We start from the raw sequence: 57,671 nt of genomic DNA, 5'->3' as shown, positions 1-57,671 counted from the left end.
AACTCAAATTCAAAATGTGTTTGTGCCAGTATCACCACTGATTCATCAACCGCTAATTGGATCTGCCATATCTCTTTTAATGGGTCGCTATTAGGCACCATTTTAACCTGTATTGGTTGTGCTGAAAGCTCAAAAGGCATTGTATATTCGCGCTCAAACACATTATTTCGCGCAGTGACATTAAGCACATAATGACCCGCGGGTTGTTGCAAATTTTGGCTGCCAGTAAAGATGCCATCGTCTGGAACTTCATCAAACAATTCACCATTGTCTTTATATTCGCCAACAATAACAGTACCAGTAGCAAAATTATCGTCAGTAGCAAGGTGTTGACTGGTGAAACGAGCGGTCCATTCCACCATATAGTCTAAACCCGGCATTCTCATGGTTAAATCATCACCTAACAGCCTTGCCGTCACCTTCAAGCGTTCGCCCTGATAAAGAGGCTGAGGTAAAGGTTCCACTGCAATATCGAGTGCAGAAATTTTTTGAATGGTCGATCCTTCCACCACACTGCCTAATAACTGCCAAGGACCAGGCATCGGCTTCTCAATATAAATCATGTCGGCAGCAATACCGTCAACCCACTTGACGGTTTGTGGATGACGATTTGAATACCATTTACTGCCATCGGGTAAAATCACCACAACGGGGGCTGAACCATAGCTCCGTTGGATCACTAATGTGAGATGATCAACCATATGATCAATGCGAAAACGATTTTTTAATTCTGCAGCTTGCGATGCAGCTACCACTGAAGCTTGGGCAGTAGATTGCCAAACTAAGATGATACTTAGCAAAAATAAATAAGAAATCGCTAGATAACCGGCACGAATGGCACTCATAAAAGTTGGTTTACCCTCTCCAGAGACATTTACCTGACTTCTCAATGAGATCAAGTCGTTGTTCGTGTAATAGTAATTCATCGGCTGACGCGCCAACGACTTTAAGATTAAACGCTGCAGGATCGATATTTTTTATCCCGCCGCCCTCTTGGCCCGCTTTTTCATTAGACAAATTAAACTTAATTTGTCCACCGGTCATGATTAAATAAACGTCAGCGAGAATTTCAGCATCAAGTAACGCCCCATGATAGGTGCGACGTCCATTGTCGATGCCATAACGTCGACACAGTGCATCTAGGTTATTTTTTTGGCCAGGATGTAACCTTTTGGCAATGGCTAAACTGTCTAAAATACTGCAAATATCTTTGGTTTTGGGACCAACTGGATTGAGTTTGGAAAACTCATGATCCATAAAGCTAACATCGAAGTTAGCGTTATGAGCGACAATTTCAGCACCATCAATAAAATCAATAAAATCTTTGGCGATTTGGTGAAACCGTGGCTCATTGGCAACACGATCATTGGTAATGCCATGCACTTGAATCGCTTCTTCATCAATGGCTTGACCAGGATTAATATATTGATGATAAGTCCTGCCGGTTAAACGGCGATTAATCACCTCAACACAACCAATTTCAATAATGCGATGTCCCACATAAATAGGGCCACCAGCTTGGTTCATACCTGTGGTTTCGGTATCGAGAATAACTTGACGACTTGCACTAGAAATAATGTTCATATTTTTTACTCATTCAGCCCTCGCCTTTGTATAAATTGAGTATACTGGCGCGAATATTTAGCTATGGTAACAACTTGATGGCCGAACTCAAACAGCTGTATATCTTTACTGATGGTTCTTGCTTAGGAAACCCAGGACCGGGTGGTTATGGCGTGGTAATGAAATATAAACATCAGCAGCACGAAATGGCTGACGGATTTTCATTAACGACCAATAATCGGATGGAGCTTTTGGCTCCAATTATCGCATTAGAAGCCTTACATGAGCCCTGTAATATCATTTTAACCAGTGACAGTCAGTACATGCGCCAGGGTATTATGACGTGGATCCATGGCTGGAAAAAAAAGGGCTGGATGACTTCAACTAAGCAACCAGTTAAAAATGTAGATTTATGGAAACGTTTAGACGCAGTAAGTCAATTACACAAAATTGACTGGCGCTGGGTAAAAGGCCATGCGGGCCATATTGAAAATGAACGTTGTGACGTGTTAGCCCGAAAAGCCGCAGAAGCTAAACCTCAACAAACTGATGTTGGATATCAGCCCGAATAAGAGTCAAGCTCATTATTTGCATATACTTAGGAATTTTTGGGCTTTATCAACGCTTTTTCAACACCTTGGGTATTTGTTAATCCTGAACGACCTGCCGTTGGCGCCGGAGACCAGGTAGGCGCTTTTATTTTGGATTTATCTTTAATGGGTGTTAGCGGAGTGGTCATTTTTCGAGCTACGATTAAATAGACACTGCCCGTGCTAGGTAACCAGTTAGCAATACTTTTTTGCCACAATGGAGTTTGCGGGCTTTTTTTAGCTTGATGGCCACGGTTATCCGCACCTTGTCCTAACAACGAATGATACATTAAACGCTCATCCGCTAAGACTTGATAGCCCAATAACCCAAGCCAATCTTTCACTCTAGATGGCATAAAAAACTGCCCACTCCAAGGTAATTGAGTTTGATACTTTGGTAAAATCTTACCAATAAAAGCTGGACTGATAGGGTTAAAACCGACAATGAATATATAACCACTGCTAATGAGAACCCGGTCAAACTCACGTAAAATTTGGTAGGGATCTGACTCGAACTCGAGTAAAAAACAACTTAATACTGTGTCAATAGCACTTTGCTGTATGGGTAAATGGTGTGGGTCAGCCTGAATACTGGCATTTGTAGCGTCATAAACAGAAAAATGCCGAGTAATACTGCAAGATAAACTATTTAGCTGACCACTTAACGCCCCAACCTTGAGTAAATGATAACCAAATATACGGGGCCACCAAGGAGCCAATTTAGCTTCTATCTCGGTTTGCAATAACTCACCAAAAGGTAAATCTTGCCAAATAAGGGGTTTTAACATGAAGCCCGCCAAGGTTTATTGTGCAAAAATGTTGTATTGATTAGATTCACTCTACCATAAGGTATTTAATTTTCAGCTAAGCATAATTGAAACTTCGATCTGTCTTTACTTGAAGTTATTAAACGATATCCGTTACCCTAACAGATAGTCAATCATCACACGAGTCAGATTATGCTTAACGTTCATACCATTGCAGCTTTTAATGACAACTACATTTGGTTAATCCATCAAACAAACAGCCTTAATGCTTATGTGGTTGATCCAGGTTGTGGTCAAACTGTTATCGATTATTTAGCCACTACCGATCTAAACCTCATTGGCATATTGATTACTCATCATCATAGTGATCACACTGGCGGTATCGAAAAACTGCAACAACACTTCAATGATAACTTGACTGTTTATGGACCCAGTAACGAGCGCATTGATGGATTAACCCAGCCGTTGACCCTAGAGTCAACGATGAGTATCGATATTCCACATTTAGGACTAACTCAAGTCATGGCCGTTCCAGGGCATACTTTAGGTCACATTGCTTATTATATTGACGATAAATTATTTTGTGGCGACACCCTATTCAGTGGCGGGTGTGGACGTTTATTCGAAGGAACGCCTGAGCAAATGTTGCATTCATTAACTATGTTAGCCAATTTACCTGATAAAACTCTGGTTTTTTGTGCTCATGAATATACCCGGTCCAATCTGGATTTTGCCTTACATGTCACGCCAAAAAATTTACAATTAATTGATTATGCCAATAAAGTGGATCAATTACGCTCACAAAATAAACCAACCATTCCGAGTTCTATCGCGACAGAAAAAGCCATAAACCCGTTCCTTCGCTGCCATTTAAATGAGACCCAAGTCGCAATATCCGCTAAGGGCAGGATCGACAATATTAATGAGATTCAATCATTTACTTTAATAAGAGAATGGAAGAACCAATTCTAAAGTAACATGAAAACACTTTAATAAGACAAGCTAAATAATTTAATCTACAATGCCAAACTGAACTAAAGCATGACCAACAGAGTCTCATAGGCACTTGGTATGTTCGAGCCTTTATTTTAACGCCCTGAGAACTTGAGGAAGTGTATCTTCAAATGAAAGCAAACTTATTTATTATTGCTGGTAGCATACTGGCAATAACAGGGTGTCAGCCCCTTCAAAGTACTAGCCCGCAAACAGATATAGATCAACAGACTGTCGCCATAAACGCTAAAAGCAAAAAGTCGTCGGCAGTAACACTAGATGAAATAGAAGTACAAGTTTCCGAAGTCAATAATCTATGGCTGCGGATCGGTAATGAAATGACGCTACCGATAACAGACAACGAATTAGTTGCTCGCTATCGACAGTGGTACATCGATAATCCCAAACATTTAGAAATTATCACTCAACGCGCTAGCCCATTTTTGTATTATATTGTCGATCAACTCGAAAAGCGTCATTTGCCTATTGAACTGGCCTTATTACCGATAGTTGAAAGTGGTTTTGATCCACTAGCCTATTCCAGTGGTCATGCCTCAGGCCTTTGGCAATTAACCGCACCAACTGCCACGTCTTTTGGGGTAAAAACTAACTGGTGGTACGACGGTCGCCGCGATGTGGCCTCGTCAACTAAAGGTGCATTAGACTTAATTCAGTACCTTTATCCTAAAATGGATCAAAATTGGCTTTATACACTTGGCGCATACAATTCAGGTGAAGGTCGAATTTTAAATGCGATTAAGCACAACCAAGCTCGCGGCAAATCAACAGATTTTTGGTCGTTATCGTTACCCAAAGAAACGGCACATTACGTCCCACAATTATTAGCATTGGCTGATGTCATTAAGCATGCCGATAAATATGGCATAACGTTAACGCCTATCGACAATGTGCCGCAAATAGAAGTTGTTCCTATTGAGAGCCAACTTGATATCAACCTAGCAGCCGATTTAGCTCAAATTGATATAGTTGACTTAAAGGCACTCAATCCGGGTTTAAAGCGTTGGGCAACTGCACCACAAGGACCGCATCAATTAATATTGCCTAGTGATAAAGCAACAAACTTTAAACTTGCATTAGCCACTATAGAACCAGACTCTCGTATTAACTGGGTTCGCTATAAAATTAAGTTTGGTGACAGCATCAGTCGAATTGCTGACCAATTTGAAACAACAGCATCTTTAATTAGAAGCAGTAACGGTATTAAAGGCAATAACATTATTGCTGGACGATTTTTAATTATTCCGGTTGCTGCGAAAGACCCAGATTTAGCGACTATGACAGCAGACCAAGTTCTCGCTCGTAAAGCAGTTGTGAAATCTAGCCCCAACAAGCAAAGCTATACGGTAAAGTCTGGTGATTCATTATGGAAAATATCTCAGTCACAACAAGTGACTGTGGCACAATTAATGAAGTGGAATAACCTGACAAAACAGTCAACGTTATCAATAGGTAAAAACTTAGTTATTTATCCAAATGAAATGACAGCAAGCACCAGTAATAATGAAAAAACGGTTAACTACCGTGTTCAATCAGGTGATTCGTTAGCGCGTATAGCAGTAAAATATAAAGTGACGGTGGCAGAGTTAATTGAATGGAATAGTTTGCAAAACAGCAAGCTAATTCAACCTGGTCAAATATTAAAATTGATTATGACCAATAGCTAACTAACATTACTTCTAAGATGATTATCCTATAACAGTTTTCACCTTAGTACTGATTTTGGATTATAAAAAAGGACAAGTATGCACTTGTCCTTTTTTTATGTTTTAAGATTAATAGCCATGCTAACTTATTAGGTGCTTATATCTGTGTGGCAACAGATATTCTAGGCAAACTTCACCACCTAAGTACCTTGTAGCTAACGTTATCAATAAAGGCTGTAGTCACAATAAGCGACGACAGCCTTTATTCTCAACGAGAATGAATTTAAATCCCTAACTTCTTAAATAACCCCTCTTTTAGCTTTTCTTTAGCTTTATCGGTTTCACCTTTAAGCTTGCCTTCCAATAATGCCTTCGTATCAATGCCAAACTTAGGCTCTTGGAATGTGCCTTTTATGGTTAGAGGAATATCGACACCTTTAAGCGACTCATCATTAGCGTCACCCTGTCCTGACAACGACCCAACGACACTCGTTGTTAATGCATAATCTAAGGCTTCTGACGCGATGTTTGCCGTCCCTTTACCCGCTAAACGAATTAAGGGGGCAGCCATGGCCAAATCAGGATTAGTCACAACGGCATCTCTCATGGTGAAACTGCCAGTCAGGCTGGTAAAGTCAGTTTTTAACTCTTCTTTACTGGATTCAGACAAGTCGCCTTTTAATTTTTGCTGAGCACTACGGATCATCTGTGGAATGTTAACCCCATAAAGCGAACCATCAGCGACTTCAAATTTACCAACGGCATCAAGGTTCTTTTTCAGATTATCAGCAATTAAACTCGAGCCGCTGCCTTTAACTTCAAAGCTTGCAGTACCTGAAATTAAATCCACTTCAGCCGCATCGGTTAAAAGTGGACGAATTTGCACACCAATCAATTTCTTATCAAATTGATATGTTGGCACTGCCTTGCGAGCATCCAATTTTGCACTTAGTGCTAACTTGCCTTGGTATAAGTCAGCGGTAAGCGACGACAAGTTCAAGATACCTTTATTGATAGCCATTTTCATTTGCCAGTTTTGCGTGAGCATATTGCTGACTTTAATCGATTTAGCCGTTAAATTTAGGGTGAGATCTACTGATTTAAGTGCTGACAGATCAGGCTCTTGAGTCGATACTGTGTCGGTCTTTGTGGCAGACTCTTCAGTATTACCTTCTTGCTTTGGGAACAGCGCATCAAGATCAATATCACCCACGTCTAAACTCATCGCAATTTTAGGAACGCTATTAGCATAGTTAACCTTAATGTCCCCGGTGGCAGCCAAGTCCATAGCAGACATTCTAGTCAATTGCAGATCGATAGTTTTGGCATCCAGTGCCATTGTCATTTGTGTCGTGAGCTCAGCGGTAACCGATTTATTCGGCAAGCTGTCACCTTTGGCGTTATGTACCATAGCAAAATCATTAATAGTGACATGATTCAATGCTTGATCAATTTTGACTTTACCTTGTCCAGATGATGCAAGCTGCATATCTGGCAATGTCGCAGAAAACTCATAAGCAAAATCAGCAAACTGACCCAGGCTAAACTGACCTAAGGTAAAGCTTTTTAAATTAAAGGTCTGCGTCGTATTGCTGGCCATATCAATGAGGTTAATATTGGTATTCGTCAGTTCAATACCACCTATATCTAATGTCTCTAATGACATAGGTTTGGCATCATTGGTTGCTGCAGTTTGTGGTTTATCCGCCGTACTTTTTGACACTAATCCATCAAAACTGGTTGTACCGTCTTTTTGCGTAACCAGATTCAGCGTTAAACCATCAAGCTTTAATAAATCTACTTCAATCTGTTGGCTAAATAATGGCATTAGCGCCACATTCGCAACAGCCTCATTCACATTGAGCATGGATGCAGGAGTAAAGCCATCTGGATTAGTAAGAGTTATACCACCGAGCTTAATGCCTAAAGAGGGAAACACACTCCAGCTTAAGTCTTGGGTAATTTGTAAATCACGACCGGTTTGTTTTTTAACGGCATCAACTATTTGCGGTTTAAAGTTATTAAGGTCGAAAAACATTGTTAAGTAGACGGTCACACCTACTACTAGAGTTAGCACAATTGCTAATAACCATTTTACTACTTTCATTGTTGCTTCCTTGTCTGTTGATTGTTTACGCTAAAATAGTAAGATCTAATGCCTGCTTACTGACGGCAACACCATTTAAATCAGCATAGATCATCATTCCAGGAAAGATGCTGACACCCGCAATCTCAATAGCTACATTGACATCACCAACATCTTTTTTATCCGTTTTAATCGGATTTGTACCTAATGCTTGCACACCGATCTGCATAGTATTAATGGCACCTGCATCACGAATACAGCCATTAATAATGATACCTTCCCAACCATTGTCATATGCATTGAGAGCTATCATGTCACCTAATAGCGCACGTCTAGTCGAACCGCCGCCGTCCACAACCAATACTTTTCCTTGACCATTTTTGGCTAATTCAGATTTAACTTTGGAATTATCTTCGAAGCATTTTACCGTCACTACTTCACCGTAAAATATCGGCTTAGCACCAAAGGACTGCCATGGATTAGGCAATAAAACTAATTGCTCAGGGTAATGATCGAATAGATCAGGTAATAAATCTAGCATAAGTCCTCCTTGAAAATCAGAATCTTAGATTACTAATTATTAGGCAATTCAACAAGTTTTGTTAACGATATATTATTCACTTTAAAAAGTACTGCTAGTCCGGACTATCAAGGGCTGTACAAACCAAGTTAAAGAGTGACTTATACAATAAAAATGCATATAATTTCCGAAAAATAACGTAAACAATCATACTTATGAGTGACGATTTAAATTTACAGAAAATGATGGATGCGTTTGACGAGCTAGACTTCGAACAACGCACAACAACAAACCTTGAAAATGCACGTAATAAACAACAAATGACAGCGTATATTGATTCGTTGGATTTTAGTTTGCGTCGTTTATTAATATTGCAAGACACGGTCAATTCAATTGTTGAACAAAAAAAATTAGACCTGCTTAAACAAGAACATATCCAAACCTATAAAACAAAAATCATCAATCTATCTCGAAAATATAATATCTCATATCAAGATGTCATCGATATTATGGTGCAATTGCCACGTTAATTTGGTTGTAAAATATAAACGTTCAATCGGACTAAAAAACATTAGCCCGATTGACAATGTATTATTTTACTCTAAATTGCTCCACAAGCTGATGCAACTTGATCGCACCTTTTTCAATATCCATACTGCCTTTATTGATCAATTCATTTTGAGTTCTGTTATCTAATGACATGTCATTGATACGGGTAATATTCATATTAAGCTCTGTAATAACGGTACTTTGCTCCTCTGTTGCCGCCGCAATTTGAATATTCATTTGCGAAATCTGATCAATGGACGATTTAATGTTATTAAGTGCTCCAACGACTTGCTGAGTTTCATTAACGGTTTCTGATGATTTAGTTTTAGCTCTTTCAACAGAGGAATTAACGCTATCGATGGCACTTCTGATGGCATCGATAATAAGATTAATCTCACTTGTTGATGCTTGGGTACGACTCGCTAGCGTTCTAACCTCATCAGCCACGACGGCAAAGCCACGGCCAGCCTCACCGGCTCTGGCAGCTTCAATCGCCGCATTCAATGCGAGTAAATTAGTTTGATCGGCAATCCCAACAATAACATCAAGAATTTGCCCGATTTTACTCGAACTCACTTGTAAGCTTTTAGCAACCTCTTCTGTCGCGGCTAATTCTGTCGATAGCTCTGATATTTTTTGCATCGCATTATCGACAACGGCAGCGGATTTATCTGCTTCAGTGTCTGCATTATGGGTACTTTCGGCTGCCAACTGTGCGTTAGAGGCCACTTCAGATGCCGTTACCGACATTTGGTTAATGGCAGTGGCAACATTAGTTGTTTCGGCTTGTACGTTGGATGAAATTTGATTAGCCTGCTGTGTAATCGTTGACATATTCTTCGCCAAGCGGCTTGATTCATCGACTGAGTCGCTGACAGAGATAATCACTTTTTGGACTTTTTCAATAAAAGTATTGAAATGATGAGCAATTTGTTTGAGCTCATCATTACCCTCTTCGGACAACCGTAGGGTTAGATCCCCCTCACCCTTAGCAATATTCTTAAACGCTGCAATGGTCTCAACCATAGGACCTGAAATACTGCGAATGATAAAAAATAATAATAAGATGACCGGCAGCCACACCAGTGTCAGTAATAATAGGTATTGGGTTATAAATTGGTTTCTATCAGCTTGAATATCATCAACATAAATACCTGTACCGATGATCCAGCCCCAGGGTTTAAATCGCTTAACTACAGACATTTTCGGACTTGGGTTTTCCTGCTGGGGTTTATTCCACATGTAATCAACCCGAGCAACATCTTTTTGTTCCGTACCTTGGATCATTTTTTGAAACAGTTTTACCCCATTTGGATCTTGCATTGCTAATACCTTGGTATTAACTAACTGTTTTGCAAAAGCATGCTGGATCATGGTGCCTTGAATATCAATAGTGAAATAATACTCGTTACCTGAATAGCGCAGTTTATCTATTGCAGCTAATGCTAAAGTTTTAGCCTCATCTTCAGCCATACTTCCAGACTGAACACCTTGATAATATTTATCAGTTATTGCGATTGCAACATCGACTAACGCATTTAACTTGGCTTCTTTTTCATTAATTAACACACTTTCAACTCGCGTTAATGAAAACCAGAAAACAATCACAGTAGCGATAATGGCTAGTGCCAACATGCCGAGTAAACGGTTAGAAATAGTGGTTTTACGAAAAAACATATTTGTTGGGTTCATACGGGCACCATGACATTATAATTAAAATGGTTTGAAATGATTATTAACTCAGACTCAGCAATAATATGTATAGTATAAAATCAATTGAATTAAGCTACTGTTTTGTAACTGTTGTGCCTTACTGGACAGTTGTCAATATTTTCACTTAAAAATCGCAAAAAAATAAATGCTTAGTGGTAAACAATGATAAATAAACACTGGCGAAACTCTCACTTTACGAACGCAGATACTTAGAGTGCATTTGGGTAGTATTTTAGCCATCGAATGACGACTGGCTTAGCACAATTTATCGCTCAAACCAAACACATGACTCGCTATTGGTATTCGTCTCTTGCGGGAAAATAACTCCTACTATATATACAAATATAATCAATAAATGATCAACCAATATTTAGTCTTAATAAATCATTAGTCAGTTTCTGCCTGACTCAGTTACAGCGAAAGTAACAGTGCTTAAGCTTACTTAGCATTAATGAACATGGCTTTTTGATGGTTCGCTAAAACATTTACGTCGCTTAATGTAGGCTTGATGCCAGCGTAAGTGATCATTGTTTATCTCTATTATAAACAACGTATTAATAAAAGAGCACATTATGAAACGAACAAACATTCTCATAACAGGGGCAAGTTCAGGTTTAGGGCGCGGCATGGCAATTGAGTTTGCTAAACAACATCATAACCTTGCACTATGCGCCAGACGTATGGACCGCCTTGAAACATTAAAACAAGAATTACTCGTCATTAATCCTAATATCAAGGTGATAATTAAGTCACTTGATGTAAATGATCACCCACAAGTTTTTGAGGTATTTAATCAATTTAAGCAAGAGTTTGGACAGCTGGACCGAGTCATTGTAAACGCAGGCATGGGTAAAGGCGCATCTATAGGCACTGGCTTTTTTGCTGCTAATTTGCAGACTGCGCAAACTAACTTTATTGCCACTATCGCCCAATGTGAAGCGGCGATGACAATTTTTCGAGAACAAAACAGTGGGCATCTAGTGACTATTTCGTCTATCAGTGCTGTTCGTGGATTTAGACGTGCAATGACTGTTTATGCTGCCACAAAAGCCGCCGTGACTTCATTGTCTGAAGGTATCCGCATCGATGTACTAAACACACCGATTAAGGTTACTTGTGTACATCCAGGATTTATTCGCAGTGAAATTAACCAAAAGGTAAAAACGGTACCGTTTATTGTTGATACTGAAACGGGCTGTAAAGCCATGGTGAAGGCTATTCAGAAAGAAAAAGCCAATGCATTTGTCCCTAGTTATCCTTGGGCCATTTTACACTGGGTATTACGTATTGCTCCGCTGAGCATGCTCCGCAACATGAGTTAAGTTAATCATAGTCACATAGCAACACAAGCACCTAGCGACGAGGGTAACTTAATCACTCATGATTAACTCATCATGGCCGAGTTTTATTTACCCAAAGAGAAATAAGCTCAGTTGGGGATAGAAGTGATTATCAAATCATTTTTTGTCTGGCTAACCTTATTGAATTAACCTGTAATGGACTCACATGACCCTGTTTGTAATACGAGAATCCGCTTTTATTAGCCGAAAAGGGCAAATCTGATACCAATAAGGACAAGTATGGTTACATGGCCTCATTTGTCCAATGTATCAAGCCAAGCAGGGTTAACCATCTTACACGCTTAAACTGTATAAGATTGTGGCAAAACATAACCATAAATTGATTCATTATAGATTGGATATGAACCACATTACTTTTCCATTAACCGATAATGCAATATCTTAATACATTGATTATTAATCACTTATACAGCAACGCTGACTATTCAACATCTAACATAGGCCACAAAACAATACAGTCTTCTAAGTATTTCACTTTCGTTTCGTTAACTGTTTTCCCTTGTACCGAAATCCCCGCCGCATGCATGGCATCTTTATTTCCTGTCAGTAACGGATGCCAACTCGGTAATCCTTTGCCAGCATATACGCGCCGATAAGCACAACTATCAGGCAACCAAGTCAACTCAGCGATATTAACGGGTGTAATTGCTGTACATTCAGGTACATAGGTGAAGCGTTCAGGATAACGACGACAACCACAACTGCTGTCATCCAGTAGATGGCATGCAGCATTAGTATAATAAAGCTCGTCAGTTTCATCGTCGATGATTTTATTTAAACAACACTTACCGCAGCCGTCACACAGCGATTCCCATTGTTCGGTGGTCATGTCTTCTAAGGGGGTGGTAGTCCAAAACTGAGTCATCATTGGTTATCTAATGTAGCTTTTATCGAAATTTGCCTGCATTTTACACCCAATGGGCCGCAATTTACTGCTTAATTTTTTCAGACAAATAAGTTATCGCCAAAGTATCATGCAAAGTCAGGTTAAATTGATGTAATAAAAGGAAGTTATCGTAGACTAAATAAAAACGCCCTTTCGATCCATCAGGTGCAATTAAGGACGCCTTCATATCACTGCGTTGTGGTAAGTCTGCGCCATTAAAACGCCTAATCCCATAAGCCTGCCACTGTACAAATGTGTGATTGACTCTTAAACCAAGCAAACCAGGATCGAGTGCCATAATGGGTTTCACCTGCCTTCCCCATGTAGAACCGGACTGCCAACCTTGTTGATGCAACATATTCGCCAGCGATACAAAAGCATCATCCATACTGTTCCAAACATCAATCCTGCCGTCTTTATCAGCATCAACAGCATACTTTAGCAACTGGCTCGGCATCATTTGCATCTGCCCCATAGCCCCAGATGAAGAACTCAGCAATGCATCTTCACTGATATTTTTTTGCTCAATTAACTTAAGTGCAGCAATAAATTCAGCAATATAAAATGCTTCTTCATCGCCTTTGTAGGCAAGTGAGGCTAAAACTGATAATCCAGGGAAACGCCCTGGCTGCTCACCAAAACGAGAATTCATCCCCCATAATGCCATCAAAAAACGCGACTGCACTTGATACGTTTTACTCAACTGCTCGAGTTTTGATTCATGCTGCAATAACATTGCTCTTGCAGTACTGACGGTGATTTCGGGTACAGCTTGTGGGATGAAGTCTTCTAATGTCTTAGGTTTATCTACTGAGGGGTTGAGATTGGCTTTCTTAAATATCTTAATCGTTGCAATATTGCGTTCTGCTGTAGCTTGGTTAACGCCCGCAGCGAGTGCTTTTTGTTGTAGCAATAATAGATAGTCATCAAAATTGTGATGGCTGTCTTCAGCCATCACAACATGAGAGCAAAAGAAGTAAAAAAAAACGCTTAGAATGATTCTGGGGATCATATTCGTGTTGATTACTCCTTTAAGATTATGCTTATTTATTAAGCGCTAATTCTTGTTTATGCTGTTCGAGTAAATTAACCGGCGGTGGTGGTATTTGTAAGTAATAACCCTGTTCAACTAATGCAGACTTCACTTTATTAATATCTGCGATGCCCAAGTGATCTCGTTTAGATAGTGGGACAATCATGATTAATGACGGAGTACCAAACATTGCCATTAAAGGCTCAGGAACGTCATCAAATACATCACGTTTTTTGACAAAAAGGTAAGTATCTGCTCTTCGACCGCTTTTATATACTGCACATATCATTTTAGTGTAAATTTCCAAAGGTTCAAACTTGATAGTCAACTAAGCACACTATAACATGGTGACACAAAAAATAATTGTAAATCAGTTTATCGCTGAAGTATGGAGAATCACGCCGGGATGGCTAAACAAAATCTCGAATTAAAGGCTACGTCTTTTACATTATCAGTGCTGCATATTAATCATCACGATCTCGATATTATTGCTGCTGAATTAGACAACAAGCTGGCACAAGCGCCGCAGTTTTTTTTGGGCGCACCATTGGTATTAAATTTATCAGCCATTCAGCATATCCAAATTGATTTTAATGCCCTAAAACAATTATTGATTGACCGTAACCTTATTATTGTCGGCATTACCGACGCCACCCCAGAGCAAATTGAACAAGCAAAATACATGGGGATTGCAGTGGTAAAGTCTGGCAAACAAGCGCGTAAAGCAGAACTTCCTGAACGAGCAACTAAAATTGTTAAGCAAAATGTGCGTTCTGGACAACAAATATACGCACAAAACGCTGATTTAATCATTTTTGGTGCAGTTGGTAATGGCGCTGAAGTCATTGCTGATGGTAGCATTCATATATATGGTGCTCTTCGTGGTAAAGCCATGGCGGGTGCCGCGGGAGATAATCAAAGTGTGATTATCGCTAACTCGTTAGAAGCAGAATTAGTATCGATTGCTGGACAGTATTGGTTGACTGAACACTTGCAACAATACGACTTAAGCCAAAGAGGTTGTATTCGCCTTGAGGGCGCATCCCTTACTGTTGAAACATTGCCCCAATAATCGGCAAACACAAGGATATAAATATAAATGGCGCAAATTATTGTTGTCACATCAGGTAAAGGTGGTGTGGGAAAAACAACATCCAGTGCAGCAATTGCCACCGGATTGGCTTTAAAAGGACACAAAACAGTCGTTATCGACTTTGACATTGGTTTACGCAATCTTGATCTGATTATGGGTTGTGAGCGCAGGGTCGTATACGATTTTGTTAATGTCATCAATGGTGAAGCCAATTTGAATCAAGCGTTAATTAAAGATAAACGCTGCGACAAATTATTTATCTTACCCGCGTCTCAAACACGCGATAAAGACGCGCTGACCAAAGAAGGCGTCGGCCGAGTCCTTGAAAATTTAGCCAAAGATTTCGACTTTATTGTGTGTGATTCACCAGCGGGTATTGAACAAGGTGCAATGATGGCACTTTACTTTGCCGATATTGCCATTGTCACCACCAATCCAGAAGTGAGCTCAGTACGTGATTCAGACCGTATTTTGGGCATGCTGCAGAGTCGCTCGCGTCGAGCTGAATTGACTTTGGAACCTATCAAAGAATATTTACTATTAACTCGCTACTCGCCGGCCAGAGTTAAAACAGGTGAAATGCTCAGTGTTGAAGATGTGCAGGATATTCTTGCTATTGAATTGCTGGGAGTTATCCCTGAATCTCAGTCGGTATTGAAGGCGTCAAACTCAGGTGTACCTGTGATTATTGACCAAGAAAGCGATGCAGGCTTGGCTTACGGCGATACCGTTGCGCGTTTATTAGGCGACGATATACCAATTCGATTTATTACAGAAGAAAAAAAGGGATTCCTTAAAAGGATATTTGGGAGCTAATTATGTCGATACTTGATTATTTTAGAAGCAGTAAAAAGCCCAATACCGCGTCATTGGCAAAAGAGCGATTACAAATTATTGTGGCTCATCAGCGTGGAGAACGTGGTGCACCGGATTACTTCCCAAAGATGAAACAAGAAATCATCGAAGTGATCCGTAAATATGTGCAAATATCAGATGACCAAGTCTCTGTGCAGTTAGACCAAAATGATGACAACTTATCTGTACTAGAACTTAACGTCACCTTACCGGACACTAAGTAACGCTCATCTTTTTAGATTGACTGACTTAATATAACAAAAAGGATACTGGCATTGCTGCCGGTATCCTTTTTCGTTTAATGACGCTATTGAATTAATTAAACTTAACTTGCGCAAGTAAATTACCGACCAATTGTCCGCGCCACCCCACAAAGAGTAATGGTGTTGGTGTTTGCTTATTGTGATACAACCAGAGTAAAAACTCGTGAATATGGCGCTTCGAACCAACAAATTCTAATGCAACGTTTTCACGCTCACATAGCTCAGTTAATATCGTTTTAACTTCTTTGAAAGCCGATTTATAACCAGACTTTAGTGCCACAACATCTACCTCTTCAGGTAAATCTGTTAAATCTGCAGTCGCCATTACCGCTAATAAATCTTTACCGTGTATGCGTTTTTCTTGATCAGTTAAATCATTTAAACTGTTGAGCTCAGACAATGTTGTGGGCTGCTTTTTGGCCAATGCAATTAATGCATGGTCCTTGACCACAAAGCCAAGCGCAAGATTACGGCTCACCGCTTTGGTCAATCGCCACTTAGCCAATACCTTTAAGTAGGCTAACTGCTGACTTGATAACTGAAAGGCATTTTTAACTTTAAGGTAAACACTGTCACCTTCTGGCAGTGACAAACGTCCCTCTGTCATACGCTGACCTTCTTCAAACAGCCATTCGAGACGATTTTCTGCTACAAGCTTCTGTTGTAACTGAGGATATAATTTATACAAATAAAATACATCATTGGCAGCATACTGCAATTGTGAATCAGACAATGGACGATTCATCCAATCGGTTCGTGATTCACCCTTATCAATTTCAACTTGCAAGCATGCATCTACAAGTTTGGCATAACCTAAGCCATGACCTAGGCCCGCAAAACTAGCCGCAATTTGGCTGTCAAATAATGGGCTCGGTTGGCATTCGCCATAATGAGCAAATACCTCAAGATCTTCGCTACATGAATGCACTAACTTAACAATATTGGGGTCAGTTAATAGCTGCCAAAATGGGCTTAAGTCTTTAATCGCAACCGGATCAATTAATGCTAGGGTTTTACCATCATAAGCTTGGATGAGGCCTAATTTAGCATAATAGGTTCGAGTGCGGACAAACTCAGTATCAAGCACCAATAAGGCGCTGTGTTGGTATTGTTCAACTAATGACAACAAACTGGCATCATCGCTGATATATTCAAACGTTAACAAAATAGGCTCCGCTAAAAAGGGATGTGAGTAATGGTCATAAACTGCGAATTGCCAAGTATAAAAAAGCCGGCTCAGTTGCCGGCTATCATTTTATGCTTTGTTAACTTCATCTCGAAGTTGTCGGCGTAAAATTTTACCCACATTGGTTTTCGGTAATTCGTCCCTAAATTCTACCAGTTTAGGAATTTTATATCCCGTTAAATGATGACGACAATGCTTAATCAACTCTTCTTCTGTAAGTGACTTGTCTTTTGCGACCACAAAAATCTTCACTAATTCACCGCTAGCATCATTAGGAACGCCAACCGCAGCGACTTCAATAACCTTGGGATGTAACGCGACAACCTCTTCCACTTCATTTGGGAACACGTTAAAACCAGACACTAAAATCATGTCTTTTTTGCGATCGACAATGAAAAAGAAACCTTTTTCATCCATATAGCCAATATCGCCAGTCGCTAACCAACCATCTTTATCAATCACAGTGGCAGTTTCTTCCGGACGTTGCCAATATCCCTGCATGACTTGCGGACCTTTAGCAAATAACTCGCCGGTTTCACCCTGAGCTAATACTTTTGAATCTTCATCTCTAATTTGAATAGTGGTCGATGGTGCAGGAAAACCAATAGAACCATTATACCCACTGAGGTTATATGGGCAGCATGTAACTAATGGTGAAGCTTCAGTTAGACCATAACCTTCGAGTAAGCGTGTCTTAGTAAGGTTTTGCCATTTATCCGCGACCGCACGCTGCACCGCCATACCACCGCCAATAGACAATTTTAAACCAGAAAAATCAAGTTGAGTAAATTCTTCATTATTGACCAAAGCATTGAATAAGGTATTAACACCGGTTAAGACAGTAAACGGGTACTTTTTCATCTCAGCAACAAAAGCAGGAATGTCACGAGGATTGGTGATCAATAAATTTTTGCTGCCTTTATGTAAAAACAGTAAACAATTCACTGTTAGGGCAAAAATATGGTACAGAGGTAATGCTGTCACGACAAACTCTGCACCATCATCAAGGGCTGGAGAATAAGCACCACTGGCCTGCAAAACGTTACTGACCACGTTTTTATGGCTTAACATGGCACCTTTAGAGACCCCAGTCGTGCCACCGGTATACTGTAAAAAAGCCAAATCCTCGCCACCAATATCGGCCTTAATGTACTGTAGGCGTCGGCCTTTAGAGAGCGAATCACGAAACGATAATGCATGTGGTAAATGGTATTTGGGTACCAATCTTTTGATGTATTTAACCACAAAATTAACTAGCGTGCGTTTCGGAGCACTGAGTTGATCGCCAAGATTGGTAATAATCACCGACTCAATCGGTGTTTGATCAACAATCTCTTCTAAGGTGTTAGCAAAGTTTGACACCACGACGATAGCTTTAGAGCCAGAATCAACCAATTGATGCTTTAATTCACGTGGGGTATAAAGTGGATTGACATTAACCACCACCATACCAGCGCGCAAAATACCAAACAGAGCAATAGGATATTGCAGTAAATTTGGCATCATAAGGGCGACACGGTCGCCTTTTTTTAAATGTAATTCATTTTGTAAGTAGGCTGCAAATGCTCGACTTCGTTCTTCGAGTTTTCGGTACGTAATGGTCGCGCCCATATTAATAAACGCAGGCTGATCAGCATATTTTGCTACTGAATCTTCAAACATATCGACTAAAGAACTGAATTGAGATGGGTCGATTTCGGCCGGAACATGTTCAGGTAAGTTATTAATCCAAGGCTGGTCCACAGGTGTCTCCTAATAATACCCACTGTGCTAAGACGTGCATTCCCCGTCAGTGGTAAAATATTTTATTGCCCACGTATCATTAATATTGTTATCGCAGGCTTTATTATGATGCTCGTAGTGACCTAAATCATACAAGTGTTTTAATTTTCGACTATAGTCACATAAATAAAACAAAAATAACAGCGATTTCAGCCAGTGCTACTGCCTATTTAGAATAAATGCTCCAATCGATTCAGCGACGCGATAAGCATTACCCATATGGAGGTGATGATCTCCACTTAACTGAATGATTTCAATATTAGAAAACCATTTATTAGCCTGTTCTGTTGAGGCGGTTAGGTGTTTGTATCCATCGTGACCAACCATGAGTAAAGTAGACGTATTACTAGTGCTCATCAGTGCATCAACCTGCTCAAAACTAAATCGATTAAGTGAGTCTAATTTTAATCTAGGGTCACTTCGCCAATGATACTGCCCATCTGTTATTGCCATATTTCGCTTAGTAATAAGCTCACACCATGGAATGGCTAATCCGGTCAGTTTATGGCGGGCTTGTACCGCCAAATCCATAGAAGAATAAGTCGAAGAGTCTCTGGTTACTTGGCGATTAAAACGTTGTTGTTGCAGCAAACCTTTACGCAGACGATCTTTGGCTTTAGAAGCAGATTCAGATAAAGGGGCAAGCGCTTCAATTAATATGAGTTTATGAATATTTTCAGCAAGACAGGCATTATAAGCCGACGCAATTATGCCGCCAAGAGAATGCCCCAATAAAATAATAGGACCTGTATCTTGTGAAAGTGTATGGATGACGGCTTGCAGGTCATAAATATAATCAACCCAATGTAATGGATAACGACCCGGGCGATGATCTGATAATCCATGCCCAGGCCAATCAATACATACGAGTTGAAATTTATCGAATAATTTTTGCTGTGCAAAGGCATGCGCTAGCGGAACAAAACTGTCAGCGTTATCAAGCCAGCCATGTAAAGCTAATATTACTGGCTTGTCAGCATGACCATAACGTTTTGCAGCAAGCGTAATATGAGCCAACGGCAATTGAATTTCTTCTACGTTAACATTCAACATTGTTGACTCACTTTGCAAAAATTATTGAGCTGCTGTTTTGGTAAACTTAAGTGTCATGCGATCACTTTCACCAATATCAAGGTACTTTTGCTTATCTTGATCGCCCTTGGCCAAACTTGGGGGTAATGTCCACACACCTTTGTCGTAATCCTTTGTATCTTTAGGATTAGCGTTTATTTCAGAGCTAGCCGCTAATTTAAAACCATATTTATTAGCAAGTTCAACCATTTGGTTTTGTTCCATATAACCACTTTCAGCAGCCATATCGACATTGGCTCTGTGTTCAACAACGCCGAGTGTGCCACCAACCTTTAATACATCATGGGCGGCTTTAAACACACCTTCTAACTCGCCTTTCATGGCCCAATTGTGCAAATTACGGAACGTTAATACATAATCTGCCGAGTTATCTTTACCTAATGACAATTTAGCCGGTGGATCGAGAGTAACAAACTGAACATTGCCCACACTGGCTTTATTTTCACTGACCCATTGCTCAAACTTCACCCCCGCAGATTTATAATACGCTGTTTGGCGATTATCTTCAGTGGGTTTTGTTTCGAAATTGGCGGCAACATATTGGCCATCAGCGGCTAAATAAGGCGCAAGAATTTCAGCATACCACCCCCCACCTGGCCATAACTCAATCACAGTCTGATCGGGTTTTACACCAAAAAATGCTAATGTTTCTGCTGGATGACGATATTGATCGCGCAGTTTATTTTTAGTCGACCGAAACTCACTGGCCACAGCTTTGGCGAGCGCAGCATTGACCTGCGGCGCAGTAACGGATTTCTCGTCAACACTATCCGCAGCGTATATTACCGTTGACATACCTAAACTTGATAAGCCAATTAAGGCCCCTAACATCATGTTACGTTTCATTTTGACACTCCCTTTTTTCGATCAACTTTACGCCAACAGAGCCATAACATAAACCCACTGAATGCAAGCCATGTCATCACCCATAACCATGCGGGTAGCCAAGTCATTTTAGCTAACATCACCGCATCGCCTTGACCACTTAGCCCCAATAACACCATAGGACTAGCCATGGCATTAAGGATAATCATTAGGCCTAATATACGCAGTAAGGTGTTTAGCAGACTACTATTTTTTAATTTAAGTGGTAACAAAAAAAGTATTATTAATACGCTAAGAATAATGATCGTTAATACATCACGCGCCCAGAAAAGCAATGACGCAGCCACAGTGAGGGCTAACAAGGTTAAGGTAAATCTAATCGTTTGCTTTTGAGTTGCCATCAGAAATATTGAGTATCCCCACAGCGCCGCACCAAAATAACCAGCGTAGGCAATAAGTATACTGCTACCACCTTGACTAAAACAAAAGCCCGCGCCATTTGGAAATAATTGAATATGACTCACAGAGCCACCAGTCAATAACGTTGCGATACCGTGAGATAACTCGTGAAAGTAGCTTTCAAACCATTTAAAAGGGATAGAGATATAAGGAAATCGAGTCAGTAAGAAAGCTAGCAGTAATTCAATCATAAAACGGCTGCGACTGGGTGTTGCAGACAACGGAACATTAGGCATATAAATCAATACCAACCATTTGTTGAATTTCATCTCTTTTAGCAGAATGCTGTGTTGATAAATATTGCGCGATAGCCCCCCGTTGACTGTAAGTATCACGGTCATATTCAACCCGAGCTTGCTGTTTAGCCGACAAAGTTGAATCATCAACTATGGCCATATTGCGCGCTTCAATGCCTTGAATTTGTTGCTCGGAAGCAGAGACATTAACAACAATAGGCTCAATGGCCGCCGTAATAGGCCGATTACCAGCAACAGCTTGACTCAGGGTTATTGGACCTGATTGATTATTTGCCATTGATAATGCAGCATTTATCGCCATTAACGACACCATTTACCTATACTTGTATCATATACTCTATGTCAAATTACCTTTAATGGCTATTCTCGACCAGGAAGTTTTTTCCATGTAACGGTATCTCGAAGGTACACTGGTGCCAGTTCATCAACACTGGTCTGTAATCCATGTTGGTACCCGTGCTGCGCCAGAATTAACATGGCTTTCGCATCTGGATAAGTCGCTTCTGCACATGGTGTCATGTTTGGCGCAATATTGAGTAACTCTGGATAAGCTTCAAAACCGGTACCGCATACACTAATACTTTGCTGGGTATCGAGTATTAATTCAATTGCCTCTGGTACGCTAACGTGTTCTTCACCCACTAATGTCGCTATGCCGTCTTTGGCAATGTATTGACCCCAATAGACTTCGTTCATGCGGGCATCAATACAACATAGAACTTGGCAGGCATTGTGTTGTGATATTGCTAACTGAGCCATTGCGGCTAAGGTTGAAATACCAATAACGGGTAAATCAAGGCCTAACGCTAAACCTTGCGTCATACTGGTACAAATACGAATACCGGTAAAACTACCAGGGCCACGGCCATAGGCAATCATGTCCACATCGGCCAATGTCACTTGGGCTTGGGCCAATACATCATCAACCATAGGCAATAAACGTTGGCTGTGTTCACGAGGTGCATCGGCAATAAGTGCAAACACCTTACCATTGGTGGTTAACGCTGCAGAGCAAGTTTCGGTGCAAGTATCAAGAGCGAGGATGGTTAACGGCTTTGGCATTATGATGGGTTACCCAGTAAAAAAGCATCAAATAGACTTAATATGATAACTGATGCGCACCGTTTTAAAAAGCTTAAGGAATTTGTTTTAAAAATTGCAATGCACGGTCTAAGTCACGTGTACGCTGCATTGGTGGCAGAGAATTAATAAAAGCTTGCCCGTAAGCCCGATTAACAATGCGGTTATCGCACAAGATAAGTACCCCGCGATCTTTTTCATCGCGAATAAGCCGCCCGACGCCCTGCTTTAAACTAATGACTGCTTGCGGCAAAGAAATATGGCTAAAGGGGTCAAGTCCCTGACGCTCGGCATTGGCGGCACGGGCTTTGTATAAGGCATCATCTGGTGACACAAACGGCAGCTTATCAATAATCACGCAGCTTAATAATTTACCTCGAACATCGACCCCTTCCCAAAAGCTGCTGGTACCGAGCAAAACGGCATTACCTAACTGTCTAAATTTATTTAACAAACTTTGTTTACTCGCTTGGCCTTGTACCAATAAAGGATAAGCCACTTTACCTTGCAATGCCGATGCAACTTGCTCGAGCATTTGATGGCTAGTAAACAAGATAAACGTGCGGCCTTGCGCAGCATTGATTGCTTGAACACATACATCAACCAGTTGTTTAACCGTATGCTGCGACTGCCCCACTTTACCTAAATGACGTGGCACACAAAATACTGCCTGATTAGGATAATCAAACGGGCTATCTAAAATAATCTGTTGTGCCGATGATAATCCTAGCTCAGTCGCAAAATGAGCCAGACTGCGGTTCACCTGCAAGGTTGCCGAGGTAAAAATCCACCGAGTATTGGCATCAAATAATTGTTGGCATTGTTTAGCGACATTGATAGGACTAAGTCTTAACATGATAAAACGCGGACCTAGTTCAACACTGTAAGCTGCTTGAATATCTTTACATTCAAAATAATCTTGCAGCTTTTGAGACAATTCATACAATTGCTCGAACGCTAAATCGAGTTGATCATCGCGACCAAGATGATGGCGCATAGAATTGGCCAGATCAGTCAACGCTTGCTGTAATGCCCACGACACTGTCGCTAAGTGTTTATTGGCAAGTACTTTTCGCCAATCAGATACTTGACTGTCGTACATGGCATTATGCCAATCACTTAACGCTAACAAACCACGTTGCGACAATTGCTCTAGTTGAATGCTGTCGCGGATCACCTCTTTGTGAATTTTGATGATGCCATTTAATAACAGATCAATTTCGCGGCTGGATATATGACTACCAAAATAGTTAATACAAATATCTGGCACTAAATGGGCTTCATCAAAAATGACCACATCAGGGTCTGGCAGTAACTCGGCAAATCCGGTGTCTTTGAGTAATCGGTCGGCAAAAAATAAATGATGATTGACCACCACCACTTTGGCCTCCATCGCCCTAATCCGCGCTTTACGGGTAAAGCACACATCATAATGGTCACATTTTTTACCCGTACAGGTTTCTTTGGTGCTAACAACACTAGGAATAACGTCAGAATGCTCTGCCACCGAGGTTAAATTGCCTATGTCACCATCTTTGCTTAAATGTGCCCATTGGTTAATCTTAAGCAAATCATCAATATAATATTCGCTTAATTGGCTGGCCATTTGCATCTGTTTTTCAAGGCGTAAATGGCATAAGTAATTATTACGCCCCTTAAGTAATGCAACAGGCACATGGATATCGAGCATGGTTAACAATGCTGGTAAATCTTTGAGGAATAACTGTTCTTGTAGATTTTTACTGCCGGTACTCACCACCACTTGTTTGCCACTGAGCAAGGCTGGAATTAAATACGCGAAGGTTTTTCCAACGCCGGTGCCCGCTTCTAAAATGAGATTATGCTTTTTAGCAATAGCATCACTTACCGCAACAGCCATATCAGTTTGAGTTTGGCGATTATGATAATTGTGTACATGTTTGGCTAACGCACCACGCTCGCTAAACTCATGGATTACAGATTGGGTCAATGTAGAGCTCAAAGCATCCTCAAATTATCGTGCTAATGCTGATGTAGTGTGATTTGGGCTATTATGCTTATAACGGCATCATGTTCCAACTGTTTATCACCAAAAGTTGTAAAGGCAGTTGTATAAACAATATCGATGATTTGACTAAATTTAGACCAGAAACAAAAATGCTGGCCACCAGCGTGACTCAGCATTTCTTGACTGGTATAAAATATAATCAAAAGTTTATTTTTTAGTAATTCAGAGAACTGGTTTTGAATGTGGTGTTCAGGGGTGAATTCAAATACCACTTTTTCATTGGTAACATTGCGTTTAACACTTATGCTCGTGACTTTTTCTGCCGATTTTGACCGAATAAGTCAAATGACAATATATCAGGCATCACAAAATCATCCGTAAAACATATCTTCTATATCCACATTGCCACTTGCTCCTTGGTGGGTTTACTGCCTTTGTGGACCACTTTTTCATCAATCACCACTGCTGGTGTACTCATCACCTCATAAGCCATAATTTGTGCCATATCGTTGACTTTTTCGATTGTTATCGTGACCCCTTTTTCATCCGCAACCGCTTGAACAAGTTCCGCAGTTTCAAGGCATTTTTTACAACCAGAACCTAAGACTTTAATGATTTTCATTTTTTACTCCTTGCGACTAGCCTAATTAATTAGCAGACAATAGAAACGGTGCAACCCCATTAAATATCCACCCCACTAAGGTGAATGCAACCAACAGTAAACAAAATAGGATGACGAGCAATCGCCATTGCATGACTTGCTTTAGCAAAATAAACTCAGGAAAACTGGCAGCCACCGTGCTCATACAAAATGCCAATGTAGTACCTATTGGCAAACCATTAACAATCAGGCTTTCCATGACCGGAATAACTCCGGTCGCATTCGAATATAACGGAATACCAAGTAACACAGCGGCAGGAACAGACCACCATTGTCCGTCACCCAAATGCGCGGCAATCCAACCGTCTGGGACAAAGCCGTGTAATGCGGCGCCCAAGCCCACACCAATAATGACCCATTTCCACACTCGGCCAAATATATCTAGCATCTCAGTTTTGGCAAATTGATGCCTTTGCCTTAACGACATGGCTTGCACATTAGCACTATCATCAACTGTATTGCCAGCCTTCTGCTGACCACGTTTTAACGCTTCTGCTGCAAATGATTGTAACCAACGCTCAGCCTTAATGCTGTCAAGAAACAAGCCGCCCAGCATACCGACACTCATGCCAACGGCGATATATAACAAGGTAAACTTAAGCCCTAAGAGGCTCATTAACAGCAATATCGCCACTTCGTTGATTAAGGGTGAGGTAATCAAAAAGCTCATGGTGATCCCCAATGGGATCCCCGCAGAGGTAAAGCCTAAAAATACCGGAATACTCGAGCAAGAACAAAATGGCGTTACCACACCAAAACCCGATCCCATTAGGTACCCTAGCCCTCTGTGCTTGCCGGCTAAATAATCTCTGACTCGCTCAACATTTAACGATGCTCGCATTAAAGCAATGAGATAAATCATCACCAATAACAAAGCAAAAATTTTAGTCACATCTTCAGCAAAAAAATGCAGGGCATCGCCGAGTTTTGTCTCTGAAGACAATCCCAATACGCTGTAAACAAGCCAAGAGGCAAAATCTGAAAAGACCTGAAACATAAGTCGGTAACCCCAAATTTACTTGATATTAGGATAACGGCTTTTACTCAGGCGATATAAGCGCTAGATCTCGCTTTTGCGGATAGTAGAAATAAACTTAAACAAGCTAATACGGGAAATGTTGAAATGGAAAATCTTAATTCAATCAATGAATGATATGCAACATCATCTTATAAGGTGTGCTAACAGATAAAAAGCAGCAGACACAATCAATTAGTGTAAGCTAGCAATATGCTTTCTTTCATTTAATCGCAATGCCCAGTTTCCCTTATGTTGCTGCTCACAGGCGGTTTCTGTATCGAAGCTAACATGTTGATTAATATTTTTAAACTCAATGCCATCTTTAGCTAAAGTACACTTAATTAACTCTAATAATGCGGCTTTATCACCATTTTGGCTACATTGTCTTAGTTGTGTTTCAGTATCAAATATACACACTATCTGAAGGCTTTTAGGATACAAATCATAGTCAACAATATGGGTAATCCACGCAAAACCAGGATAGGCATTTAATGCATGTTCGCATACGGCCGTTAACCCCAGCCTTATTTGATTGTCTCTTTTTTTGTCATTTTTACGCACAAATACTCGCTTGGGGTCATATAGTCTAGATACTAATGATTAATTCAATATAAAAGTTAGTCAGTTAACGGCCATTCTATCATATCAGTGGCGGAACAATTTATTGCAATATTAACAGCATCATAATAACGTAACATAATTAACAGTGAATCGAGCAAACACAGTAAGCTTAAGGAAAAGCAGTAATGAAATGGTTAATCGTGGTGGTAATAAGTTGGTGTATCGGGTTTATCAGTTATCCACTGATCTGGCCGAGTGATGTCATAGACACAACTAAAACCACAGAGGAGTTGACTCAAACTCCACAAACCAACACGCTAAATTCGCTATCGGCAGAGAAACTAGCCTTGCATTCAGTAAATTATCCTTCGCAAAACTCTCTAGACCGCGATGCTTTTAAGGCGTCATTAAACAGCGATGAAACACCTTACATGTCGATTTTTCGTATCATGCAATTGGCTGAACAAGATCCCCTTGAAGCATTGCTCGTTGCCCAAGAAACGCAACACGAAGACTTATACGGTTTAATTTTAGAAATCGCTGGGAAAATGCAATTTTCGAACGTGATCTCATGGTTAGAACACCAAAAATCCACTGAGCTATACGAATCATTACTCGACAGTTATTTGCGCGGTCTAGCGACCGTTAATCCACAGCAGGCGTTAAACGAGATTGATTTATTAGCAGTAGAGCCGATGAAGTCATCGATAATGATGTCGATTGTCGATTCATGGGCAAGCTCAGATGCAATAGGTGCATTTGAATGGTTAAAGTTACAACCTGAAACGCAATCGACCTTAAAAATGTACTTAAATACTATGTATTATTACATTGAACAATCACCTAATGAGGCTGCAAATCTTATTGCATCGTTACCATTGAATGAGTCGACAAATTATCTGATTACCTCGATGGTATATCAGCTAGTTGAAAAGAATATTCAAGAAGCTGTTGATTGGTTGGACGGCATTGCAGTTGAACAACGCGCCAGTGGCGTTTTCATTATTTCACGCAAAATGGCAGAAACCGATCCAGAGGCCGCGTTGATTTTTTTAAATAATCAAAAACAAAGTTACAATTTAAACCAAGACTATTTCAATAGCGCCCTAGCAGAAATCGCCAGTGTTGAACCTAACATGATGTTAGCCAGACTTGATAACTACGAGGCTAGAGTGCAACGCGATATTATTATTAACGCTAGCTATGCCCTAGTAGAATATTCTGAAAACGATTTTTTACAATTGATTAATCCATTGTCTGATAACAACAAAGATATTGCATTAAATCAACGTTCAGCTCAGCTGAATCAAACAGATCCTCAGCAAGCGTTTAATGTCGCCGAACTCATTAATGACCCCGCAACACGACTAGAATCGATTATAAATACTATTACTGTGTGGAGTGGATTTGATAAGCGATCGGCGCTGGCAGCCATTGATAACTCAAGCCAACTAACGGCCAGTCAAAAAGGTGAAATCAGCACTCAAATACAATTACAGCTGACATCGTCGAATATTATTTATCCATAAATGCCCATTATGAGATGGCCTCAATGACTTGCTGAGTGACTCTATGTGATAATTTAACAATATCAGTATGCTGTTATCAATTCATGATAAACAAAACAGATTAAACACTAGGTGTGCTGAGAGAGGATGCGGGTTAAATGCGGTTTTTTTGCTTAAATAAAAAGGATATGATTTAAACTGACGATATAGGCTAAGTAACCAGCTGAGTTAGCACTATATCAACTGACATTGACTCTATTTCCACCCGCATTTTTAGCACTATACATAGCCTTATCAGCATGTTGAATCAATTGCTGTTCATCATCACCATCATCAGGATAACGTGCCATACCAATACTAGGGGACAGCTGCAAAACGAGATCATCAAACCGATAAGGTTTATCGAGTTCAGAACGAATGTTTTCAGCAATAACAAGCACTTTCTCTAGAGAATTAATACAGTTTAGTACAACTAAAAACTCATCGCCGCCAAAGCGCCCAACCGTATCAGATTTACGAACACAATGGCGTAAACGTTGAGCTATACTCTTTAACAGTTTGTCACCAACCAAATGGCCATAACTGTCATTGACATGCTTAAACCCATCAATATCAATAAACAGTAATGACAAAGATGTTCCTTCACGACGCGCTAACCCTAATGACGTTTGCAAGCGTTCAAATAACAATGCTCTATTGGGCAATTCTGTTAATGGATCGTGTCCTGCAATGTAATGAAGTTGTTGTTCCATTTTTTTGCGCTCAGTGATGTCATGTGCAATCGCAATCCTCAACTGGTGATCTTCTGACCACCTTGCAGACCACAGAATATCAACTATGTTGCCATCTTTGCGGACCCAACGATTTTCAAAACGCCGCTGATGCACTCCGCTCATCAGTGTTTCAACAACTTTAAGTGTTTTTAGTCCATCATCAGGATAAACAAAATCAATCATTGGTTTATTGATGACTTCAGCTGGTGCATAGCCAAATATATCTTCAAACGCTGCACTCACAAATACAAAACAACCACTTTTATCCACTACACAAACAGCATCAAGCATTAAATCCATAACTTCCCTAAGCGCAGCTAGGTCAATGGTCTTCATACAATGCATACCCCGAAAACGTTGTTTTATCACTAATAAAGCAATATATAATATTATGAGCTTAGTTAAATATACTCAATGACTTTAATGAACATCCTTTAATGACATCCATTAAAGAAGTGTAAGGTCTGAAGCCATATTAGCAACAAAGTATAGTGTATCGATTCAATAAAAAACAAATAAACCATTAACAATATTCACTTTTTACTCCAATTTTGACCTATTTTATCATCAGCTTATGACCTTTCCGATGTATTGAATGAGTAAAATTAATACAACATAGTATTTACTATCATTAGATAATCAACGACTCAATGGTTACAAAAAAGTTAACTCACAGATAACACCATTCTATAAATTTTGCTGACTGCTGTCCTAACGGTGAACCAATAAACTCATATCGCTTTATTAATAACCAATAAATCTCTTGTTATTGGCTTATTTAGGTAACTTGACATTAAACTTATAACTTATGCAAAAATTTTGACCTGTAAATCGCATTTTATGTTTATCGACTATTGCAAACTGTTATAAATACGGTTAAGTTTAATCGTATAGTTTTTAGCGAATAATTAATGTAAACGTAATGGTTAATAGATAGTCAATAACAACCATTACAGCAAGCATACTTAAAGAGTAATTAATATGAACATCCAAGTGACTACATTCCACCATCATCACCATATGCGGTAGCCTTCGGATGCTTACTGCCGAAGGATGTTATCCTTCTGGTGGTGAACAAAATTTCACATAAACCCCTGGAAGGAATTTCAGGGGTTTTTTGTTTTTCTAAATTTATATTTTATTTAAGCTTTTAAATTTACAGAATTTTATATTTAATACATAAGGAAGTATCACATGAGTGAGTCAAAACGTTTACGTATCGCCATCCAGAAATCAGGCCGTTTATCAAAAGAGTCTCAACAGTTACTAAAAAGCTGTGGGGTTAAATTTAATGTAAATGAGCAACGCTTGATTGCACACGCAGACAATATGCCAATCGATTTATTACGCGTTCGTGATGATGATATTCCAGGCCTAGTAATGGATGGTGTTGTTGACTTAGGTATTATCGGTGAGAACGTTCTTGAAGAAGAGCAAATTGAGCGTCAACTCGCAAACAAGCCTGCTGAATGCACTAAATTACGTGAGTTAGATTTCGGTTCATGCCGTCTATCATTAGCTGTACCGAATGAGTTTGAATACAAAGATGCCAACTCACTTGAAGGCTTGCGCATTGCAACCTCTTACCCGAATTTGCTGCGCCGTTTTATGCAAGAAAAAGGCATTAACTACAGCGATTGTATGCTAAAGGGCTCGGTTGAAGTAGCGCCACGAGCAGGATTGTCAGACGGTATTTGTGATTTAGTCTCTACAGGTGCCACCCTTGAAGCGAATGGCTTGTATGAAACTGAAGTGATTTACCGTTCAATGGCGTGCATCATCCAATCTAATACAACTCAATCAACTGAAAAACAAGCACTAATCAATAAAATCCTATCGCGTGTTAATGGCGTTATCCGTGCTCGCGAAAGTAAATACATCTTATTGCACGCGCCAATTGAAACCTTAGATCAAATCGTTGCCCTACTCCCTGGAGCTGAAAACCCAACCGTATTACCACTAAATGACGACACTAATAGAGTGGCAATTCACGTTGTAAGTACTGAAGATTTATTCTGGGACACAATGGAAGAATTAACTGCGCTAGGTGCAAGCTCAATTCTGGTCATGCCTATTGAAAAAATGATGGGGTAACACAAATGCAAATTCTCGATTGGGCTTCTTTATCTACCGAACAGCAACGACAAACCTTAGCGCGTTCTCCATTAGTGGGTGACGCAAGTGTTGAGCAAGGTGTTCGCAACATTATTGAGCAAGTTAACGCTCAAGGTGATAGCGCATTATTGGCTTATAACAAACAATTTGACGGTGTTGAGCTAATAGAATTAGCGTTATCAACTGACGCCATTGCTGCAGCATGTGCACGAGTGGGTGACGACGTTAAGCAAGCAGTTGCACAAGCGGTCAACAACATTGAAACCTTTCATAAGGCGCAAGTGTTTCAGGGTGTAGATATTGAAACTCAAGCAGGAATTCGTTGTGAACTCAGAAGCGAGCCTATCGAGCGTGTTGGCTTATATATTCCAGGCGGTACGGCACCATTAATCTCAACGGTCATGATGCTAGCCTTACCGGCAAGAATAGCCGGTTGTGGCAAACGCGTATTAGTCAGCCCTCCGCCAATTAATGATGCAATTATTTATGCAGCCAATGTTTGCGGCATTACCGATATTTTCCAAGTCGGCGGCGCGCAAGCCATAGCAGCACTGGCTTTTGGAACAGAATCCGTACCAAACGTTGATAAAATATTTGGTCCGGGTAATCGTTACGTGACTGAGGCGAAACGCTTAGTGTCACAAGACAGCCGTATTAGCGTATCAATTGATATGCCAGCGGGTCCTTCTGAAGTACTCGTGATTGCTGACAAAGATGCTAATCCTGCTTTTGTAGCATCAGATTTATTGTCGCAAGCAGAACATGGTGTTGACTCGCAAGTGATGCTAGTGACCGATTCATTAGCACTGGCAGAGCAAGTCAACCAAGCATTAATTGAGCAATTAGCACCATTGAGCCGTAAAGACATCGCCGCAGAAGCGCTTAAATGCAGCAGAAGTATCATTGTCAGTGATATGGATGCGGCCGCTAAAGTGTCTAACTTGTATGGCCCGGAGCATTTGATTATTCAAACGGCTGCACCTCGGGAAGTACTACAGCACATTCGCGGTGCGGGTTCTGTGTTTTTAGGCGCATTCACCCCTGAATCGGTTGGCGATTATGCCAGTGGCACCAACCACGTGTTACCGACCTATGGTTACAGCCGTTCGGTATCTAGCTTGTCATTAGCCGATTTTAGTCGCCGCTTTACAGTGCAAGAACTCAGTCAGCAGGGATTACAAACCTTGGGCCAAAGTGTCATGGTATTAGCAGAGAATGAGCTTTTAGATGCGCATAAAAATGCTATCGCAATCCGTTTAGCCAGTATGTAACTGTTAAGCCTAGAGCAAAATCTGTCGTGTTCAGTTAACACCTTATTAGAGTTGAAAGTAGAGAGCATAGCCATGAGCCAGACCCAAGTAGCGACTTTTGATCCAAACACCTTGGCCAGACCCGAATTACTCACGTTAACACCTTATCAAAGTGCCAGACGTATTGGCGGTAGAGGTGATATTTGGATCAATGCCAATGAATCTCCATTTAATAATAGCGACCTTGATAAAGTGAACCGTTATCCAGAATGCCAGCCACCTGAACTCATCAATGCTTACAGCAGTTATTCAGGAGTGAAAGCCAGTAACATAATTGCCAGTCGTGGCGCTGATGAAGCGATTGAATTACTCATTCGCACCTTTTGTATCCCTGGCGTCGACAGTATTGCTTGCTTTGGACCGACTTATGGCATGTATTCAATTAGTGCCGCAACCTTTAATGTGGCTGTCACAGCGCTAAGTTTAACCGACAACTATCAGTTACCGGACGCGTGGCCAACCCAAATAGGCAATGCAAAAGTAGTGTTTATTTGTAATCCCAATAATCCAACCGGCACCGTACTTGCTAAAGACAAGATTGAACAAGCCATTCAAGCGGCGCCAAACTCGATTGTAGTGGTCGACGAAGCCTACATTGAATTTTGCCCAGACTACAGCGTGGCTGATTTACTTGATCAGTACCCTAATCTTGTGGTGTTGCGTACCTTATCAAAAGCATTTGCCTTAGCTGGTGCTCGTTGTGGCTTTATGCTTGCGAGTGATGCCATTATCGATTTAGTGATGCGAGTTATCGCACCATATCCAGTACCTTTGCCAGTATCTGAACTTGCGGTAAGCGCCTTAAGTCCTGCTGGCATCGATACTATGCGAACTCAAGTCGCCAGTTTAATTGAACAAGGCCAACGCTTAAGCGTTGCGTTAACCGCCTATGGCGCTACAGTGCTGCCTGCTAATGGTAACTATGTGTTAGCAAAATTTGACGATGTTAGCGCTGCAGCCAAACGATTAAGTGATTCCGGCGTGGTTGCCCGTGCATACAAAGATCCACGCCTCGCTGATGCAATTCGCTTTAGCTTTACCAATGAACAACAAACCAATTTGATTATCGCTTTGTTTGAAAAAGCGGTGTCAGAGTCAGTAGCATAAAAGTTAAAGCCGTTTCAATAAGCACAGTAATTAGCCTATTGAAAAACACATAGATCAAATTGAATAGATAAAACCAACAGATTAAAACAAATAAAATTACACCCTATTTAAGGCATTGAACATGAAACAGAACATATTATTCATCGATCGCGATGGTACATTAGTGGAAGAGCCTGCCATCGACAAGCAGCTCGATAGTTTGGCAAAATTAGTGTTTGAACCACAAGTGATCCCAGCGTTACTTAAATTGCAAAAAGCCGGTTTTCGCTTGGTGATGGTCAGCAACCAAGACGGTTTGGGCACTCCTTCGTTTCCAAAAGAAGACTTTGATGCCCCGCACGACATGATGATGCAAATTTTTGCAAGCCAAGGTGTGGTATTTGACGATGTGGTTATCTGTCCACACTTTAATGATGAAAACTGCAGCTGCCGTAAACCTAAACTAGGCTTAGTAAAAGACTACTTAACCCAAGGCAAAGTAGATTTTACCACTTCAGCAGTGATTGGCGATCGTGAAACCGACGTTGAACTTGCCAATGCAATGGGCATTAAAAGCTTTAAATATAATCGTCAAACACTCGACTGGGACGCTATAACCAGTGCTTTATTAAGTAAAGGTCGCGTGGCAACAGTAGTGCGTACCACCAAAGAAACCGATATCAAAGTGACCATCGACTTAGATAATCAAAGCAAGGGAAAGATTGAAACCGGAATTGGCTTTTTTGACCACATGCTGGATCAAATTCAAACCCACGGTAACTTTAAAATGGACGTGCATGTTGACGGCGATCTAGAAATTGACGACCACCACAGTGTAGAAGACACCGCACTGGCCATTGGCGACGCGATTCGTCAAGCCCTTGGCGACAAGCGCGGTATCGCTCGTTTTGGGTTCAGCTTACCCATGGATGAAGCCAGCGGCGAGTGCCTAATGGACATTTCTGGTCGCCCATTCATAAAGTTCAATGCTGACTTTGATCGTGAAATGGTCGGTGAAATGGCTATCGAGATGGTGCCACACTTTTTCCGCTCATTCGCTGATGGCCTACGTTGCACCTTACACATTGGTTCGCAAGGCGATAACGATCACCACAAAGTAGAAGCACTGTTTAAAGTGTTAGGCCGTACGCTTCGCCAAGCGGTGAAAGTGGAAGGTGACATACTGCCATCAAGCAAAGGTGTGCTGTAAGGAGTTCATGTGACACAAGTATCGAACGCTTCAAGCTCTACCAATGATCTTACCGTGATTATTGATACCGGCTGTGCCAATTTAAGCTCTGTACGGTTTGCTTTTGAGCGCCTTAACGCCAATGTCTTAGTCAGCGCTGACTTTGATGTGATCCGCAGCGCAGCAAGAGTGGTATTGCCAGGTGTTGGCACCGCTGGTGCGGCTATGGACGCCCTAAAACAAAAACACCTAATTGAGCTGATTAAAAGCTTAACGCAACCCGTTATGGGCGTATGTTTAGGCATGCAAATGCTGGCATCATTGTCTAATGAACATGGTGGTCGTAGCGAACAAAATATCACCTGTTTAGGCCTAGTGCCGACTGATATTGGTGACTTAGACAGCAAAGGTCTGCCCTTGCCGCACATGGGCTGGAATCAAATTGAGGTGAGCGATCACCCATTATTTGTCGGCATTGAAAATGGCAGCTACGTGTATTTTGTTCACAGCTACCGTGCGCCAATCAGTGAATACACCCTAGCCAGTAGCACTTATGGTGAGTCATTCAGTGCCGCCATTGGCAAAGGTAATTTTTTTGGGGTGCAATTCCACCCAGAAAAAAGTGCCAAAGTGGGCGCACAAATTTTGCAGAACTTCTTAAACATGGGGACACCACAGTGATTATTCCTGCCATTGATCTAATTGACGGCCAAGTGGTGCGTTTGTACCAGGGTGACTATGACAAGCAAACCACCTTTGACTTAAGCCCTCTGGCACAATTGCAGTCTTATCAAGCCCAAGGGGCAAAACTGCTGCATATCGTCGACTTAACCGGTGCAAAAGATCCTAATAAACGCCAAACCCAATTAATCGCTGAACTTGCTGCAGGGCTTGATGTTGATATTCAAGTCGGCGGCGGTATTCGAACTGAAGCGCAAGTCGCAGAATTATTAGCTATCGGTGTTAAGCGTGTAGTCATTGGATCTCTTGCGGTTAAAGAGCCTGAGCTGGTAAAAAGCTGGTTTGTAAAATACGGCAGTGAAGCCATTTGTTTGGCTCTGGACGTTAACATCAACGATAACGGCGAAAAAATTGTCGCGGTATCGGGTTGGCAATCGGGTGGTGGTAAGTCATTAGAGTCGTTAGTGGCTGAATTTGAAACCGTCGGCCTTAAGCATGCTTTGGTGACTGATATCAGTCGTGATGGCACCTTAACTGGCGCCAATACGCAGCTCTACACTGAACTTGCCGCGACTTACCCTACTATCCTTTGGCAAGCCTCTGGTGGCATTGCTACGCTCGATAACGTTGCCGCAGTACGCGACAGTAAAGCATCGGGTATTATTATCGGCAAAGCTTTATTGATTAATCAATTTACCGTCGAGGAGGCAATACAATGCTGGCCAAACGCATAGTTCCGTGTCTTGACGTTCGCGAAGGTAAAGTGGTTAAAGGTATACAGTTTCGCAACCACGAAATTGTCGGTGATATCGTTCCCCTCGCCGCGCGTTATGCCGAAGAAGGCGCTGATGAGTTAGTGTTTTATGACATTACCGCCAGTGCACACGACCGGGTTATCGATAAATCTTGGGTAAGCCGCGTTGCTGAACAAATTGATATTCCGTTTTGCGTCGCCGGTGGAATTAAAACCATCGAGCAAGCACGCGAAAAACTCGCTTTTGGTGCGGATAAAATATCAATTAACTCGCCAGCATTAAGCGACCCGAGTTTGATATCACGCCTACAAGATGAGTTTGGCCGCCAGTGTATCGTTATCGGCATTGACTCATTTTATGATGCTGCAACTGACAGTTACAAAGTAAAACAGTTTACCGGCGATGAAGCAGCGACCAAAGACACTCAATGGTATACTCAGGATTGGGTTGAAGAAGTACAAAAGCGCGGTTGTGGCGAGATTGTATTGAACGTCATGAACCAAGATGGCGTGCGCGGTGGTTATGACATCAAACAACTTAGCATGGTACGCGCTATTTGCGATGTGCCGTTAATTGCTTCTGGTGGTGCAGGCACTATGGAGCACTTTAAACAAGTGTTTGAACTTGCCAAAGTTGACGCCGCATTAGCAGCAAGTGTGTTCCATAAAGGCATCATTGATATTGGTGAGTTAAAACGATACTTGCACGCCAATAACATCGCGATTCGTTTATAAGCTTAGATTTTTACGAGACTAAACATAGCCTCACCCAAAAAGAGATTACAAATGACAGACATCAAATTTGATAGCACAGGCGTAGATTGGGACAAGCAACAAGGCTTGATACCAGCAGTGGTGCAGCACCACCTAACGGGCAAAGTGCTTATGCTAGGTTATATGGATCAAGCGGCATTAGAGAAAACCTTAGCCACTAAGCAAGTGACCTTTTTTAGTCGCTCTAAACAACGTTTATGGACCAAAGGCGAAACCTCTGGCAACACGCTTGACCTCATCGCTATCGACAAAGACTGCGACAACGACAGCTTTCTAGTGCAAGTTATTCCTAATGGGCCTACGTGCCACACAGGGACAGAAAGCTGCTGGAAAGATGGCAACGCACATCCTTTTATCGATAATCTGACTAAACTGATTATTTCCCGTAAAGGCCAAAGTGCTGATTCAAGCTATACTGCCTCACTATTTGAACGTGGTACTAAACGCATTGCCCAAAAAGTCGGTGAAGAAGGCCTTGAAACAGCCCTTGCCGCAGCCACTCATGACAAAGAAGAGCTTGTTAATGAAGCATCGGATTTGATGTATCACTTAATCGTGTTGCTTGAAGATCAAGGTTTGTCGATGGCCGATATTAATCAAAACTTACTAGAGCGCCATACCAAAGCCAGCAAGTCTGCCACCGGTCAGTAACGTTTTAGCCCATTTTATTAGTAAAAAAGACGCCGAGGCGTCTTTTTACTAATATTATCAAAGTCATGGTTGTCGTTAAACAACTGATACACACTACAACGAATGAGTAGAATATCATAACCGATAATAATGCATTCAAATCGTATATGATTAATAAAACTCTTTTTCACCCGGAGGGCGAGTTTTCAGTAGTTTTAAAAACCACATGTATTGTTCTGGATAGGCATTAATCACTTGCTCAACCACTTTATTTAATGCAATAGCTTCGTTCTCTTTACCAACCATCTCTTGGGGATTTATCGCTGGCATCACAGTCATGATAAATTGCTTAGCTTGTTGATCGTAACCAATCTTAACTGGCATGACTTGGGCATTACCTGCTTGAGCTAAGCGCCCTACGACCGGTAATGTGGCTTTCACTGTGCCCATAAAAGGCGCAAATATACTTTTATCAGGTCCGAGATCTTCATCAGGCAAATAGAAAAAACTATTATCGTTTTTTAATTCGGCTAACAAGGCTCTGATCCCTGCTTCACGCATATACACACGTCCACCTTGACTGCTACGCATTCGGTTACTAAACCAATTAAATAATCCATTTCGATGTGCTTTAACCATAGTCACTAACGGAATTTCTAAGTTGATTCTCAGGCCCGCGTATTCCATCGGCCAGACATGCGGCATAATAAAAATGATCGGTTGCTTAGCATCTCGAGCAGCTTGCACATTTTCGAAGCCATTAAGTTGAATACGGCGTTTTAAGTAGGCTTTAGACCGAATAAGCAACTCAGCTTGTGACAATAAGGTAATCACAAAAGTCTCAACATTTTGTTTAATTAACTCATCGACTTCATCAGGCGACTTATCAGGGAAACAATGGGTAATATTAACCTTTGCGATTCGTATTGGTTTGCTGGCAACTTTCATCACCACGCGGGCCAATAATTTCGCAATAGGATCTCTTACAGTTGCGGGAAGAACACCAAACAGAAACAACACGGCGATGGCTAACCATGTTCCCCAGTAACGAGGATGCAGTAATGATTGCTTAAAACGAGTGTCAAAATATTTTGCTTGTCGTGCCAAAAGAATCTCCAAATAAACTGACCGTGAGCCACGGCAAAAAATAATATACTAACAAGGTCATTATACTCGTGATTAAGGAGTGCAAACCAACATTATAATCAACAATAACAAAACGACAGTATCACCTATAGCATCGCTCTGACGCATAAGACAGCGTCAATAAGATTATCCGATATAACAATTTGAAATACCAATTCCATTAATTACGTGCTGAATCAGAGTCACTGAGTTTTTTCAGTTTCAGGCGCATTGTTGAAATAATGCTTGTCCCCTTATAAAACAATGCCACAAGAAATGGAAAGCTTAAGTAACTCCCAAGGGCGGGTTTCTGCACCATCTACACTGCTTAATATGATTTTGACGAAGAACAACTATGCCTACAATCCTATTACTTGCCTAAAAGGCACAACACTCCCACTGAATGATCAGATAAATATTGGAATGGGTATAATATCCATAATCAATACAGACGATAAACGGTATTCGTCAAACTCAAAAACAAAAGAGCCACTCAATTAAGAGTGGCTCTTCGTAATACAGATCCGATCGGATTGGCGTATTAACTAGTGAATTATTTTTTACCCGAGTTTGCCGCTTCAACTCGTGATTTTAGCTTCTGTCCAGGACGGAAGGTAACAACACGACGTGCGGAAATCGGAATATCTTCACCAGTTTTCGGGTTCCTTCCCGGTCTTTGATTCTTGTCCCTAAGGTCAAAGTTGCCAAAGCCAGATAACTTGACCTGCTCACCACTTTCGAGTGCTTCACGAATTTCTTCAAAAAAAGACTCGACCATCTCTTTAGCCACACGTTTGTTAATGCCTAATGTTTCAAAAAGATGTTCTGCCATTTCGGCTTTGGTAAGTGCCATACTTTAATCCCTCAACGATGCGTTGAACTCGGTCTTTAGAGCCAATACCACTGATTCCATAGCCTCAGTAATATCTTTATCTTCAAGTGTGCGAGTAGTGTCTTGTAACGTAAGTGCGATGGCTAGGCTCTTTTTGCCAGGCTCAACACCTTTACCTTGGTATACATCGAACAAGTTTAAGCCAACCAACTGATTTTCGCCAACTTTTCTTATCAAATTCATAACATCAGTTGCAGAAACAGTTTCATCTACTACTACCGCGATGTCGCGACGATTGGCAGGAAACTTAGATACAGCTTGGGCTAGCGGCAAACGGGCGTGCAATAATGCATCCAGTTCTAACTCAAAAACAATTGTTTTACCATTGAGGCCAAACGGCTTTTCCAAACTAGGATGGATAGCACCGATGTAACCAATGACTCGATTATTTCTCAATATTTCAGCACATTGACCTGGATGCAGCGCAGGATGTGTTGCCCCTTTAAAACTAAATTCTGTAGAGGCAACTGTCAAGCCGATTATTGCTTCTAAATCACCTTTTAAATCAAAGAAGTCGACAGTTTTCGATTCCATTGACCAATGTTCGTCATTTTGAACACCAGAAATAACCGCGCCCAGCATAGCTTGTTGACGAACACCAGAATCTGCTTGCGCATCAGGAACAAAGCGTAAACCGGTCTCAAATAAACGTACTCTATTTTGCTGACGGCTTTGGTTATAACCTACAGCAGTCAATAATCCAGTAAACATCGACAAACGCATGGCTGACATTTCAACTGAAATCGGGTTTGGCAACACCATGGCTTCTTCGCCTGGGTGCACAATATTCTGCATTTTGGGATCAACAAAGCTGTAGGTCACCGCTTCTTGGAAACCACGTGCAACAAACACACTGCGCACACGCTTAAGCGAGATATCAGCTTCTTGGTGATCAGACATGCTTAACGCAGCCATAGGGGCAACGTTAGGAATGTTGTTGTAGCCGTAAATACGCGCCACTTCTTCGATCAAATCTTCTTCAATCGCCATATCAAAACGATAAGTCGCAGTAGTCACATTCCATACATCAGCGTTGGTTTGCACGCTAAAACCTAAACGTTCTAGTATTTCAACCACGTCAGAGTCAGGAATAAAGTGACCTAAGGTTTTATCTAACTTGCTACGCCGCAAAGTAATATTAGCCGCTGTTGGTAAATGCTCCGCAGACAAAGCTTCAATCACTTGCCCTGCTTCACCACCACAGATATCTAATACTAGGCGAGTAGCACGATCCATCACCTTATGTTGTAGCTCAGGGTCAACACCACGTTCGAAACGGTGTGACGCGTCTGTGTGTAAGCCTAAACGACGTGATTTACCCATAATGGCTAGTGGTGAGAAGAAAGCACATTCCAAAAGGATGTTTTGGGTGTGTTCACTCACACCGGTACTCTCACCACCAAACACGCCTGCCAATGCAACAGCTTGTTTATCGTCGGCAATCACTAAGGTGTCGTTGGGGACAGTAATTTCGTTACCATCTAGCAAAGTTAACTTTTCAACACCATCTGCCAAACGCACAGTAATGCCGCCATTTAAGGTAGCTAAATCAAACGCATGCATTGGCTGACCAAATTCGATCAACACATAGTTGGTGATATCAACAATTGGATCAATTGAACGAATACCGCTGCGACGTAGCTTTTCTTGCATCCATAATGGCGTAGCAGCTTTAACATTAATGTTCTTAACCACACGGCCTAAGTAACGAGGGCACAAATCTGGCGCCACAACATTAATGCTAAACGGTGCGTCAATAGTCGCTGTAACAGCTTGCCAAGAAGGCTCGGTCACTGCTTGGCGATTTAATACGCCCACTTCGCGCGCAAGCCCTGCCATGCCTAAACAATCAGCACGGTTAGCCGTTAAATCAACATCAATAATGGCGTCATCTAATTGCAAGTATTCACGCACATTTACGCCTAAAGGCGCATCTAGTGGTAATTCGATAATGCCATCACTTTCGATGTCCATACCTAACTCGCCATACGAGCACAACATGCCCATTGATGGTTGACCACGTAATTTGGCTTTTTTGATTTTAAAATCGCCAGGCAATATTGCGCCTACCATAGCTACCGCAACTTTTAAGCCTAAACGGCAGTTTGGTGCGCCACAAACGATGTCGATAAGTTCATCGCCGCCAACATTAATTTTGGTAACGCGTAGTTTATCGGCATCAGGATGCTGGCCACATTCAACCACTTCACCAATAATCACGCCGCTAAAATCGCCAGCCACAGCATCAACACCGTCAACTTCAAGGCCGGCCATGGTAATTTGGTGTGATAATGCGTCACGACTTACTGATGGGTTAACCCACTCACGAAGCCAAGATTCACTGAATTTCATCTAATTTTTGCTCCGTTATTTGAATTGCTTAAGAAAACGTAAATCGTTCTCGAAGAAGGCACGTAAATCATTTACGCCGTAGCGCAACATGGTTAAACGCTCAACGCCCATACCAAAAGCAAAACCAGAATATTTTTCAGGGTCAATACCCACACTGCGCAGTACGTTTGGATGTACCATGCCACAGCCTAATACTTCTAACCACTTACCGTTTTTACCCATCACATCCACTTCGGCAGAAGGTTCTGTGAAAGGGAAATAAGATGGGCGGAAACGCACTTCTAAATCTTGCTCAAAGAAGTTACGCAAAAAGTCATGCAAGATACCTTTAAGCTCAGCAAAGTTAACATTTTCTGCAACCATTAAGCCTTCAACTTGGTGGAACATTGGCGTGTGTGTTTGGTCGTAATCGTTACGATAAACTCGGCCTGGAGAGATGATCCGTAGCGGTGGCTTTTCATGTTCCATTGTGCGAATTTGCACGCCAGAAGTTTGGGTGCGCAACATCACTTTTGGATTAAAGTAAAACGTGTCATGATCGGCACGAGCAGGATGATGCTCAGAAATATTTAACGCATCGAAATTATGGAAATCATCTTCGATTTCGGGACCTTGCTTGACAACAAACCCAAGTTCACCAAAGAATGTTTCGATACGTTCGATTGTACGCGTAACCGGATGTAAGCCACCAATATCTAACGTACGACCAGGTAAAGTGACATCGATATTTTCAGCAATTAATTTAGCTTCTAATTCTGATGCTTTAAATCCGTCGATACGCTCAGTCAACTGTTGTTGAACGGCTTGCTTTGCTTGATTGACTGCGGCACCAAAGGCAGGTTTTTCTTCTGCGCTTAATGACCCCATCATTTTCATCATGTCAGTGATTTTACCTTTTTTACCAAGGTAATCGACACGGATATCATCCAATGTCTTTAGATCACTGGCCTTATCAATGACCTCTAAGGCTTGTTCTACGATCTCGGTTAACTGCTGCATGTTATCATCCACTGCATTTGTGCATATCAATGCGATTGGGCGTCTGGTCGACTATTAACAATCAATAGTGACGACGCGGTAGTTTAACTCTTGTCAAAAGCCACAAAGAGCTAAAACTAAGGTTAAAAATAAAGACTGAAATTTTACGTTAGCGACTACCATTTTACTAGTCATTATTGGACTTTTTAATGCCAAATAGTTGTATTTAACTACAATTTCGACGTCTATGTTGCTAGTGATTGCCTATTGCCTATCATTCTTATTAACTGCAGGGGAATTTTTACATGCCAGCCACAAATCATTTGGCATAATTACGTAATAAAAAAGGCGCGTTATGCGCCTTTTTACTGAGACTAACTCAAATAGATACTCATCGATAATCAGTCAAATCTTATTATCTAAAGCGCATCGTTGCTGAGCCTGTTTCACCGTCATTATCAACCACAGTTAACTCAACGGTATGTTCACGACGGCTGAAACTAAAGGCCACAGGTCCGCGCGCTTTGCGGCCATTATTAAAGGCCCATTGCTGGCGCTTAATGACACCGTCTTGGTCATAGCTAGTTGAAATAAATAACTGCATAAACCATAAATTTACTCGCTGAATTTGCGCAATGGGGGCCATGTTGACAGGCTCGACAATACTTATGCTGCTAACACTCGTCGCAACATCACCTTTGTCATCGGTAACGGTTAATTGCACTTGGTAATCGCCTGATTGCAAATACTGATGCGAAGCCGTCACGCCAGATGCCACAGTGCCATCACCAAAGTCCCATTGATGCTGAACAATTTGGCCGTCACTATCAGTTGAAGTTGACTGAACGTGCAATACACTGCCATTTAATTGTTGCTCAAAGCTGGCCACAGGTAACGCATTTGCTGGAGCAAATTTAAACGAGATAATCACAGGATCATGATCGGATGAACGAAATGCATCCGCTTGATACAATTCTTGCAGTTGTGTTGCCGATTTATACTCTTCGTTATAATCCAGTACGATAGGCTCATCGGCGTTAATGTGCCATTGAGTAATGCCGACTAAGTTACTGACTAATTCATCATTGGCTAAAGCATGATCTAGCTGACCTGACTCACCAGAAAACACATAAGAGTAAGGCTTTTGGGCACCGACATAGCTGGTTAATTCATTATAACCATGACTTGCTAGCATGGTTAACGGATCTTCTTTTGCGTAGGCATTTAAATCGCCTATTACCAGTACTTTGCTATCAGGGTATTGCGCCGCTAACCATTGGCCAATAGCATCACTTGCTCGAGTTCGAGTTTGGTTACAATTACCTTGACCATCTTGTAAGTCAGGATCACCAAGACTATCACAGCTGCTGCCTTTAGATTTTAGATGATTCACGGCAACCACAATATTCTCGTCTGTGCCATTGACCGTAAATTGCTGAGTGAGCATTGGACGATTTTTACTGTCATCAAACAATTGCACGCCATTATCATCAGCGGGTGAATTTGCTGATGATAAAATCCCAGCCTCACCAGATAGCGTCAGTTTATCAGTGCGATAAATCATTCCCACAGTAATTGCATCGGTGCCGATTTTTGCCACGCTAGGCACTACATACGCATAAGTTGTTGTGCCTAGTGCCGCATTTAAACCGCTAACAAGATCACTGATGGCCGAGCTAGTGTCATAGCCATCATTCTCAATTTCCATTAAACCAAAGACATCGGCATTGATCGTTTGCATGGCATTGATAATTTTTGCGCGTTGACGCTCAAATTCAACGGCTGAATCAGCACCGCGATCAGTTGGAAAACCGTTACCGTTACCATCGCCATTGAAGTAATTGAGCACGTTAAAACTGGCGACTCTTAAATCGGCATCGGCAACCACTTCTGGTGCCATTTGACGTGGATTACTTTGGATAACATTTACTAAACTGGTCGGCATAATGCGGAATTGATTAAAGCCATAATGCATTACCCCTTCAAGCCTAGTCACACTATCACCCACTCGTAAGGTATTATTAGCCGATAGCCCGGGCGCAGGATACGGGATCACTTCAGGATTTTGGCGAGTTGAACCATCATCTAAAATAATGCTGTCACGGGAATTTTCGGCTGTAACGGCAACAGCATCAGCACCTGGAGTCGCGACCTGAGTTCCAATAAAGTGGCGGCTACTGCCTAATAACACTTCCCCATAGCGGCCTAAGCTGTATACCTCATTGACCACTAAATCCTGGTCAAAATACACACGCATACCTTCAACACGCTCAAGCTGCTGATTGTCATTTATTGGCAAGGTAACCGATGAGACACTTGGCAGCATTTGCTGAGTAGCACAAAGCGCAAATTGGCTAACGCCCGATAACTGAGTCACACCGTTATATTCTGCTACATTTGCGGCTAATCGAATCCTATCGCCCGCATTAACTTGTAACGCCTGAGTGCCGGTATAGACAAATATACCTTCCGAAGTGTCTATATCAGCATCAGCTTCAAGGTCAGCCATTTGCAAGAACACGCCTTTTAAACCCGCTTGCTGATCGCTGGTGACAATGGCTTCAACAACCACTGTATTCCCTATCAATGCGCTGGCTTGTGCATTACCTTGTATTTCATGAATAGCGACAGCTGATTGACCACAGACAAACTCAACTGGATCAACTGGATCAACTGGATCCGTTGAACCATTGGCTGAAAATCGACCTAAGTCACTAATGTCATCTTGCGCAAAACCTTGCCAGCCCACAAATGTTACGGCATCGTCAATCACTTGATCTGCAGTTAAATTATTTGTATCACGGCGCAACGTATTATTTTGGGTAGAGATATCGCCACTGCCCCATTCTGCACCGGGATCGACGCCTACTTGGCCTAAAGAATCGATAACATTGTCGCTATGAGTCAGCACAATGGCATCATCACCATTAAAAAAACTACCATTAGAAGTCAACTGGGCCAATGCTAAAATATCTGCTGAAGCATCATTATCAGTAATCACAAAAGTAGAGTTAGCCGCAATGTTGCCTGAAAGATTAATCTTGGTTGACGCAGAAGTATTACCATTAAAATAAAATGATAATACATAATCACTTAAATCAATATTGGTGCCTGTTGGGTTATATAACTCGATAGCTTTATTATTGCTACTACCTTCCACGTATTCTGAAATAAGTAAATCTTGTGCGCTGACTTGAAAAGCCATTAATGTTGATATTGATGCCGCAAGCAAGGTTTTATTGCTTAACATAATAGACCCTTATTATTATCCATAATTTTAGTTAACTGATTTATATCGTAAACATATTTTTATCGATTTATAGCGTAAATCGGCTGTTACTATATCGGTAACCGATGACAGTTAGGTTGCAGGTATGTTGCAGGATCAGATAAAAGCAATAAAAAAAATACCGCTCATAATGAGCGGTATTAATAAGATGAATTGGTTTAACTGTGATTAATGTTTTTTGGACACATCGACCATATAATGACCTTGCAGCCAATTGCGGCCAATTAATAATTTGTAACCCATTTTGCTGCGGTCTTTAAGGTTAACGTCAACAACATATTCATGACGAGGTTCACCAACATTTAACCTCACCATGTATCGTCTTTCTGTACCTTGTGCATTACGAATTAATGAGGTACCACGAATTTTGGTGCGAACCTCAGCTTGCTGACCTTTTTCGTTAGCTGTGGTGAATGTGATCATTTTACCTATGTTATTTTCGATATTAACTGTGTCTTCTTTATCGACGCGAATATTCACCGCGTGTAATGAATTTTCAACAGCCCCCGTATCAATGCGGGTATTATACAGCAAGCCAGTTTGCTTAATACTCAACTCAGCTAGAGGCCCAATCATTTTTTTATCTGAAACATCTACGATATAATCATGCTTTAAAAAGTTACGCCCTATGAGTAATTTGTGATTCATATGGCTACGATCACGTAAATTAACATGAATATTATGAAACTCATTGGCAAAACCGACGTCGAGTTTCACCATATAACGTGTTTCAATACCTTGAGAATTTTTGACTCTAGATGTACTGACTATTTCAGCTTGAATACGTTTTTTCTCACCACGCTCATTTTGTGTAGTAAATTCAACAATTTTACCGACATCGTTTTTCATTTTCTTAGATGCACCGCCAATAATATCTATATCGACTGCGTGTAATGAGGTATTGGCAGCACCGGTATCAATGCGGGCACGATAATGAAGTCCAGACTTAGCAACAGTCATGGTTTCGACTTGTCTTAAAACGGTTTTATCACTTGCAAATACGGATATAGAAAGGAAACACAATACAGCGGCAATCACAATTCTTTTAAACATGATCAATTCCAAAAATCCACAAATCGCTTTAATAGCGGGCGTTTAGCTGCGTTTAACGCAACAAATGATCAACTTCTTGATCAAATAAATTTTTAATTAAACCAGAAAACTCAGTAATAAAAATACTCTGTTCAGGGGTGGCTAAATGATTAGCGACAGAGGCTAAAATCTCTTCTAAATCGTATACAATTGCGTCAATTTCACGGATCACCATATTGCGCTCAGCAAACGATAGCTGTGGGTTCTGGCCGCAAACCATAATAATCTGAGCAGATAACTGCTCTTCAAACAATTCCATGACAGTTTCAGTTGCCGCTACATTATTCTCAGATGACTCAAACAGCCCTAAATGTTCAGTTAAATACTGAATTAAATGTATGTACCCTTCTTTGTCAGTAACCATTTTATCCTACCTTTCTTGAAACGACTTAACCGAAAATGGCTTTCAATCGTGATGATCGAATGCCATTTTCAATCACAGATAACTACTGCGCTAAGGTTAGCACAAATGACACAGGCACTGCTAAGCTGATGCTCGGTAAACCGGCCAATTCTTTGAGTTTTTCGACACCTGCCACAAGACCGAATTCATTTGCTTGTACAATCACAGGCGCTAAGCTTGAAACCACCATTTTCTTATCAGATAATTTTGCCACTAACACATCAAAGCTCTTCTGTTGTTTCTGACCATGTAACATAATGGTCGCTTCAACTTGGGTCGTTAATGTGTCACCGACTTTTAATCCGGCAAGCAATTTAGGATTGACCACCGCATCTATCGTTAATGTTGGAAACTGCGCGACTTCAAATAACACTGACTGCAAACGCTGATCACGAATTTCAACTCCAGTATCAACACTGGTTAAATCAATCGATAAAGAAAATGCACCCGCATCCGTTAATGAACCAGCAACGTGTTTAAAATGATTCACTTCAGCAATATCAGTTTTCTTAATCGAAATAAAGCTTACTCGAGAATGATCTTGATTGACTTGCCAGTCACTTGCCATCACAGATGTGCTGAGCAAGCTAGCGGCTAATAATGGTAACCATTTTTTCATCATAAAGTCCTTAGTATAGAAAGTCAGATTAAGTATAGAGTAATATTTGCTTATATTTTGCTGGGGATCAATTTAGCCAGCCATTTGTCTAATGCTTGTGCAAACGCATGCTTATCCGTTTGTGAAAAACTATTCGGGCCACCAGTATGAATACCACTGCTGCGCATTTCTTCCATAAAGTCACGCATAGTCAGGATCTGTTTGATATTTTCCACGGTATAAACCGTTCCTCTGGGATTTAATACAAGCGCACCTTTATCAACCGCATCCGATGCAAGGGGAATATCAGCAGTAACCACCAAATCCCCTTGTGCCACTTGTTCGACAATGTAGTTGTCGGCCTCATCAAAACCTGAGCTCACTCGGATCATGCTAATTAAAGGTGATATTGGTACTTTAATCATCTGATTAGCAACCAGCACAAGTTGAATCGATTTCCGCTCAGATGCCCGAAATAACATCTCTTTAACCGGATTAGGGCAAGCATCAGCATCAACCCAGATTTTATTCGTTATCACAGCTAAAAGCTCCTGTTCATTAACACTCATTAAGGTGCCAAACGATCAATATTCCAATCAGCATCGGTTTTGGTGTAAATAAATCGGTCGTGTAATCTGTGTTCACCACCTTGCCAAAACTCAACGCTGGCAGGACGAACTAAATATCCGCCCCAAAACTTCGGCAGAGGGACTTCACCTTGGGCAAACTTTGCTTTCATTTCTGCAAATTTTCCTTCAAGGGCCTGTCGCGCACTAATTTTGCTTGATTGCTTAGATACCCAAGCAGCAATTTGGCTGTCTTTGGGTCTAGACATAAAGTATTTTGCCACATCTAACATCGATAATGGCTCCGCTTGACCTAATACCGCGACTTGGCGATCAAGTGGATGCCATGGAAACAATAAACTGATTTTGCTATTAACGGCTATTTGTTTAGCTTTGCGGCTTTCTAAATTAGTAAAAAAAACAAAACCGTTGTCATCAAATTTCTTCAGTAACACAATACGTTGAAATGGCTGACCATCTTCATCAACCGTAGCAACGCACATAGCAGTTGGATCGGAAAGCTGAGCATCTTTAGCTTGCTGCATCCATTGTTCAAACAGATCCATTGGGTTAGCAGGTAAATTAGCCCGTCTTAATCCACCTTGGGTATATTCACGGCGAATATCACTTAAATCACTCATACTGGCTCCTCATTAAAGCTTGCAAGTTGTATTCTACGCTGAGCTGACACAAAAAAGCCAACGTCAACACGTTGGCTTAGGTGTTTAATAGTAAAGTTAAAATTACTTTTTAATTAAGCCTTTACCTTGGGTGCAAACATACAGTATTTCAAGGTCCAATGTTGCACCTGCAAGCGCGGTAATTTCAGCAGAATTTATGATGCTGCGACTGCAACAACATCTATCGCAACAAGACTCATACCACGTAAACCGCGCATCATTGCCATTGATTTATCACAGGTTAAGCCACAACACTCTGAGGTATCCGTAGCGGATGAAAAGCAGCATCTAAGTAATCACAATGACAGTGTTAGACTCAATGGGTTTAAAATTAAGCGCTTGGCGTAAATAGCTAAATACATTTGAATAAAGCCAATAATTAGCTTTGTCGGTGAAAGGAGTCATAGGCTATGCAAAAGATAGCTAGCACCGATAATTATAATAAAATAGGCTTCAGCACTTCTAAGCAATCTTGCTGATAGTGGCTAAAATGTATGTTGTAACCTTGCTCAAGAGTCATCGAACAATGGCTTAAACACACATAATTTAACATTGGCTTATTGGCCATATGACTATTAAAGCCAATAATATCGCAGCTGTTAGGCTGTAATAATACGATAAGCTCAGCAAAAATATCGACCTGATTTGAGCTAATATCGATGTTGGTTTCAACACTCACATAAGAGCTATTTTCCTGCGGCGTAATGTGTATAGTAAAATATTCAGCACCTCGAATACCATTAATGGAATACCCTAAAGGACTGAATAAATATTGATCAACACTAAAACCGCTGAATAATTGTTCCAATTGTAACAGCTGACTAATTTGTTCTGTTGATTGATGCTCGCCACGTAAATAGTCTGCTACGGTACCAGAAATATGATACATCAGTAATTCATTGGTGGTATCAAGTGGACTGGCTTGATAATGCTTATCTGTGGTAAAAATATAATGGTGATGGCTATCTAAATGACCCATTCTATAGGCCTGCCCACCAATAAAATCTCTTAACCTAAGCACATCATCGCCAAAAGAGCTGGCTTGTAAATGAGCATAATATTCATTTTTACGCTGATAACACACATAGGAAATCGCTTGTTCACCTATATGCTCAATGAAGTAACAGGCTGATTCGACTAACGTACTAGCCCCGCATGTGAGCACAACGATACGATCATCCCAAACAAATAAGCTTGATTCACTCAATAAATAAGCATCACAAAAATCATTGCTTATGCTAGATAAAATGTCTGCATTTGAGGCAGCAACAAGCCCCTGCCAAAACGTTCGATCTAAAGACCGTAATTTAGGCGCGGCTGCATCAACAATAATCTCTAACTTTTTCTCTGAACCTTCAAAAAACATCTTAGCAACTTAAAAGCCTAGCCACCTGAGGGTGCTAGGCTTTTTGGATAACAAGTTAACCTAATAGAAGAGATTAAAAATCTTCTAAGTAAGTGTAGCCTTTAAGACCTAACTGCAATTCTTCTAGAATACTAGCTCGCTCATCTTCAACAATATGCTGATTCACAAGCTCTTCATAGGTGCGCATAAAGTCAACAGCATCTAGATTCACATAGCGTAATACATCTGCTACCGTGTCGCCTTGTAAGACAGACTCAATCTGGCTTAATCCACGCTCATCGATACGCACTACTGCTGAGTTAGTATCACCAAATAAGTTATGCATATCGCCCAAGATTTCTTGGTACGCACCCACCATGAAGAAACCAATCAAATACGGGCTGTCAGCACTCCACGCAGGTACAGGTAAGGTAGTTTCAATACCTTGACCATCAACATATTGATCCACAATACCGTCTGAGTCACAGGTAATATCTAACATAACCGCACGGCGCTCTGGCGCTTTATCTAATCCCGATAAAGGCAACACAGGGAACACTTGATCAATACCCCATGCATCAGGTAATGACTGGAATAATGAGAAGTTAACGAAAAACTTATCGGCTAATTTTTCATTTAATTCATCAATCACTGGACGATGATAACGGTTATTGTTACTTAATAATCCCTTCACTTCATGGCAAACACGTAAATTAGCTTGTTCTGCCCAAGCTCGGTCAGCCAAACTTAATTGACCCACAGCAAACAATGAGTGTGCTTCAGAAATATCACTTTGGCTATCATGATAAATTTCAATAATCGCACGTTGATCATAACGACCGCTGATTTCTAACCAAGATTGCCACATATTGTGGAGCAATTGCGGTGCATCTTCACTTGGTTCCTGAATATTTTCAGGAAGATAGGCTTCAGTACCTATAACATCCGTAATCAACACTGCATGATGCGCCGTTAAATGGCGACCTGATTCAGAAATAATACGCGGCATTGGTTGCTCGTATTCATTACATAAATCGGTTAATACATTGACAATATTGTTTGCATACTCATTTAAACCATAATTCATTGAGTTGTTGCTTTGGCTACGAGTACCATCGTAGTCAACCGCTAACCCGCCGCCGACATCGAAACAATCAATACTGGCACCTAGTTGGCGTAATTCACAATAAAAACGACCAGCTTCACTTACGCCTTGGCGAATGTCACGGATGTTGGCAATTTGCGACCCTAAATGGAAATGTAATAACTGAAGAGAATTAAGCATATTAGCACTTTTCAATTCAGCTATAACTTTCAACACCTGCGCTGCAGATAAACCAAATTTGGACTTTTCGCCACCGCTGGCTTGCCATTTGCCTTTACCTTGGAAAGCCAAACGTACACGTAAACCTAAACGAGGTGTAATACCGAGCTTTTCAGCTTCAATTAATACCATTTTAAGTTCTGACATTTTTTCCAGAACGATATACACCTTATGGCCAAGCTTTTCACCGATAAGTGCTAAACGAATATATTCTTTATCTTTATAACCATTACATACAATCACTGAACTGGCTTTTTGTGCCATAGCCAATACAGCCATTAATTCAGGCTTACTACCAGCTTCAAGCCCTAATTGAGGGACTTCTTTCGATTTTTGGCTAGCTAAAATTTCTTCAACTACCGTTTTCTGTTGGTTTACTTTAATTGGGTAAACTAACAAGTAATCATTTTGATAATCGTACTTCTTAATTGCATCATTAAATGCTTCGCATAAACTTTCCACTCTGTGGTGCAAAATCTGCGGGAAACGGACTAAAACCGGTAACGAAACGCCTGCTTCAACCATACTTTTAGCTAATTCATTTAAGCCAACTTTATGATCAGGATTTTGTGGGTTAGGTGACACTGTCACTTCGCCATCTTCACGAATACCATAAAAACCTTGGCTCCAGTGAGTCACGTTATAACCCGAGCGAGCATCTTCGATAGACCAATCAGACATAATTATTTTCCGTATTTGTATCAAAGTTAGCAGTGCCGCAATAGGGGCATCTACTTGTTAAAAATCCAGATAACACAACAAGGTTATCTCAACAGTAAAAGAGTGTGCAGCCCGATTGAAGCTACAAAACTCTTGACTAAAAAGGCACTGCCAAGTGCCCTAATGTCATCTCATCTTTATTTATCTATTGCACAACATCTAATGACAATCATCTTACGCAGATATTCACAAATCATGCAAATTTTACTAACAGAGTATCGACTAGTTGCTGTAACAGGTTTTTTACTGATTTCGCGCACGGTTAGATCACTTTTAAATCCCAAAACCAGTAACATTTTCAGCCTTTATAAAAACGGCGCAATTAAAACCTGCAATGGCGTGTAATGCAAGTTAATTACCGAATAATTACCAGAAAAAAACGTCTATAATCGATGAGTTAAACATCAATAAACAGTACCTCAACCATAAATGATTTTTAATCGTGCTTAATTGGCACAACGTCAGCTAAATTTACGTGTATAATTAAGCGGATTTCCAAAGATCGTCTTTTCATTTTTATCTTTCATTAAAGTAGAGCAGAGTCATTCATGATACAAATCGGTAAACGTTATTCATTAGAAGTCGTTAAACAAGTTAATTTTGGGGTTTATCTAAATGCTCAAGAGCTTGGGCAAGTCTTGCTTCCTAATAAATTTGTCCCTACCGGTTGTAATGTCGGTGATATGGTCGATGTATTTCTTTACTTAGACTCAGAAGACATTGTGATAGCTACCACCCAAAAAGCACTTGCTCAAGTAGGTGAATATGCTTACTTAAAAGTGGTTGCAACAGGCCCATATGGTGCCTTTTTAGATTGGGGATTAGACAAAGATTTATTGCTGCCTTTCGGCGAGCAACACAAACCTGCCGAAGAAGGCCACTCATATTTAGTGTATGTTCATGCTAACCATGCCGATGAACGCATCATGGCCTCCTCTAAACTGGATAAGTTTGTTGATAAAACAGAAGCTCATTACACCGAAGGCGAACAAGTTAACTTGATCATTGGCGGCACAACAGATTTAGGCTACAAAGCTATTATCAATCACCAGCACTGGGGAGTGATATACCAAAATGAAGTGTTTCAAAAACTTCGCTTTGGCCAAAAAGTCACCGGTTTTATTAAAACGATGCGCAGTGATGGCAAAATTGATCTTGTGCTGCAAAAAGGTGACAAAGATGAGCTCGATAAAAATGCTCGCTTGATCATCAATAAACTGCGCAGCGCAAACGGCTTTTTACCTTTACATGACAAAACTGATGCCGATGTTATTTATGACAAACTCGCTATGAGTAAGAAAGCCTTTAAAAAATCTATTGGTGGTTTATTTAAAGCAGGTGAAATCACTATCGAAAGTGACGGTATTCGCTTAACTGTGTGAACAATAATCGATTAACCTCCCTAAACTAGTGCAATCCTTTGAGAAAAAGCATGGCTCTGTTATAAAAGTAATAGAATCATGCTTTTTATTAAAAGGATACTGTTTATGGAATTAACCCCGCTAGAAGCTCGAGTTATCGGGTGCTTGCTCGAAAAAGAACTTACAACTCCTGATCAATATCCCCTGTCATTAAACTCACTTACCCTAGCATGTAACCAAAAAAGTAGCCGTGAACCGGTTATGTCACTCAGTGAATCTCAAGTACAAACGATACTAGAAGACCTCTCTAAAAAACGCTTAATCAGTGAGCAATCCGGTTTTGGTAGTCGCGTCGTAAAATATAAACATCGCTTTTGTAATACTGAGTTCAGCGAATTACAGTTAACCAGTGCTGAAGTTGGATTAATTTGTGTGTTGTTATTACGTGGTCCTCAAACGCCAGGGGAACTCAAAACGCGCTCAAATAGACTGCACGAGTTCACTGATGTATCTCAAGTTGAATCCGTATTACTGGCATTAAGCCAAGGTGAAAAACCCTTAGTAGTACAACTTGCTCGAGAGCCGAATAAACGTGATTGCCGCTTTCTTGAGTGCTTCAGTGGTAATGTTGACGACTATGATGTTAACAGTAGTCATGCCATTGTGGTTTCAGGCCACACGCAGCAAACATTACAGCAAGATACTCGGATTGCAGAATTAGAGCGCAGAGTTGAATTGCTGGAACAAAAGCTCGCACAATTAGAACCCCTATTAGACTAACTTATGCTTTCCGTTAAACGGTAAGCAAGGACAATATTATGGAAAGTACTGCCTCCCCATCAACATTGACTCATATTTGGTTATTAGCCAAATATGAGTTAAGCAAACGCTTTACCAATAAAAGCGGCATGATTTCATTAATTGCCTTTATGTTAATTTGGGCAATTTTATTACTGTATCCGATTAAGAGTGCATCTGAATTTATTATGCAGCCAAACTTCAGAGACTTTACCGAAGCACTCTTTGGACCTGGGAGTTTACGCCATCTATTCGAATGGCCAGTTGAAGAATTTGCAGTGTTCTGGCTAGCCGCACTATATCTGTTTCCCATGTTCAGTATTTTTATCGCCGCAGATCAATTTAGCTCAGATAAGCAACGTGGTAGCTTGCGATTTTTAACCTTAAGAGTTAGTCGTAGCAGTTTGTTTTTTGGACGTTTTCTAGGTCAAATGCTGATCCAATTAATGCTTATTGTGTTAACACTGTTGGCCACTATCGCATTGGCTCTTTCGCGTGATATGTCATTATTACTGCCATCGATCACCACCAGCCTATTAGTGATGGTGAACTTAGTCATTGTATTATTGCCCTACACTGCCGCCATGGCGGTGCTGTCATTACATGCCAACTCGGCCAGACAAGCGAGTATCTTTGCGGTTATCTTGTGGGCTGTGGTATCGATTTTTATTGCCTTGATCAATATGAACTTCCCCCAACTGAGCTGGTTAAATTGGATGTTGCCAGGTTCGCAAATTTCTAATTTAATTAATACTCAAGGGCTAAGCTCTTTCGCACTTGCTCCCATCCCATTACTGCAAACTGCGGTTATTTTATTTGTTGGTAAACACTTAATGAGTCGGAGCGCACTATGAGTATCATTCAATGTGACAACCTTTCTAAACAATATGGTAATAAACTGGCGCTCGACACAGTATCGTTAACGTTGACACAGGGCGCACCCATTGCATTAGTTGGTCCTAATGGGGCCGGTAAAACGACCTTATTCAGTTTATTATGTGGGTATATTCAACCCACCAATGGCAGCATTAGCATTTTAGGCCACAAGCCAGGTAGCAAAGCGCTGCAAGGACTATTATCGGCATTACCACAAGATGCAGCATTAGATCCTAATTTTAGTATCGTGTCACAACTGCAATTCTTTGCCCAATTACAAGGCATGACAACAAAAGCCGCCAAGCGAGAAGCATTACGAGTACTCGCGCTTGTTGATTTAACCGATTCTGCTGAAGCTAAGCCCAAAAGCTTAAGTCACGGGATGAGCAAACGAGTCTCAATAGCACAAGCGTTAATGGGTTCACCTAAAATTGTCTTACTCGATGAACCAACAGCTGGACTTGATCCTGCCAATGCGAAAAAAATCCGCCAGATTGTTAAAGATTTATCAGGTAATACAACTTTTGTGATCAGCTCGCATAATCTTGATGAACTTGAAAAGTTATGCGACCAAGTTGTCTATCTTGAGCATGGCAAACTACAACAATCTGTATCGATAAAAGCCAGTCAAGCAACTGACTTTATTACCCTGACAATGAAACAGTGTGACATGGATAGCCTCCACCAAAAACTATTGGGGCTAAACGATATTATTCAAGTTAGACGCATCGGTGATGATCAATATGTTATTGAGTACCAAAAACAATCTGGCTTCGCCATTGAAATACAATTATTTGAACTGTTTACGGTGAATCAATGGCAATATAAAGCCTTGCTGAAAGGCCGAACCTTAGAAGAAACCTTATTCTCTTAATATTTAAAGATTATTCAGAATATGACTTATGCTCATCAGCTTCGCTAGTGATGAGAAAGCGACTCACTGCACGTTATTACAATAGTATGTAGTCCCCTTATTTATGACTAACTAGCACTTTTTCATAAACGAGGGGATGCAAAAATGTCACATCATCATCCCCTCTCAATTCCGTGATCGTCTCTTGATATTAACAATGCTCAAACACTATCCATTACCAAAAAAGCTCTTAAACTCGCACTCCTTAGTCACTCGCTTGGACTAGCAGGCATAGACTGTATTAACCAAGAGTAAATTAATCACACAGCGCACAACTTACATCAGCCAGTTATTGTCATTACATCTAGCGGATCAGTTTGAGCAAATTTTTAATTACTCAGGTTAAGCTATGGGGTAAGTAAGCTAAATCCACCCCATTCGGCCTATTTCATTAACCTCGCATTTGTTTTGTTAGCAACACAGATCAACACCTTAATAACCTGCCCATTGCAAAACAATGAAATCCAATCAGCGATACAACCTACTGTTTGATAATCGTTTATTATCCCGAGTCGAGGTTATTCTCTATTAAATGACAAGCCTCAAGCCCATAGCGGCGAGTAATCGATGATTAAACAAACTCTAATGAGAAATGATTAACGCGATACCAGGTCGAAGCATAAGTAAATAATATAATAAACGTAAGCAAAACTGAGATTTATGATAATAGAAGGTAGATGATGGATGGTAGAAGG

The 57,671-nt window shown here is 40.9% G+C and carries 55 protein-coding genes (1 of these 55 running past the window's edge); 21 read left to right on the top strand and 34 right to left on the bottom strand.

Translation table 11 applies throughout. From position 1 onward, the window contains the following. Both H5164_RS11175 and dnaQ read right to left on the bottom strand, forming a co-directional pair. On the bottom strand, positions 1 to 845 hold the 5' portion of the coding sequence (locus tag H5164_RS11175) for a TIGR03503 family protein (RefSeq protein ID WP_182723666.1). The gene continues 493 nt to the left of window position 1, outside the view; the window shows 845 of its 1,338 coding nt (coding positions 1–845); its start codon is at positions 843 to 845; the stop codon falls past the left edge of the window. A 10-nt stretch (positions 846 to 855) separates the two neighbouring features. Next, positions 856 to 1,584 carry a DNA polymerase III subunit epsilon gene (gene dnaQ / locus H5164_RS11170; protein WP_124018165.1) on the bottom strand — a complete coding sequence of 243 codons (729 nt, stop codon included), beginning with the start codon at positions 1,582 to 1,584 and terminating at the stop codon, positions 856 to 858. Positions 1,585 to 1,661: 77 nt separating this feature from the next. On the opposite strand from dnaQ, the gene rnhA reads away from it, so the two are divergent. Then, positions 1,662 to 2,135: a ribonuclease HI gene (rnhA, locus tag H5164_RS11165; protein WP_182756152.1), complete on the top strand. Its 474-nt coding sequence runs from the start codon at positions 1,662 to 1,664 to the stop codon at positions 2,133 to 2,135. 26 nt (positions 2,136 to 2,161) lie between these two features. On the opposite strand, the gene H5164_RS11160 is transcribed toward rnhA, so the two are convergent. After that, positions 2,162 to 2,941 carry a methyltransferase domain-containing protein gene (locus tag H5164_RS11160; RefSeq protein ID WP_182756150.1) on the bottom strand — a complete coding sequence of 260 codons (780 nt, stop codon included), beginning with the start codon at positions 2,939 to 2,941 and terminating at the stop codon, positions 2,162 to 2,164. Between the two features lie 171 nt (positions 2,942 to 3,112). Here H5164_RS11160 and gloB point away from each other — a divergent pair, with 171 nt between their 5' ends. Continuing rightward, positions 3,113 to 3,892: a hydroxyacylglutathione hydrolase gene (gene gloB, locus H5164_RS11155; RefSeq protein WP_182756148.1), complete on the top strand. Its 780-nt coding sequence runs from the start codon at positions 3,113 to 3,115 to the stop codon at positions 3,890 to 3,892. Positions 3,893 to 4,044: 152 nt separating this feature from the next. Further along, the gene (locus tag H5164_RS11150; RefSeq protein WP_182756145.1) at positions 4,045 to 5,598 is read left to right on the top strand and encodes a LysM peptidoglycan-binding domain-containing protein; all 1,554 of its coding nucleotides are present in this window, start codon (positions 4,045 to 4,047) and stop codon (positions 5,596 to 5,598) included. A gap of 262 nt (positions 5,599 to 5,860) precedes the next feature. Here the strand turns inward: H5164_RS11150 and H5164_RS11145 are convergent, their stop codons facing one another. Both H5164_RS11145 and H5164_RS11140 read right to left on the bottom strand, forming a co-directional pair. Further along, on the bottom strand, positions 5,861 to 7,684 hold the full coding sequence (locus tag H5164_RS11145; RefSeq protein WP_182756143.1) for an AsmA family protein: 1,824 nt from the start codon (positions 7,682 to 7,684) through the stop codon (positions 5,861 to 5,863). 25 nt (positions 7,685 to 7,709) lie between these two features. Beyond that, positions 7,710 to 8,204 (bottom strand): putative 4-hydroxy-4-methyl-2-oxoglutarate aldolase, encoded by a 495-nt coding sequence (locus H5164_RS11140; protein ID WP_182756142.1) that lies wholly within the window; start codon positions 8,202 to 8,204, stop codon positions 7,710 to 7,712. Positions 8,205 to 8,398: 194 nt separating this feature from the next. On the opposite strand from H5164_RS11140, the gene H5164_RS11135 reads away from it, so the two are divergent. Beyond that, the gene (locus H5164_RS11135) at positions 8,399 to 8,713 is read left to right on the top strand and encodes a hypothetical protein (RefSeq protein WP_124018158.1); all 315 of its coding nucleotides are present in this window, start codon (positions 8,399 to 8,401) and stop codon (positions 8,711 to 8,713) included. Positions 8,714 to 8,774: 61 nt separating this feature from the next. Here the strand turns inward: H5164_RS11135 and H5164_RS11130 are convergent, their stop codons facing one another. Continuing rightward, positions 8,775 to 10,424, bottom strand: a complete 1,650-nt coding sequence (locus tag H5164_RS11130; RefSeq protein WP_182756139.1) for a methyl-accepting chemotaxis protein — start codon at positions 10,422 to 10,424, stop codon at positions 8,775 to 8,777. Between the two features lie 593 nt (positions 10,425 to 11,017). Here H5164_RS11130 and H5164_RS11125 point away from each other — a divergent pair. Continuing rightward, complete coding sequence (locus H5164_RS11125; protein WP_182756137.1) at positions 11,018 to 11,767, top strand: SDR family oxidoreductase; 750 nt, start codon at positions 11,018 to 11,020, stop codon at positions 11,765 to 11,767. Between the two features lie 460 nt (positions 11,768 to 12,227). Here the strand turns inward: H5164_RS11125 and H5164_RS11120 are convergent, their stop codons facing one another. The 3 genes from H5164_RS11120 to H5164_RS11110 all read right to left on the bottom strand — a co-directional run bounded on the left by H5164_RS11120 (position 12,228) and on the right by H5164_RS11110 (position 14,014). Beyond that, complete coding sequence (locus H5164_RS11120; protein ID WP_124018155.1) at positions 12,228 to 12,674, bottom strand: YcgN family cysteine cluster protein; 447 nt, start codon at positions 12,672 to 12,674, stop codon at positions 12,228 to 12,230. 61 nt (positions 12,675 to 12,735) lie between these two features. Further along, complete coding sequence (locus H5164_RS11115) at positions 12,736 to 13,704, bottom strand: lytic transglycosylase domain-containing protein (RefSeq protein WP_182756135.1); 969 nt, start codon at positions 13,702 to 13,704, stop codon at positions 12,736 to 12,738. Between the two features lie 31 nt (positions 13,705 to 13,735). After that, complete coding sequence (locus H5164_RS11110; protein ID WP_182756133.1) at positions 13,736 to 14,014, bottom strand: YcgL domain-containing protein; 279 nt, start codon at positions 14,012 to 14,014, stop codon at positions 13,736 to 13,738. A 117-nt stretch (positions 14,015 to 14,131) separates the two neighbouring features. On the opposite strand from H5164_RS11110, the gene minC reads away from it, so the two are divergent. The 3 genes from minC to minE are packed head-to-tail and all read left to right on the top strand — an operon-like array spanning position 14,132 to position 15,897. Further along, complete coding sequence (gene minC / locus H5164_RS11105; protein WP_182756131.1) at positions 14,132 to 14,797, top strand: septum site-determining protein MinC; 666 nt, start codon at positions 14,132 to 14,134, stop codon at positions 14,795 to 14,797. Positions 14,798 to 14,824: 27 nt separating this feature from the next. Beyond that, entirely contained in the window at positions 14,825 to 15,634 is an 810-nt protein-coding gene (gene minD, locus H5164_RS11100; RefSeq protein ID WP_124018151.1) for a septum site-determining protein MinD, read from the top strand. A 2-nt stretch (positions 15,635 to 15,636) separates the two neighbouring features. Beyond that, positions 15,637 to 15,897 carry a cell division topological specificity factor MinE gene (gene minE, locus H5164_RS11095; RefSeq protein ID WP_124018150.1) on the top strand — a complete coding sequence of 87 codons (261 nt, stop codon included), beginning with the start codon at positions 15,637 to 15,639 and terminating at the stop codon, positions 15,895 to 15,897. A gap of 91 nt (positions 15,898 to 15,988) precedes the next feature. On the opposite strand, the gene rnd is transcribed toward minE, so the two are convergent. The 11 genes from rnd to H5164_RS11040 all read right to left on the bottom strand — a co-directional run bounded on the left by rnd (position 15,989) and on the right by H5164_RS11040 (position 26,844). Beyond that, positions 15,989 to 17,101 (bottom strand): ribonuclease D, encoded by a 1,113-nt coding sequence (gene rnd, locus H5164_RS11090; protein WP_124018149.1) that lies wholly within the window; start codon positions 17,099 to 17,101, stop codon positions 15,989 to 15,991. Positions 17,102 to 17,191: 90 nt separating this feature from the next. Next, complete coding sequence (gene fadD / locus H5164_RS11085) at positions 17,192 to 18,865, bottom strand: long-chain-fatty-acid--CoA ligase FadD (RefSeq protein ID WP_182698541.1); 1,674 nt, start codon at positions 18,863 to 18,865, stop codon at positions 17,192 to 17,194. A gap of 198 nt (positions 18,866 to 19,063) precedes the next feature. After that, positions 19,064 to 19,957 carry an alpha/beta fold hydrolase gene (locus H5164_RS11080; RefSeq protein ID WP_182756129.1) on the bottom strand — a complete coding sequence of 298 codons (894 nt, stop codon included), beginning with the start codon at positions 19,955 to 19,957 and terminating at the stop codon, positions 19,064 to 19,066. A 21-nt stretch (positions 19,958 to 19,978) separates the two neighbouring features. After that, positions 19,979 to 20,842, bottom strand: a complete 864-nt coding sequence (locus H5164_RS11075; protein WP_182756126.1) for a class I SAM-dependent methyltransferase — start codon at positions 20,840 to 20,842, stop codon at positions 19,979 to 19,981. Continuing rightward, on the bottom strand, positions 20,839 to 21,516 hold the full coding sequence (locus tag H5164_RS11070; protein ID WP_124018145.1) for a M50 family metallopeptidase: 678 nt from the start codon (positions 21,514 to 21,516) through the stop codon (positions 20,839 to 20,841). The genes H5164_RS11075 and H5164_RS11070 overlap by 4 nt, the downstream gene beginning before the upstream one ends. Further along, positions 21,509 to 21,838 (bottom strand): hypothetical protein, encoded by a 330-nt coding sequence (locus tag H5164_RS11065; protein ID WP_124018144.1) that lies wholly within the window; start codon positions 21,836 to 21,838, stop codon positions 21,509 to 21,511. The genes H5164_RS11070 and H5164_RS11065 overlap by 8 nt, the downstream gene beginning before the upstream one ends. A 59-nt stretch (positions 21,839 to 21,897) precedes the next feature. Then, positions 21,898 to 22,599, bottom strand: coding sequence for a tRNA (adenosine(37)-N6)-threonylcarbamoyltransferase complex dimerization subunit type 1 TsaB (gene tsaB, locus H5164_RS11060; protein ID WP_182756124.1), 702 nt, complete (start codon positions 22,597 to 22,599; stop codon positions 21,898 to 21,900). A gap of 73 nt (positions 22,600 to 22,672) precedes the next feature. Further along, positions 22,673 to 24,598, bottom strand: a complete 1,926-nt coding sequence (locus H5164_RS11055) for an ATP-dependent DNA helicase (protein ID WP_182723655.1) — start codon at positions 24,596 to 24,598, stop codon at positions 22,673 to 22,675. 397 nt (positions 24,599 to 24,995) lie between these two features. Then, entirely contained in the window at positions 24,996 to 25,226 is a 231-nt protein-coding gene (locus H5164_RS11050) for a thioredoxin family protein (RefSeq protein WP_182756122.1), read from the bottom strand. 25 nt (positions 25,227 to 25,251) lie between these two features. Beyond that, positions 25,252 to 26,262, bottom strand: coding sequence for a permease (locus tag H5164_RS11045; RefSeq protein ID WP_182756120.1), 1,011 nt, complete (start codon positions 26,260 to 26,262; stop codon positions 25,252 to 25,254). A gap of 213 nt (positions 26,263 to 26,475) precedes the next feature. Continuing rightward, positions 26,476 to 26,844 carry a Fis family transcriptional regulator gene (locus H5164_RS11040; protein WP_124018139.1) on the bottom strand — a complete coding sequence of 123 codons (369 nt, stop codon included), beginning with the start codon at positions 26,842 to 26,844 and terminating at the stop codon, positions 26,476 to 26,478. A gap of 185 nt (positions 26,845 to 27,029) precedes the next feature. Here H5164_RS11040 and H5164_RS11035 point away from each other — a divergent pair, with 185 nt between their 5' ends. Further along, positions 27,030 to 28,373 (top strand): hypothetical protein, encoded by a 1,344-nt coding sequence (locus H5164_RS11035; protein ID WP_182723653.1) that lies wholly within the window; start codon positions 27,030 to 27,032, stop codon positions 28,371 to 28,373. Between the two features lie 218 nt (positions 28,374 to 28,591). Here the strand turns inward: H5164_RS11035 and H5164_RS11030 are convergent, their stop codons facing one another. Continuing rightward, on the bottom strand, positions 28,592 to 29,461 hold the full coding sequence (locus H5164_RS11030; protein ID WP_182756118.1) for a diguanylate cyclase domain-containing protein: 870 nt from the start codon (positions 29,459 to 29,461) through the stop codon (positions 28,592 to 28,594). An 858-nt stretch (positions 29,462 to 30,319) separates the two neighbouring features. Here H5164_RS11030 and hisG point away from each other — a divergent pair. From hisG to hisIE, 8 genes are all read left to right on the top strand, one after another. Then, entirely contained in the window at positions 30,320 to 31,219 is a 900-nt protein-coding gene (gene hisG / locus H5164_RS11025) for an ATP phosphoribosyltransferase (RefSeq protein ID WP_124018136.1), read from the top strand. Positions 31,220 to 31,224: 5 nt separating this feature from the next. Next, positions 31,225 to 32,511 carry a histidinol dehydrogenase gene (hisD, locus tag H5164_RS11020; protein WP_182756116.1) on the top strand — a complete coding sequence of 429 codons (1,287 nt, stop codon included), beginning with the start codon at positions 31,225 to 31,227 and terminating at the stop codon, positions 32,509 to 32,511. A gap of 72 nt (positions 32,512 to 32,583) precedes the next feature. Further along, complete coding sequence (hisC, locus tag H5164_RS11015; protein ID WP_182756114.1) at positions 32,584 to 33,657, top strand: histidinol-phosphate transaminase; 1,074 nt, start codon at positions 32,584 to 32,586, stop codon at positions 33,655 to 33,657. A gap of 121 nt (positions 33,658 to 33,778) precedes the next feature. Further along, positions 33,779 to 34,846 (top strand): bifunctional histidinol-phosphatase/imidazoleglycerol-phosphate dehydratase HisB, encoded by a 1,068-nt coding sequence (gene hisB / locus H5164_RS11010; RefSeq protein ID WP_182756112.1) that lies wholly within the window; start codon positions 33,779 to 33,781, stop codon positions 34,844 to 34,846. Positions 34,847 to 34,855: 9 nt separating this feature from the next. Continuing rightward, positions 34,856 to 35,506, top strand: coding sequence for an imidazole glycerol phosphate synthase subunit HisH (hisH, locus tag H5164_RS11005; RefSeq protein ID WP_182698530.1), 651 nt, complete (start codon positions 34,856 to 34,858; stop codon positions 35,504 to 35,506). Next, positions 35,503 to 36,240: a 1-(5-phosphoribosyl)-5-[(5-phosphoribosylamino)methylideneamino]imidazole-4-carboxamide isomerase gene (hisA, locus tag H5164_RS11000; RefSeq protein ID WP_124018131.1), complete on the top strand. Its 738-nt coding sequence runs from the start codon at positions 35,503 to 35,505 to the stop codon at positions 36,238 to 36,240. Before hisH ends, hisA begins: the two co-directional genes overlap by 4 nt. Continuing rightward, the gene (hisF, locus tag H5164_RS10995) at positions 36,222 to 36,995 is read left to right on the top strand and encodes an imidazole glycerol phosphate synthase subunit HisF (RefSeq protein WP_182698529.1); all 774 of its coding nucleotides are present in this window, start codon (positions 36,222 to 36,224) and stop codon (positions 36,993 to 36,995) included. The genes hisA and hisF overlap by 19 nt, the downstream gene beginning before the upstream one ends. 51 nt (positions 36,996 to 37,046) lie before the next feature. Continuing rightward, the gene (gene hisIE, locus H5164_RS10990; RefSeq protein WP_182723647.1) at positions 37,047 to 37,685 is read left to right on the top strand and encodes a bifunctional phosphoribosyl-AMP cyclohydrolase/phosphoribosyl-ATP diphosphatase HisIE; all 639 of its coding nucleotides are present in this window, start codon (positions 37,047 to 37,049) and stop codon (positions 37,683 to 37,685) included. 150 nt (positions 37,686 to 37,835) lie between these two features. Here the strand turns inward: hisIE and lpxM are convergent, their stop codons facing one another. From lpxM to speA, 13 genes are all read right to left on the bottom strand, one after another. Continuing rightward, positions 37,836 to 38,771 (bottom strand): lauroyl-Kdo(2)-lipid IV(A) myristoyltransferase, encoded by a 936-nt coding sequence (gene lpxM / locus H5164_RS10985; protein ID WP_124018128.1) that lies wholly within the window; start codon positions 38,769 to 38,771, stop codon positions 37,836 to 37,838. 571 nt (positions 38,772 to 39,342) lie between these two features. Then, positions 39,343 to 39,642, bottom strand: coding sequence for an integration host factor subunit alpha (gene ihfA, locus H5164_RS10980; RefSeq protein WP_011637176.1), 300 nt, complete (start codon positions 39,640 to 39,642; stop codon positions 39,343 to 39,345). A 3-nt stretch (positions 39,643 to 39,645) separates the two neighbouring features. After that, positions 39,646 to 42,033, bottom strand: a complete 2,388-nt coding sequence (gene pheT / locus H5164_RS10975) for a phenylalanine--tRNA ligase subunit beta (protein WP_124018127.1) — start codon at positions 42,031 to 42,033, stop codon at positions 39,646 to 39,648. Between the two features lie 15 nt (positions 42,034 to 42,048). Further along, positions 42,049 to 43,032: a phenylalanine--tRNA ligase subunit alpha gene (pheS, locus tag H5164_RS10970; RefSeq protein WP_182756110.1), complete on the bottom strand. Its 984-nt coding sequence runs from the start codon at positions 43,030 to 43,032 to the stop codon at positions 42,049 to 42,051. Positions 43,033 to 43,426: 394 nt separating this feature from the next. Next, positions 43,427 to 46,261, bottom strand: coding sequence for an ExeM/NucH family extracellular endonuclease (locus tag H5164_RS10965; RefSeq protein ID WP_182756108.1), 2,835 nt, complete (start codon positions 46,259 to 46,261; stop codon positions 43,427 to 43,429). 207 nt (positions 46,262 to 46,468) lie between these two features. After that, positions 46,469 to 47,353, bottom strand: a complete 885-nt coding sequence (locus H5164_RS10960) for a RimK/LysX family protein (RefSeq protein ID WP_124018124.1) — start codon at positions 47,351 to 47,353, stop codon at positions 46,469 to 46,471. A gap of 52 nt (positions 47,354 to 47,405) precedes the next feature. Beyond that, on the bottom strand, positions 47,406 to 47,756 hold the full coding sequence (locus H5164_RS10955; protein WP_124018123.1) for a DUF3802 family protein: 351 nt from the start codon (positions 47,754 to 47,756) through the stop codon (positions 47,406 to 47,408). A gap of 82 nt (positions 47,757 to 47,838) precedes the next feature. After that, entirely contained in the window at positions 47,839 to 48,414 is a 576-nt protein-coding gene (locus H5164_RS10950; protein WP_165870182.1) for a YceI family protein, read from the bottom strand. Positions 48,415 to 48,464: 50 nt separating this feature from the next. Beyond that, on the bottom strand, positions 48,465 to 48,962 hold the full coding sequence (locus H5164_RS10945) for a YaiI/YqxD family protein (protein ID WP_124018121.1): 498 nt from the start codon (positions 48,960 to 48,962) through the stop codon (positions 48,465 to 48,467). Next, complete coding sequence (gene pdxH, locus H5164_RS10940) at positions 48,962 to 49,600, bottom strand: pyridoxamine 5'-phosphate oxidase (RefSeq protein ID WP_124018120.1); 639 nt, start codon at positions 49,598 to 49,600, stop codon at positions 48,962 to 48,964. The genes H5164_RS10945 and pdxH overlap by 1 nt, the downstream gene beginning before the upstream one ends. A 194-nt stretch (positions 49,601 to 49,794) precedes the next feature. Next, on the bottom strand, positions 49,795 to 49,866 hold the full coding sequence (locus H5164_RS20200; protein ID WP_404948425.1) for a hypothetical protein: 72 nt from the start codon (positions 49,864 to 49,866) through the stop codon (positions 49,795 to 49,797). 209 nt (positions 49,867 to 50,075) lie between these two features. Then, positions 50,076 to 51,005 carry an adenosylmethionine decarboxylase gene (locus H5164_RS10935; RefSeq protein WP_182698524.1) on the bottom strand — a complete coding sequence of 310 codons (930 nt, stop codon included), beginning with the start codon at positions 51,003 to 51,005 and terminating at the stop codon, positions 50,076 to 50,078. 73 nt (positions 51,006 to 51,078) lie between these two features. Next, positions 51,079 to 52,989, bottom strand: coding sequence for a biosynthetic arginine decarboxylase (speA, locus tag H5164_RS10930; RefSeq protein WP_124018118.1), 1,911 nt, complete (start codon positions 52,987 to 52,989; stop codon positions 51,079 to 51,081). 587 nt (positions 52,990 to 53,576) lie between these two features. Here speA and H5164_RS10925 point away from each other — a divergent pair. The 4 genes from H5164_RS10925 (at position 53,577) to H5164_RS10910 (ending at position 56,937) form a co-directional block, all read left to right on the top strand. Further along, on the top strand, positions 53,577 to 54,410 hold the full coding sequence (locus H5164_RS10925; protein ID WP_182698523.1) for a S1 RNA-binding domain-containing protein: 834 nt from the start codon (positions 53,577 to 53,579) through the stop codon (positions 54,408 to 54,410). A 105-nt stretch (positions 54,411 to 54,515) separates the two neighbouring features. Continuing rightward, positions 54,516 to 55,169 (top strand): YceH family protein, encoded by a 654-nt coding sequence (locus tag H5164_RS10920; RefSeq protein WP_182756106.1) that lies wholly within the window; start codon positions 54,516 to 54,518, stop codon positions 55,167 to 55,169. Between the two features lie 38 nt (positions 55,170 to 55,207). Beyond that, positions 55,208 to 56,041 (top strand): ABC transporter permease, encoded by an 834-nt coding sequence (locus H5164_RS10915; protein ID WP_182756104.1) that lies wholly within the window; start codon positions 55,208 to 55,210, stop codon positions 56,039 to 56,041. Then, positions 56,038 to 56,937: an ABC transporter ATP-binding protein gene (locus H5164_RS10910; protein ID WP_182756102.1), complete on the top strand. Its 900-nt coding sequence runs from the start codon at positions 56,038 to 56,040 to the stop codon at positions 56,935 to 56,937. The genes H5164_RS10915 and H5164_RS10910 overlap by 4 nt, the downstream gene beginning before the upstream one ends. Positions 56,938 to 57,671: the final 734 nt, after the last annotated feature.

Origin of the sequence: Shewanella sp. SG41-3, assembly GCF_014164545.1 — a bacterium.
Classification (GTDB): Bacteria; Pseudomonadota; Gammaproteobacteria; order Enterobacterales; family Shewanellaceae; genus Shewanella; species Shewanella vesiculosa.
The sequence above is the reverse complement of the archived record's forward strand: the minus strand, read 5'-3'. Positions and strand labels throughout refer to the sequence as shown.

What these genes read in the sequence shown, in the direction of transcription:
- dnaQ (WP_124018165.1), bottom strand. Translation starts at nt 1,584, where the DNA reads ATGAACATTATTTCTAGTGCAAGTCGTCAAGTTATTCTCGATACCGAA.
- rnhA (WP_182756152.1), top strand. Translation starts at nt 1,662, where the DNA reads ATGGCCGAACTCAAACAGCTGTATATCTTTACTGATGGTTCTTGCTTA.
- H5164_RS11160 (WP_182756150.1), bottom strand. Translation starts at nt 2,941, where the DNA reads ATGTTAAAACCCCTTATTTGGCAAGATTTACCTTTTGGTGAGTTATTG.
- gloB (WP_182756148.1), top strand. Translation starts at nt 3,113, where the DNA reads ATGCTTAACGTTCATACCATTGCAGCTTTTAATGACAACTACATTTGG.
- H5164_RS11150 (WP_182756145.1), top strand. Translation starts at nt 4,045, where the DNA reads ATGAAAGCAAACTTATTTATTATTGCTGGTAGCATACTGGCAATAACA.
- H5164_RS11145 (WP_182756143.1), bottom strand. Translation starts at nt 7,684, where the DNA reads ATGAAAGTAGTAAAATGGTTATTAGCAATTGTGCTAACTCTAGTAGTA.
- H5164_RS11140 (WP_182756142.1), bottom strand. Translation starts at nt 8,204, where the DNA reads ATGCTAGATTTATTACCTGATCTATTCGATCATTACCCTGAGCAATTA.
- H5164_RS11135 (WP_124018158.1), top strand. Translation starts at nt 8,399, where the DNA reads ATGAGTGACGATTTAAATTTACAGAAAATGATGGATGCGTTTGACGAG.
- H5164_RS11130 (WP_182756139.1), bottom strand. Translation starts at nt 10,424, where the DNA reads ATGAACCCAACAAATATGTTTTTTCGTAAAACCACTATTTCTAACCGT.
- H5164_RS11125 (WP_182756137.1), top strand. Translation starts at nt 11,018, where the DNA reads ATGAAACGAACAAACATTCTCATAACAGGGGCAAGTTCAGGTTTAGGG.
- H5164_RS11120 (WP_124018155.1), bottom strand. Translation starts at nt 12,674, where the DNA reads ATGATGACTCAGTTTTGGACTACCACCCCCTTAGAAGACATGACCACC.
- H5164_RS11115 (WP_182756135.1), bottom strand. Translation starts at nt 13,704, where the DNA reads ATGATCCCCAGAATCATTCTAAGCGTTTTTTTTTACTTCTTTTGCTCT.
- H5164_RS11110 (WP_182756133.1), bottom strand. Translation starts at nt 14,014, where the DNA reads ATGATATGTGCAGTATATAAAAGCGGTCGAAGAGCAGATACTTACCTT.
- minC (WP_182756131.1), top strand. Translation starts at nt 14,132, where the DNA reads ATGGCTAAACAAAATCTCGAATTAAAGGCTACGTCTTTTACATTATCA.
- minD (WP_124018151.1), top strand. Translation starts at nt 14,825, where the DNA reads ATGGCGCAAATTATTGTTGTCACATCAGGTAAAGGTGGTGTGGGAAAA.
- minE (WP_124018150.1), top strand. Translation starts at nt 15,637, where the DNA reads ATGTCGATACTTGATTATTTTAGAAGCAGTAAAAAGCCCAATACCGCG.
- H5164_RS11080 (WP_182756129.1), bottom strand. Translation starts at nt 19,957, where the DNA reads ATGTTGAATGTTAACGTAGAAGAAATTCAATTGCCGTTGGCTCATATT.
- H5164_RS11075 (WP_182756126.1), bottom strand. Translation starts at nt 20,842, where the DNA reads ATGAAACGTAACATGATGTTAGGGGCCTTAATTGGCTTATCAAGTTTA.
- H5164_RS11070 (WP_124018145.1), bottom strand. Translation starts at nt 21,516, where the DNA reads ATGCCTAATGTTCCGTTGTCTGCAACACCCAGTCGCAGCCGTTTTATG.
- H5164_RS11065 (WP_124018144.1), bottom strand. Translation starts at nt 21,838, where the DNA reads ATGGCGATAAATGCTGCATTATCAATGGCAAATAATCAATCAGGTCCA.
- tsaB (WP_182756124.1), bottom strand. Translation starts at nt 22,599, where the DNA reads ATGCCAAAGCCGTTAACCATCCTCGCTCTTGATACTTGCACCGAAACT.
- H5164_RS11050 (WP_182756122.1), bottom strand. Translation starts at nt 25,226, where the DNA reads ATGAAAATCATTAAAGTCTTAGGTTCTGGTTGTAAAAAATGCCTTGAA.
- H5164_RS11045 (WP_182756120.1), bottom strand. Translation starts at nt 26,262, where the DNA reads ATGTTTCAGGTCTTTTCAGATTTTGCCTCTTGGCTTGTTTACAGCGTA.
- H5164_RS11035 (WP_182723653.1), top strand. Translation starts at nt 27,030, where the DNA reads ATGAAATGGTTAATCGTGGTGGTAATAAGTTGGTGTATCGGGTTTATC.
- H5164_RS11030 (WP_182756118.1), bottom strand. Translation starts at nt 29,461, where the DNA reads ATGAAGACCATTGACCTAGCTGCGCTTAGGGAAGTTATGGATTTAATG.
- hisG (WP_124018136.1), top strand. Translation starts at nt 30,320, where the DNA reads ATGAGTGAGTCAAAACGTTTACGTATCGCCATCCAGAAATCAGGCCGT.
- hisD (WP_182756116.1), top strand. Translation starts at nt 31,225, where the DNA reads ATGCAAATTCTCGATTGGGCTTCTTTATCTACCGAACAGCAACGACAA.
- hisC (WP_182756114.1), top strand. Translation starts at nt 32,584, where the DNA reads ATGAGCCAGACCCAAGTAGCGACTTTTGATCCAAACACCTTGGCCAGA.
- hisB (WP_182756112.1), top strand. Translation starts at nt 33,779, where the DNA reads ATGAAACAGAACATATTATTCATCGATCGCGATGGTACATTAGTGGAA.
- hisF (WP_182698529.1), top strand. Translation starts at nt 36,222, where the DNA reads ATGCTGGCCAAACGCATAGTTCCGTGTCTTGACGTTCGCGAAGGTAAA.
- hisIE (WP_182723647.1), top strand. Translation starts at nt 37,047, where the DNA reads ATGACAGACATCAAATTTGATAGCACAGGCGTAGATTGGGACAAGCAA.
- ihfA (WP_011637176.1), bottom strand. Translation starts at nt 39,642, where the DNA reads ATGGCACTTACCAAAGCCGAAATGGCAGAACATCTTTTTGAAACATTA.
- pheT (WP_124018127.1), bottom strand. Translation starts at nt 42,033, where the DNA reads ATGAAATTCAGTGAATCTTGGCTTCGTGAGTGGGTTAACCCATCAGTA.
- pheS (WP_182756110.1), bottom strand. Translation starts at nt 43,032, where the DNA reads ATGCAGCAGTTAACCGAGATCGTAGAACAAGCCTTAGAGGTCATTGAT.
- H5164_RS10965 (WP_182756108.1), bottom strand. Translation starts at nt 46,261, where the DNA reads ATGTTAAGCAATAAAACCTTGCTTGCGGCATCAATATCAACATTAATG.
- H5164_RS10960 (WP_124018124.1), bottom strand. Translation starts at nt 47,353, where the DNA reads ATGTTTAAAAGAATTGTGATTGCCGCTGTATTGTGTTTCCTTTCTATA.
- H5164_RS10955 (WP_124018123.1), bottom strand. Translation starts at nt 47,756, where the DNA reads ATGGTTACTGACAAAGAAGGGTACATACATTTAATTCAGTATTTAACT.
- H5164_RS10950 (WP_165870182.1), bottom strand. Translation starts at nt 48,414, where the DNA reads ATGAAAAAATGGTTACCATTATTAGCCGCTAGCTTGCTCAGCACATCT.
- H5164_RS10945 (WP_124018121.1), bottom strand. Translation starts at nt 48,962, where the DNA reads ATGAGTGTTAATGAACAGGAGCTTTTAGCTGTGATAACGAATAAAATC.
- pdxH (WP_124018120.1), bottom strand. Translation starts at nt 49,600, where the DNA reads ATGAGTGATTTAAGTGATATTCGCCGTGAATATACCCAAGGTGGATTA.
- H5164_RS10935 (WP_182698524.1), bottom strand. Translation starts at nt 51,005, where the DNA reads ATGTTTTTTGAAGGTTCAGAGAAAAAGTTAGAGATTATTGTTGATGCA.
- speA (WP_124018118.1), bottom strand. Translation starts at nt 52,989, where the DNA reads ATGTCTGATTGGTCTATCGAAGATGCTCGCTCGGGTTATAACGTGACT.
- H5164_RS10925 (WP_182698523.1), top strand. Translation starts at nt 53,577, where the DNA reads ATGATACAAATCGGTAAACGTTATTCATTAGAAGTCGTTAAACAAGTT.
- H5164_RS10920 (WP_182756106.1), top strand. Translation starts at nt 54,516, where the DNA reads ATGGAATTAACCCCGCTAGAAGCTCGAGTTATCGGGTGCTTGCTCGAA.
- H5164_RS10915 (WP_182756104.1), top strand. Translation starts at nt 55,208, where the DNA reads ATGGAAAGTACTGCCTCCCCATCAACATTGACTCATATTTGGTTATTA.
- H5164_RS10910 (WP_182756102.1), top strand. Translation starts at nt 56,038, where the DNA reads ATGAGTATCATTCAATGTGACAACCTTTCTAAACAATATGGTAATAAA.